Consider the following 43,611-nt stretch of genomic DNA (forward strand, 5'->3'; position numbering starts at 1 on the left):
CCTCTACAATATTTTCTTAGTCGATTACATTGTACTAAAGTGAGCTATATTTGGCTCTTTTTTTATTACACAATTATATGGACATATTCTGAATACAGGTCTAACGTGCATGTTATCAAACTCTTGCCCGTTAGAAAATGTAACGAGCTTGTTTAAAATGTCTTGCCCGATAGAGACACTACTCATTAGTCATTTATCCATCATAAATAAAACAAAGGTAAGATACTTAAAAATATAATTTAAATTTCGTTATTTATTTAGAAAAATAAACAAAACTCTTACTAGTTTGCTAAAATTTATAGTAGCAAATTTAAGGAGTGGTGAGGAATGAATATAACTGAATTTCAAAATTGGGTAAATGATTATTATGAAGATAGAGGATGGTCAGATTTAGATATTTTTATACGTATAGGTTTTTTAGCTGAAGAAACTGGGGAAGTAGCGAGATCTATAAGAGCTCTTGAAATAGGGAGAGATAGACCAGATGAAATAACGGATACATTTATGAACAACAAAAATGATTTGATAGAAGAATTGGGAGACGTATTAGGTAACGTTATAGTGATTGCTAACAAATATGATATTTCTTTAGAAGAAGTGTTTAACGCTCATAAAGAAAAACTTTCGAAGCGGTACACTGATGAATAATAAATATAATTGAAACAAAATCACAAAAGTCATTCGTTTATAACGATTGGCTTTTTTGATTTTTAGAGCGTGGTTAAATCTATATTAGTAAAAGTATGTATTCAGTTAGGCAGAATCTTAAAAAATAATATCATAAAATAGGAGGAACAAGAGTGAATATACTAAAAAATGAATTACCTAAAGACAAAACACCTTATGTGATTGAAAATGGGGAAGGTGATCATTATATTTGGAATAAACAGGTTTATTCAATCATTGCTACAAACCAAAGTACAGGAAACTTGTTCGAAGTTATTACAATAACTGGTGCTATGAATGAAAGCTTTCCTATGCATCTTCATAAAAATATGTATGAATCACTATTGGTGACTGAAGGCGTTGTTGATATACAATTAGAAAAAGATATAATCACTTTAACTCGAGGAGATTATATTCTTATTCCACCTGGTATAGTACATAAATATGTTATGAAAGCTCATAGAACAAAAATTTTATCATACGTCGTTAATGGAAGTGCAGTAGACATATATAAAGCTTTAGGAGTACCATATAATCATTCTAAACACCCATCATATATAGAAGAAACTTATTCACTTAATAAACAAGAATTAGAATATAATTATGATATAGAATTTACTTTTAACAATATCAGTAATGAAGAAATCACTTATTGGCGGTCGGGTGAAGGAGAAAATCTTTTAACAGGAGATCAATTGCATTCAATAATAACTACACAAAAAGACACTAACGATAGATACATAGTCGTTTCTTCAGAAGGACCAATTGGCGATCCTATTGTTCCACATTACCATGAAAAACATACTGAAACATTTTATTGTTTTGAGGGTAAAGTAACAATGTGGGTAGGCAATCAAAATGAAAAAGTCACATTATATCCTGGAGATTTTTTACATGCACCAGCCGAAACTATTCATTCATATCGACTAGATGCACACTATACAAAAATGATAGGTTTATTAGTACCAGGTTTATTTGAACCGTTTTTCAGAACCCTAGGAGAGCCATATGAACATAATACTTTCCCAAACCTACCTAATTCATTAGACTTTAAAAAAGTTATAGAAAACATAGATTCTTTAGATCTTAAATTTATTGAGTAATAAGTCAGCAATTTCATAAATAAGCTACAAGAATTTATAAAATATAGCAACTTCAGAAATAGACGAAATATGTAAAATCATGGTATAATATAAATGTATATAAAGGACAACATGCATGAACATGCTGTCCGAAGAGCCCGTTAAAAAGACGGTGACTTAGTTAAAATTGATTAAAAATAACCATTAACCGGTCAAAGTTGGATGGTTATTTTTTATGGTCTAATTTAATAATTGCGATGACTACACTTATGAAAGCCAGTATAAACATACCAAAACTAAACATGAGATGTAAGACATCAACAAACGTTACCACAAAAGGCTTCTCCTTTCTAAAGATTTTGTAGATACGTACATACGCATCACCTCACTTTATACTGAGATAGCCAACATCTATCCAATTTGCTAAATGATATTATACCAAAAATTAGGAGGTGACTCTTGATTAATTTCCTATAATATATACTGAAATTATCTTTCAGAAATAGACAAATTGTGTAAAATCATGATATTATTTAAGTGTAAAAATAAAGAAGGACAACATGCGCGAACATGTTGCCCAAAGAGCCCGTTAAAAAGACGGTGACTTATAACTCTAATTTATTATAAAAATAACCTCTAGTTACTTCGTCAAAGTTTACGCTAGATGGTTATTTTTTATGGTTATAATTACTAATTAATACTAAACCAATAACTGTAAGTACTATCATCAGCATTTCATAACCAGATATGCTATTTATTACTCACCACTCTTAATTATCCTGAATGATGCTTTCGAATTCTTCTCTTACTTGTGGTACTGATAATCCGACAATCACCTGTATGCTTTTACCACTTTTAACTAAACCATGTGCCATTCTATCTTGTAAGAAATAATCGTTATCTGATACTTTATTTTCATCGTTAACTGTTAAACGTAGTCGGGTAGCGCAATTTGTAACGTCTTTTATATTTTCTTTACCACCTAGTCCGTCTAAGTAATAGTATGCTTTATCTTTAAATTCATTCCCTGTTGGTATATTTTTCTCTTTTTTACTGTTTGAGGATTGTTTACTCTCTTTATAGTCTTTTTTGCTATATAGTTTAATATTTTCTGCTTTCTTTTCACGCCCTGGAAGGGGGATATCAAATTTTAATATTAAATATCTAAATAAAACAAAATAAATACCTGTAAAGCTAAGGCCTATGATTACTTGGAGAACATAAAGTGACCAATAATTAGCGCCTAATGGAATCCAATTTGTAGCGACAAAATCAATTAGGCCCCCGCCAAAGTGTCCGACGATACCTACACTGTACATTATTAATGCCATAGTTGCTGTTAGAACAGCATGTAATACAAACAAGTATGGTGCGATAAATAGGAAAGTGAACTCTAATGGTTCTGTAATTCCTGCAACTACTGCTGTTAATGTTGCGGGGATTAATAATGCTGCTACTTTTTTTCTATTTTCTTGTGGTGTTGTAAAGTACATTGCTAATGCAATACCAATAGAGCTAAATATTTTCGCATTTCCTTGTAACATGAAACCATATGGAAATTGTTCTTTTAATGACTTTGAGCTGTTCGCAAATTCACTTACATGCTCAAACCAATACGCTTTTAAACCTTGGTTTATTACTACAGGACCCATATCTATTGGTGTCCAAATGAAGTGATGCAATCCTGTAGGTATTAGAACACGTTCTAAGAAATGGTATAGCCAAACACCAATGTATCCAGAACCTATAATATAACCTTGTACTGAAGAGATTCCATCTTGTATGGTAGGCCAAATAATACAAGTTATAATTGCTGCTACTAAAGTAACGAAAAAAGAAATTGAAACAACAAATGTTAATCCTTGGAATACTTCTAACATTTCAGGTAGTTTTTTGCCATAATATCTATTATGTATCCACGTAATAATACTAGAAATAATAATAGCACCTAATATATTCGTATCTAGTGTTTCAATGCCTCCAATGGCTTTCATACCAGTAACATTCTCAACACCTTTTTCTAAGTTTGCACCAAATGTGTGAGGCCATTCTGTTAAGATAATGTTTATAAATGTGTTAAACATAAAATAGCCTATTAAAGCTGCTAAAGTTGCATGAGCAGGGGCTTTTTTGGCTAAGGAAATAGGTAATCCAACAGCAAAAATTAATTCCATATGATCAAACACAGTCCATCCACCTGCTTCAATAACAGACCATGCTTTAAACCAAGCTGTTCCTTCTTCAGCAAGACTTCCCATAATTGTTGGGTTTAAAAATACAGTAGAAACACCTAATACTATACCGAAAAAAGCAAATGTGAGTACAGGGACAATCATGGCGCTTCCAAAACGTTTGATAACATTCATAACGGTTCCTCCTTAGATAGCTTCACATACTTATGTATGAAATTTGTGAAATAATATATATTCTAATTTTTCTACTTTAAATTGGTTACATTCAAACATTTCTTAAATTACACTTATGAAAAAATTTCTTTAATTTAATTTGAAGTTGTACTTCTAAACTTGAAGTTACCTTTAATCTTGATACGTCTGTTTGTGTTTAAGTCTCCTTTTAATAAAATTTTTATAGTTTCATTAACCATCGTTTCTAATGGTTGGGACCAAGTTGTTAATTGATAATTTGGCCAAGAAGCCATTTTAATATCATCAAAACCAATTATTTCAACCTCATCTGGAATATTAAGGCCTATCTCTTTTACTGCTTCTAGTACACCAAGAGCCGTGATATCATTAGCTCCAAATATTGCGTCTGGAATATTGCCAGCTTTCAAATAATCTAACGTTAGTTGATAAGCAGTTTCGAAAGTATAATCTCCTTTAATAACTTCAATTTCTTCATTTTTTTGTTTAAAAAAGCTATTAAAACCATAAAATCTATCTCTGTTAGTAGAAGTGTTATGGTTACCCGAAACATATAAAATTTTTTTATGCTTTTTATTATAAAAATACTTTGCTATTGATTGAGAAGCATAGATATTATCACTAGAAACGGTATTACATTGTAAATCTTCATTCTCTCTATTAAACAGAATGACTGGGATGTTTGCATTTTTTAATTTCTTAACCAAATCTGATGAGAGAAAAGCATCTGTGACAATAATTGCTTCTACGTTATACTCCCAAAATTTAGCGATTTCTTCTTGCTGTATTTCTTCATTTTCAGTGTGGACAAATAACACAGAGAATCCATGATCTTTTAATTTTTGTGTGAATAAAGATAATACTTCATAGTAAAAAGGGTTTTGTTTTTCTTTCATAGCTATTCCAATCAATTTTGATTTATTAGTGATTAATCCACGAGCTAATGCATTAGGCTTATAATTAAATTCATTAGCAATATCTAAAACTTTTTTTCTTGTTTTAGCAGAAACATTGGAATCAGGGTCGAACGCTCTAGACACTGTTGATTGAGAAACTTGCGCTAATTCAGCAATTTGGTCAGAAGATATTTTTTTACGCATTACCAATCCTTCTTTCTATAACGAGATGAAGTATAGTAACAATCATTATTTTTAACAATAATTATCGTATCCTTAGAATTAATGCATACGTATTCATAAGGTTATCAAAATAATAAAGGAAGCGCTTACAATTGTCAAATTAAATTTATAATGAAAAATTACAAATGTTATATTTTGATTTTGTGTATTAAAAATAAATTTCGTCATGTCTTACGATTTGTTATTATAAAAATAAATATAATTTGAAAGATGAGTATTAGAAAAAGTTCATTCAGAGGTGTTAAGTGTGGATAATAGAAAGTTGTTTAGTTGGCCTATATTTTTTGTAGTAATTCTTAGTTATGTATTGATGTTATCTTTATTTTTATGGGTTTCTAACATTAGTAGTTTAAATACTTTTATCATTACAATTCCATTTCTTTTAATGACAATACTTTACGTATGTAATTTTATAAAATATTGCAGAAGGCAACAGAAGAATACTTAGAAAGACTACTGGAATAGGCTAAATGTAAATATTAATACAACAAATAACTTTATTTGCGAAGAATATAAGTAAGACACGAGAAAGTAATCATTCTCGTGTCTTTTTGTACCTTGTTATTATAAGTGCATTTATTTTTAAATGCATGAATTGATGGACAAAGCTTTTATACTATCAATAGATGAAACTGCTAATTATTATCTTTATATTTTGGAAAGTAACCAAGTATAAAAGCAATGCCTGCAAATATTGATGCTAAAATAATTGAAGGTGTTAACAAGATATCATTTACTTTAATAATAAATTCACCATTACCAATAATTAAGCCTACCATTTGTAAAAAGACCATAATTAGAGCTGTTAAAATTGAAAGGAATAAGAATATTACAAATATTTTTTCTAGAAATTTTTCCATTTATTTTACCCTCCCCAAATTGGTAAAATGCCCATACCAATAAGCCATCCAATTAAAATTACAGGAATACCATAAAGTATGATTAGCATACCAAATGTCTTCTCAGGTTTTGCACCAACAATACCAGAAGCTATATAAATCGAACCAGAGGCTGGAGGCATTTGAGCTGATGTAGAAGCAAAGGTCATAACTGCTACTGCAGAAATTAATGGTGAGAAACCACTTGAAATTAAAATTTGATATGAAACAAGTCCCACTGCTGTAAGTGTTCCAGTTGAAGTTAATGGCCCTGCGATAATGGTTATACCAATACCTATTAGTAATAATGTTAACCAGGCTGGAGCATTTGCGCTTTCTATAAGAGAGGCAATATTATCCGACAAACCTAATTTTGTTAATACTTCACTAGCTGCTACTGCGAAGAAAATCAATGCACCGATAGTAGTGAATCTTGGAATAGCTGATTGTGTGAATTTCATTAACTCAGGTATAGATTTAGGTAAATTTTTTCTACCTAATATAAAAGCTATAGTGATCATTAATGTTGGTATCCAAACTACTATATCAATACTGTCTAAAGATTTTTCTCCTATTGAAGGTATACTGGCAAGTTTCTTTCCTAATGGACCTATAGTTATAATTAAAGGAATGATGGCTCCAATATACAATAACAATGAACTCCAACCTCTTTTAAATGAACTACTTAATGGTTCTAGTTCTTCAATAGAAAAAGCTTTTATATTTTGTTTTTTTACAAAGAACCATATCATTATTAATCTATGAGCAAGTTGATAAAGTGATGCTACAAATAAGGCGATATAAAATTCACCGACACCAACTGCAGCTGCAACCGGAGCAAATCCAAGTATAATAAACATAGATGTTGTGGGCGGAAATACAGATGCCATTCCCCCGTTACCAACCATTACAGATGCAGCAATTTCTTTGTTCCATTTATTTTTTAACATCCATGGGCCTGTAATAGAACCAGTCGCTGCTGTGTTACCAGAATCACCACCTGATAATGTACCTAATGCCACTGAACCCATAGCATCCATGTAAGCTGGAGCACCAGGAATTTTACCAACCATTGAATTCAAAATCGCTAATAGTTTTTCAACGATACCTAACTTATCAATAATGTATGCCATAAATACAAATGCAAGTGCTGCATATAAAACTGAAAATGTTGAGGCAAAAGAAAATCCATTAACTAATAAATCAAGAGCTTTTGATCCTCCTAAAAGGCTGGTGACTACAAATCCTATTAACGATGCTTCTCCTAAATTTCTTTTTAAAATAACGCTCCAAATTATTAAAATTGCAACAAAAATTAATAAAGCTAAAATCCCCATAAACAACTCCCCTTAAAAAAGATTTATTACCGATTAAAAGTTTTTATGACATCAACCCAGTTATAGTTTGTATCGCTTAATTTTTCTTCCAACCCAGCTTGTGTAATATCCTTGAGCTTACTAATAGTTGCGTCTGTCATATAAGTTTCAATATGATGTTGTTTCATAAAGTCACTTACGTTCTCCATTTCTTTTTCTCTACGTTTTGAATGTTTTACATTACTTTTGATATATCTATTTATTATTTCTCCAAAATCATCTTTGTCCATAGTGTTTGTAATAGAACTATAAATTTCTTGATCTAAATCCAATTTTTCAGCAGTTTCCATGACTTCATATAGTAAAGTTGATAAACCTTTCGTAAATATACTTCTTATATATTTAAAGTTTGTTGCATCACCAACATTTTCATTTAATTTAGTAACATTCATTCCTAAGGTTTCTGCTATATCTACTAAATGATTAGCATTTTGACCGCTTACCAAAATGGGAACTGTGTGTTGATAAACCTTAAGTGCTCCCAATATTGCTGCATCTAGTATATTTAAGTTTCTATCTTTCATTATTTTATTAATCATGTTTTTTTCATTTGCGCTAGCAGTTGTTAAATCAACCAAAATAGTATCTTTATTAATATATTCTTTTATTTCGGACCATGCATCTATAGCTTTTGTTGCAGGAACGGCTACAAATAATATAGTCATAGATTGTATTGATAATTCTTTGGCATTTTGAAAATAAGTTATTTTTGTGTTTGTCGATAGTTTTTCTGGACTTTTATCTATTAATAAAGGGTCATAAGCAAAAATATTATCAACTTTATATTTACTTAATCCTTTAGACATCTCATTACCAACTTCGCCAAACCCTATAAATCCAATATTCATCGTATATCCTCCTATTGATTTTGCATACTTTCTCGTAACCATGAAGGTTCGATAGAGTGTTTATCAGAGTTGTTATTGATTTCGGTTCTGGTAATCTTCTTGAGCCGTTCTTCTTCATACAGCAATTTTTTCTCAGCTTTTTCTACATATTTTTCTGCATTTTGATAAGGAATAACAGTGACACCATCTTCGTCAGCTATGACAAAATCATAAGGATTAACAATCACTCCACCGCATTGTATAGGTACATCAAACGATCCAGGACCATTTTTTTTAGGGCCCTTAGGAGTAAAACCAGTTGCATAAATTTGTATATCCATATTTTCTAAATCACTTTTATCGCGAACTAGACCGTCTATAATAATTCCTTTTATTCCTAGTTTTTCAGCTGCTGATGCCATCAAATTTCCTATATAAGCAGAAACAGTAGAACCTTTTCCTTCAACCACTAAAATTTCTCCTGGATTGGCTTCGTAAATACCATGATGCAAATAAAGATTATCACCGGGATAAACAGACACTGTTCTAGCCTGACCAACTAATATATTTTTGTAGTTAACCGGTTTTATTTCGTAGTTCATAACTTTTTCATAATCCATACTATCTGCTAGAAGAGTAGAGCTTAATAGTTTCAGTCTTTCTAAAATTTGATCATCATTAACTTTCATACTTTCTCCACCTTTTCGTAATATTTTTTACTTTTTAAAACATTGATGTAATATTATTTACAAATCTATCACTAAATCTTCATTATGTAAACCCTTACATTGTTTCTCTAGAAAAAAATCTCCACATTCTTTAATAATTAGAATGTGGAGATTTTTATTTATTAGTATGATAATTGAGTCTTTTTAACGTATGATCTATAGCGTCTAAACGATTTGAATTTTTTCTAGATTCTTTGAGTGCTAAAGAATTAATAATATAATCAATTGCAATAAGAGATAGTATAGGAGAATTATGAAAGGCTAGACTATTAGAATCACAAGGAATGATTACATCAGCATAATCAACTAAAGGAGATGAATATGTGTCTGTTATTATAATGATTTTTACGTTTCTCTCTTTAGCTATTTTCACAAATTCGTTAATACGTTTGGCATATCTTGGATAACTAATAGCTACTAGTACATCGTTTTCATCCATTGAAACTACTTCATCTATCCAATCAGAAACATCTGCAATAATAAGGTTGCAATTTCCTTTGATTCTATTTACATTTTGTGAAAGGTATTGACCAGCAGGAAGACCACTCCTTACACATGTGCAACATATACTTCTAGCATTATCAATTAAATCAACTGCTTTGTCTAATGTACTTTCATCGACTTGATTAGTAATATGAGCTAATTGACTGGTGTAATGATTTATAGTTTCTATCCATAAATTTTCTTTTTCTATATTTTTTAAGTTAGATGTTAATCTTGATTGAGGAGCCTTGCCATCTTTTATGACCTCCTGGAGGTCTCTTTGTAATTTAGTATATCCAGAATAACCCATTTTACTAGCAAGCCTCATAATGGTAGTTGTACTTGTGCCAACTTTTTTTGATAACTCGTTAATCGTGTCAAAAATAACTTCAGTTGGTTCTTTTATAATATAATTAGCTACTTTTCTTTCTGAATTAGTTAATGTTTTTATTTGTTCTTTTAGTTTTATCAGAATATTTTCATTTTCCATAATAAGCAATCCTCCTATCTTGAACGTGTCTATTTCATTTTACTATACTATTTAACTCAGTAACCGTTTTTCGAACAAGCTTATTAAGGAAATATCTCATTGAAAAATTATTCTTTTTTCTAACGATTTATGTAATCTTTTATTTATTTCCTAAAGTAATATTGAAATCTTTAACATAAACAGCATTTCCTATAATTTTTATGTCATAGTTATTTGTATTAGTAGTCACTTCTACTAATACTTTACCATTCTTACCAATTTCTTGACCTTGTTCAATGACTAGGTTTAGAGGGTTTTCTAAATTGTTATTTATATATTTAGCGTAGTAATTCCCCATCACTCCAGAAGCTGTTCCAGTAACTGGGTCTTCTATTGTTCCTGAGAAAGGCGAGGAGAAATGTCGAGCATGCATATGAGCATTAGCGTCATAAGTTTCAAAACAAAATGGGTGAATAGACGCTTTAGGTTTTTCTTTTAATATAGAAGGAAAGCTTTGGTTATTTGGACTCATTTTCTTACAAATATAAAGGCTCTTTACTGGAAGTAGAAGCGTCCAAACACCAGTACTCCCGTATAAAACAGGAAAATTATCGTCTATATCTTCTTTTTCTATACCAATTGAATGCGCTAGAGCTTCTTTAGAACCTGTGAATGTCTCAAACTGTGGTGTTGCTTGTTGCATAGTAATATACACTTTGTCATCAGATACGCTAATACCAATAGTTAAAATGCCTGCGTTTGTTTCTATTGTAAGTTTTGATTTATTTTTTAATAGTCCTTTGGTTTTTAAGGCATACATTGTCGCAATCGTAGCATGACCACAAAGATCCATTTCGTGACCTGGCGTAAAAAAGCGTATTCTAAGGTCTGCCTTATCAGATTTAACTGGAAATGCAGTTTCATTAAACCCTACATGTGAAGCAATTTCTTGCATTTCTTTAGTTGTTAAGTGCTCTGTATCCAGTACAACACCAGCTGGGTTACCTTTATTAGCTTCTGTACTAAATGCTTCATAGTGATAAATATGAACTGATTTCACCGTTAAATCTCCTCCTGATATTTAACACTCTATAAACTATAAAGTGACTCGCTTTTATTTGTTTCATAATATTTATGCTTAAAAATTTTGTTTATTATATAAAATCTTAACACTTTTATTCCTTATCTGGAATAATATATTTTGTTGAAATAAATGATAAGAACATAAATAAAGTACATACAAGAAATGCAATAAAGCTACCCATAGTACGAGATACTTGCTCATCAACAGCGAGATAAACAGTAGTAAATATTGTAATACCGAAAGCAGTTCCTATCGTTGCGACCATTTTATAAATACCTGATGCAATGCCTAGTTTTTCTTTAGGTGTGTGAACTACAGCAGTATTTAGTGCAGGCGTGGCGAAGAATCCGAGTCCCATACCGAAACATAAGAAACCTATTAAACTAACTATGATATATAGTGTTTGTGGTAAAAATGATAACGATAGTAATAAAATACCTACTGTTACGATTAGTGAACCCATTTTCATTGGTTTCTTAGCTTCATATTGTTCCATCATTTTCTCACCAATTCTAATTGTTGCGAGTACGCCAAACATATATGGAAGGGTGATTAATCCTGAAATAGAACCGGATATTTGAAAATGTTGTTGTGTAAAAAGATTGTATAAAGATAGTGCGCCAATCGAAGTATTTAATAAAAAGTTAGATGTCACTGTTCCGATGAAATACCTGCTTGAAAATAGTGAAAAATCAATTAAAGGATCTTTTTTATGTTTTTCATAAAAATAAAAGAGTACCACTGAAATGATGAATATAAATAGTAAAACAATAATGATAGGGCTTGTCCAACCAATTTCACTACTTTGTGTAATTACTATATTAATACTTAACATACTGATAACAAATAATAATAAACCTAAGAAATCAAATTTCGACGTATTCTTTCTGTCGGCTTTAATTTCAGGTACATCCTTAATAAGTATAAGTACAATACCAGTCACAATAATGGATACTATGAAAATCCACTGCCATCCAATATATGCTGCAAGAAAGCCTGCAAATACAGATGAAAGTCCTGTACCACCATATGAACCTATAGACCACATACTTAATGCTTTATGACGTTCTTTACCATGATAATATGTATTAATTAATGAAATTGTTGCTGGCATTAAACAAGCTGCTGAAAATCCTTGAATACCTCTACCTATTAGCAATAATGGCGTCAAATCAGATGAAATTACGAAAATAGAACCGATGATATTTAAAATCAGTCCTACGCGCATAATTTTTACGCGACCATATTTATCTGCTGTACCACCAGCTGCAACCATAAACACCCCAGTAAACAGTGATGTCAAACTAACCGCAATACTGATTATGGCATCATTAGTCATGTACGTTTGTTGTACAAGTGAGCCGATATTCAGAAATGATTGCGCAAAAAGCCAATACGTTAAAATCGACAATACAATGGCTAGAAGTAATTTATTTCCGCCAACATAAGTTTCATTTTTCAAAATGCCACCCCTTTTATATAGTTGATTTGAGAAATAATAGTGCATACTATGCCTACGATATCTGCAAATAAAAACGCTTTCAAAAGTGGATTTAAACACTTTTAGTAAAACATTCAGAAAAGTGCAAAAAGATATTTGTTTCTTTAATAAATGAAATAATAAACAAAATTTAAGTAATAACCTTTAATAAGTGGAAATATTAAATGGTGTTCCGCTCTTTTTACCATTTAAACAAAAAGTGTTAAAGTAAACTTTTAAGGTCGTTGACTTAAAGAGTAAGTTGGTTTTACAAAAGAAGAGGGAAGAGAAATGAAGCGAAAAAGTATTATTTTTTTAATCGCACTCGTTTTAATACTTAGCGGGTGCCAAAGCGTGAAGCAGCATGTAAAGAAAAGAAAAAAAGAGCATAAACACCAGAATAAAATAGAAAATAAATATGATAAAAGACATCATAAAGATGAAAAAAACTTAGTAGAATATGATGGTAAAGTAAGTCATGTCTTTTTTCATCCTATCATCTCGGATCCACAGAAAGCTTATACAGATAATCAACAACAAGAAAAAGGGAATTATGATTGGATGGTTACAGTAAATGAATTTAATAAAGCCATTGAAAAACTTCATGAAAATAACTACATATTAATAAATCCACATGATGCTTATGATTTAGAGTCAACGCCTGTTAAACGAAAAAAACTTAAATTACCTAAAGGGAAAAAAACATTAATAATGTCCATGGATGATATGAATTATTATGAATATATGCAAGGAAATGGTTACACAGAACGTTTAACTTTAAATAAAGACAATGAAACGGTTGCTGAAAAGAAAAATGACCAAGGGAAAATGGAACAATCTAAAACAAACGATGCAGTACCACTATTAAATGATTATGTAAAAAAACATCCTGATTTTTCATATAAAGGACAAAAAGCCGTTGTTGGTCTGACAGGTTATGAGGGAGTACTTGGTTATCGTACAAATGATTTGGAAAAAACGAATTATGAACAACGAAAAAAACAAGCTAAAAAAGTAGCTGACTCAATGAAAAGAGATGGATGGACATTCGCAAGTCATTCCTATGGTCATATTAATTTTGAAGACAGTTCAGATGAGCAAATTATTGAAGATACAAAAAGATGGAAAAAAGAAGTGGAACCTATTGTAGGTAAAACTGACTTATTCATCTTCCCACATGGAGCTCAAGATCGAAATTCTACTTCCTATAATTATATGATAGACGAGGCAGGATTCAAATACATGGCGGGTGTTGGCCCAGATAACTTTACAAGTCTTTCAAACAAAGATATATATCAAGACCGTGTTGCTATAGATGGCCTAAACTTACATCAATTCAAATATAAACTTAAACCGTTTTTCAAACCTGAAGAAGTTTATAATAAAGAAGATAGACAATACTATAAAGGTAATAAGGGTTATGAAATAGAATAATACAGTTATAATTTACTTATAACAATTTTAACCATAAACCTGTTTGAGAGTTTAGTAATAGAAAATTACTTTATACTAAACTCCCAAACAGGCTTATTTTTCTTTTACAAAAGTATATATAGGGTACTATATAAGTAAGAGGTACTTTAGTACTAAAAACATGGAGGTTGGTAAATATGTTTAATAATGTTTTATTACCTTATGATTTCGGGAATGATTTTAGTTCTATTCCAGCGCAATTAGAAAAAGTAGTAGATAAAGACTCCACAGTCATCATTTATCATGTTGTAACTGAAAATGATCTTGCAACTAGCGTTAAATATTATAATAAGCACTCAAATGATATTGCTAAAGAAAAAGAAGAACAACTCGCGCCATTTTTACAAGAGTTAGATGAAAGAGGTATCCGTTACAAAGTAGAAATAGAATTTGGACCTATTAAAGATACAATTTTAGAAAAAATTAATAAGGGAGATATAGAAAGTGGGGATTTCGATTTAGTAATAATGAGTAACCACAGAGTTAGCTTGAATATTAAACATGTCTTAGGCGACGTTACACATAAAATTGCTAAAAGAAGCCCAGTTCCAGTATTAATTGTTAAATAAGGGTTGTTTCAGGTAGTCTTTTAAAATTATTTCAAGAAATATAATGATTATTATAAGAGTTTGAGACATAAATAATTGTCTCAGACTCTTTCATTCATTGTAATACGATATTAGTGTGAATTATCTTTAGTATTTGTGTTGAAGGCGAATATTACAATTAAAAAAATTAAAGGAGCTATTAAACTTTTTGCCACTTCTAATTCTCTACCTAAAATAATCTCTATTGAGTTAAATGTCATGAATAAAAATAAATAATATAATAAAAATTTTAGTAATATCTCATAAAAACTCCTAATTTAATTTTATAGAAAGGATGTATAGTTTGGAAAATCTAAATAATTATGAAGGACATAAAGACTATTGGAACCCAGATTTATATGATAAAAAACATTCTTTCGTTTCTGAATATGGTAACAATTTAATTGAATTATTAAAACCTCAAAATGATGAAAATATACTAGATCTTGGTTGTGGGACAGGGGATTTAGCTCATCAAATCTATCAACAATGTCCTAACGTTGTCGGCATTGATAAATCAAATCAGATGGTTAATCAAGCTAATGAAAAGTACCCTTATATTTCTTTTTCAACACAAGATATAATTGATTTTAGCTATTCAGAATCGTTCGATGCGATATTCTCTAATGCTACAATGCACTGGATTAAACAACCTGAAAAAGCTTTGGAAAATATTTATAAATCTTTAAAACCAGGCGGACGATTTGTTGCAGAGTTTGGGGGTAAACATAACGTTCAAACCATCACTGATGAAGTGATCCATCAAATTCAAGAAGAAAACATAAATTATGATAGTAAACACTTTCCTTGGTATTTTCCTAGTATTGGAGAATACACGACTTTAATGGAGAGAATGGGATTCACGGTTACTTTTGCCGAATATTTTGATAGACCAACAACTTTAATAGGAGAAGAAGGGTTAAACAATTGGATTCAAATGTTCAGTAATGAAATATTTGAAAGTTTGAACGAAAATACGAAACAAAATATTATTAAAAATACTGAAAACAATTTAAAGTCTGTTTTACATGATGGAGAAACATGGATAGCTGACTATAAAAGAATACGTGTTGTTGGAGTAAAATAAATCTACTTGCTATATTAAAATAATATATTGGTTGTTAAAATAAGCCTTTCAATAAAGTTTGAACTAGATATAATTAATTTAAATCTTAAAAGAGTCTGGGACATAAATAATTGTCCTAGACTCTCTTTTTGTATTGGCAGTAGCTGACTGGTATGAAAATGCGCTTATAACAAGCTTTTTTCATACCTAGTCATCCTTGCCGGGGTGGGACTACGAAATCTTTTTAATAAAATGAGATTTCTGTCCCACTCCTTTTGTTTTAGAATGAAGATAGTTTTTCATAATATTCGTCTATATTGATTGACTGACCTTGATTTAATCTTGATTCTTCTGTAGCAAAAGCCATTAAATGGCTAATTAAAGACTTACTAGCTACTGATCTAGAAGCTTTTTCATCAGACTCATTAATTGCGTCAATAAAGTCTCTTATAATTCCTTCGTCGCCACCACCATGACCACTGCTCACTTCAGGGAATTTAACAACTTTTTCTTCTCTTGTTAAAAAGTCGAAAATGCTTATTTCATTTGTTTGCATATTCCCTCTAATTTCTCCTTTAGTACCCATTATTTGAACAATTCTTGTTTGCTCTCTTGTAAATGCGCTCATGCTAAACGTTGCTGTTGCACCATTTTCGAATTCCATATTAACGACTTGGTGGTCAACCACGTCATTATCTGATTGAAACACACATTTACCGTAGTCAGTATGATTTAATCTTTCTACAATTGCTTCATTAGAATTTTCTTCTGTAAATTTCATCGCCCAACCTCGTCCGATACCTAAATAATAACGTCCTGCATGGAATGGGCATTCATTCTCTACTGGGCAACCATCTAAACAGCGTAACGGTGCACCTTCAGGTTTGTTATTTTCATTAAAGTACATGAGTGATCCGAAAGAATTAATCCTTTTACAGTCTTTATCCATAATATAGCTGATAATATCCATATCATGACATGATTTTGCCAATATCATTGGGCTCGATGTTTCTTTATTCTTCCAATTACCTCGTACAAAACTATGAGACATGTGCATATATTCAACATTTTCATTTAATTGAATGGAAGCAATCTCACCGATATCACCATTTTGTACAATTTTTTTAATTCTGTCCCAAAACGGAGTATATCTTAAAACGTGACATATCGTTAATGTTCTATTCATTTCATCAGCTTTTTCCACCATTTTAATACATTCTTCTGGACTAGGAGACATCGGCTTCTCAAGTAATACATGATAGCCTAACTCCAACGCCCTCATAGTTGGTTCAAAGTGTGCTTTATCTTGTGTGCAAATAATTGCAATTTCTGCATCTGGTTTCAAATCGAGTAAGCTTTTCCATGATTACTGTACTAAGTTATCATCAAGTTCATGATTTCCCTTTATTCTTTCTCTTCGTTCAAGTACAGGTTCTGCTACACCTACTAGTTGTATTTTGTGAGGCAGTGACTTTATTAAATTCGCATAAACTCGACCCCCTCTATCACCTGCACCTAACAAAATTGCTTTTTTAATTGTCATTGAAAAGTCCCCTTTATGCTTTAAAAGTTTTATATTAATATAATAGATTACTTGTTAAATATGATTTTTAATATTGTCCATAGTTGATTGTCCTATCGATCTAATTTTACATGTTTATATTCTTTTGTCCCTACGTAATGAATAATACGCCCATTTACTTCTTTCTTTGTTAATCTCGCTTTACCTTTTTGATAAAGTGGTATGACCATCGCATCTTCTAGCAACATTTCTTCTGCATTTGCTAATTCATCCCATCTTTTATCTGGGTCTTTAAGCAATGTTGTTTTACCGTCGTTTATTATTTTATCGTACTTAGGGTTATTGTATCCCGTTTCTCCTTTAGTAGTTTCGCTCAGGAATAAATCTAAAAATGTCATAGGGTCTGGATAGTCTGGGCCCCATCCTGTTAGAGCTACATCATAGTCACCTTTTTTAGTTAAAGCGATTTTTTGTTTGTTAGGTTGTTGCTTAATTGACATCGTAACACCAGGTAGATGTTTTTCAACTTGTTCTTTAAAATATTCTGCATCTCTTTTAGCATTGTCTTGATCAAATGTTAAAAATTCAATATTGATTTTATCTTTTCCTAAATCTTTTTTAGCTTTTTCTAACGATGCTTGTGCTTTTTTAACATCATAAGAATAAGGTGGGTTAACTAATTTGTTATAATCTTGTTTCTCGTCATTTGTAAAAACTTCTTTAGGTGTAAAAGTATCAATTGGTGCTGAACCATCGTTTAAATTATTGTTAACATATGCTTTTTTATCAATCGCTTGTGCAATTGCAGCTCTTAAATCTTTATTTTGAAGGTCTTTATTTGTCTGTGTGTTTATTTGTATATAGTAAGTTGCAGATTCTAGATTTGTGTCGAAGCCTTCTTTATCTTTATTTGAATTTACATTTTGTGAACTTAATTCTGTCGTATCAACTTTGTCATTATTATATAAATTGAGTGCTGTTTGTTCATCTTTAATAACGCTGTAATCAATACCTTTAAGTGCAACATTATCTTTATCCCAATACTCTTTGTTTTTCTTAAGTTTATAGTTATCTTCAACTTTCCAACTCTTCATAACAAACGGTAAACAACTTGTTGTTAGTGAAAACTAAGCTCCGTTAAGCCAAATAATCATAGAACTCAGCCTCTCATTCTTTGATGTAAAATTTTTAAATGATATAATTAATAGTAAGAAAATATATTTTTATTTAAAAATATAAGGAGAATATCTATGTATATAGAAAGAAAACCATCAATTAATTTAACTGAGTTGAAAAAAGAGTTCACAAATCATTTGAATGAAATTGAGAGGCCTCAAACGACGGAACAAGCGATGGAAGAGTTATTTAATTTTGTTGAATTGCAACATACTTACGCTTCGGCTTTAGAAGAAATTGGTACAAAGCTCAAAATTTTAGATGATGAATTTCAGGTAGCTTACAAACATAATCCTATCCATCATATGGAAAAAAGGGTTAAAGAATTCCCAAGTGTAGTCAAAAAGTTAAAGAGAAAAGGTTTTCCATTGAACGCAAAGTCAGCTCGCGATAATTTACAAGATATAGCGGGTATTCGTGTAGTGTGCAATTATTTAGAGGATGTTTATACGATTGAACAGTTGCTACTAAGACAAGAAGATATTAAATTATTAAAAAGAAAAGATTACATTAATAATCCTAAGCCAAACGGTTATAAAAGTTTGCATTTAGTAGTTTCTATACCAGTATTTTTAGCTGAAAGGGTAGAAGTGACGCCAGTGGAAATTCAAATTAGAACTATCGGTATGGATATGTGGGCAAGTTTAGAACATAAGCTTAGATACAAAAACACACATATTTCAACAGAACAATACCAAGACAAACTAAAAGAATGTTCAGCTGAAATTACTAATGTCGAAAGAAAAATGCAAGAAATGAACAATGAAATTTATAAGAGTACATTTATTGAAACAGAATAATTATATGGATTAATACACCTCAAAGTTAGATGAGAAATTTAACATTGGGGTGTATTTTATTATTCAGAAAATAATTTGTTAAAAAAACTGAAAAATCAATCAAATCAATCCTTCTCATAACACTTTTGTTAAAGAGAATGATAAAATAGAAATGTTGAAAAAATATTAAGGGGGAAGTAAAATGGCTGATTCAGTAAAATTATTAAAAACATTAACAGACATTAATGGCATTTCTGGATATGAATACAATGTTAAATCTAAAATGCGCGAGTATTTAGAACCGGTTAGTGATGAAATTGTAGAAGATAATTTAGGTGGTATTTTCGGGAAGAAGAAAGCTAAAGATGGATCTAAAACAATTTTAATCGCAGGTCATTTAGACGAAATTGGATTTATGGTAACACGTATCGATGACGATGGTTATATTAAGTTTACGCCAATCGGTGGTTGGTGGAACCAAGTTATGTTATCTCAAAAAGTGACTGTCACTACAGATGATGGTAAAGAATTAAGAGGTATTATTGGATCTAAACCACCTCACGTATTAAGTCCCGAAGAACGCAAAAAGCCAGTAGAAATTAAAGATATGTTCATCGACTTAGGCGTAGGTGATAAAGAAGCGGTTGAAAAATTAGGCGTTGAAATAGGTAATATGGTAACACCTTATTCAGAATTTGAAGAGCTAGGTGATGGAAACTATTTAACAGCAAAAGCATTTGATAACCGTTTTGGATGTGCTTTAAGTGTTGATGTATTAAATGAACTAAAAAATGATGAATTAGGTATTAACCTTGTTTCAGGTGCAACTGTACAAGAAGAAGTAGGTTTACGTGGAGCAAAAGTAGCAGCTAACAAAATTAAACCAGACTTATCAATTGCAGTAGACGTAGGTATTGCTTACGATACACCTGGAATGAAGGGTCAAGATCATGATACGAAGTTAGGTAATGGACCACTTGTATTATTAATGGATGGTACAAATATCGGTCATGTTGGCTTTAGAAAATTCATTAAAAATGTAGCGAAAGAGAAAAATATAGACGTACAATGGGATAACATTATTGGCGGAGGAACAGACGCAGGTAGTATCCATGTTGCAAACGAAGGCACACCAACTATCTCAATTGGTGTACCATTACGTTATATGCACTCTAACGTTTCTGTACTTCATAAAGAAGATTACTTAAATGCTGTGAAGCTTGTTGCAGAAATTGTTAAAGCATTAAATGACGATACTGTAAAAGATATCATGTGGTAACAGAACAAAAAATAAATAATGACTTTTAACATAAAAGGATTTCATCATTAGTAGTAAAACTAGTGAGAAATCCTTTTTGTTTATAACCGAAATCCTTTAACAACAGCTTCTACATCTACTATTATGACTAAGTGCTAAATTATTATTAAAATAAAACAATTTTTTGTATTAATATTTTTTTATTTTTAAATGGCTATTGTTTGTAAACCTTGATATTATGATTTATTATAAGAACTAGAGATGGAAGTGCTTAGCTCTTTAAAGTAGTTCCTATTCTTATATTTATTGAATAAAGGGACGTGGAAAAATATCGAAAAAGAAAAGAAGAAGTTGCTTCGCAAAATGGTCAAACCGTTTGAAAACAACAATCTAAAGAAAAGTACTATTCAAATTATAAATACAATAATACCACTTGTATTATTGGTAACTGGCGGATTTTTAAGTTATCAATTACATTGGTCGTTATCGATATTATGTGGTGTGTTAGCTTCAGGATTTTTAATTAGAACATTTATAATTTTCCATGATTGCTGTCATGGATCATTCTTAAGTAAGAAAAAGAACAACGATTTATTAGGGAATATAACTGGTCTTATGACATTTTTCCCTTATGAAAAATGGCGTAGAGAACATATCATTCACCATACAAGCAGTGGTAATTTAGAAAAACGTGGTATTGGTGATATTTGGGTAATGACAATTGAAGAATATCGTGATGCATCTAAATTTACTCAATTCAAATATCGTATGTATAGACATCCGTTTGTAATGTTTATATTAGGACCAATATTCTTGATGCTTATTTCAAATAGAATGAATGCTAAAGATGCTAAACCTAAGGAAAAGCGCAATACTTGGATGCATAATATTGTATTGCTTTTATTCTACGTTGGAATGTTCTTCTTAGTAGGAGCAGTTCCATTTATGCTCGTTTTATTACCAATGTTATTTATTGCAGGTATGATGGGTATTTGGTTATTTTACATTCAACATACATTTGAAGATGCATATTTTGAAGAATCATCTGAATGGGATTATGTTAAAGCAGCGATTGAAGGTAGTTCATTCTATAAATTACCTAAAGTCTTTCAATGGATGACAGGTAATATTGGTTACCATCATGTCCATCATTTAAGCCCAAGAATACCAAACTATCAATTAGAACAAGCACACGAGAAGACACCACCATTACAACACGCGACGACAATCACGATTAAAGATAGTCTAGAATCTTTGAAATATAAATTATACGACGAAAAAAATAAATGTTTTATTACATTTAGAGAGTATACACGTCGTTTTAAAACTAAACATGTATAATAATTGAAATCGAATTGATGCTAGTCATCAATTCTATTTTTTTGTTATAAAAAATTAAATGAAAAAATAAATATTATTTCAGAAATAAAAAATGTTGTTATAATGAGAGAGGGAATTAAAGTAATTTGAATCTTCAGTGCATTTATTAAGAAGGGTGAATGTCATGAAAATAACAAAAATATTAAACAATAACGTAGTTATTTCGGTAATTAATGGTGAAGAACGTATTGTGATGGGTGCTGGTATTGCTTTCGGGAAAAAGAATGGCCACGTACTTGAAAAGGATAAAATTGATAAAGTATTTCGCATGACAAGTGAGGAACAAGAGCGCATGTTGACGCTCATAAAAGAGTTGGATGACGACGTGTTACTTGTTTCCCAGGAAATAATTGTTGAAGCGAATAAATTATATAAGGAACCTTTATCTGAATCTATTTATATTGCGTTAACAGATCATATTAATTATGCGATTAGACGTTTTAAAGAGGGAACAATTATTAATAATCCATTGTTATATGAGATTAAGAGGTTATATCCTCAAGAATTCAAAATGGGTTTATTAGGTTTGGAAAAAATTAAAGAGCATTTTAATTTGGAGTTACCTAAAGATGAAGCGGGATTTATTGCGATGCATATTGTAAACGCAAATATGAATGAGTCGATAGCTAATGTTTATGAAATTACGAAAATTACACAAAGTATTGTGAATCTTGTGCGTTATCATTTTAATTTGGATGTATCAGAAGAAGAATTAAACTATGCGCGTTTTATAACACATTTAAAATTTTTTAGCCAAAGGTTAATTAATTTTGAAAGTTTAGAAGAGATAATGGATACGTCACTATTAGAAACGTTACAGAAAAAATATTGTGAATCAAACAGATGCGTCGATAAAATTGGAGCTTTCTTAAAAAGAAATTATGACCATGAATTATCAAATGACGAAAGGGTTTATCTCATATTGCACATTGCAAGATTATTAAAATCTGCATGAAAGCGTTGACAAATAAAATGTAAGCGTTATAATTAATTTAAATTAATAAAACAATTACTTTAAACGACAAAATTTGTTGTTTGGGATTGTAACTTTAAGTAGGCAAAACCCAGAGTAATGCATTACGAACATAGGGATTCGTATGTATTATTCTGGGTTTTTTCTATGCCAAAATGGAGGGGAAAAGGATGAAATACGAAGCTTTAGCAAATGATATTGTAAAGAAAGTTGGTGGAAAAGAGAATATTATCTCTTTGACACACTGTATTACAAGATTGAGATTTCAGTTGAAAGATACGGGAAAAGCAGACACTGAATATCTTAAGAATAAAGACGGGATAGTAACAGTTATGGAATCAGGTGGACAATATCAAATAGTAATCGGAAACCATGTTCCAGATGTTTACGAAGCAGTAAGAAAAGAAGCTAATTTAGGTGATGGACCATCGAGTAGTGAAGGAAATAAAGATACTTCTTTATTTAATAGATTTATTGATTTAATCTCTGGCATCTTCCAACCGATTTTAGGTGTGTTAGCTGCAGCAGGTATGATTAAAGGTTTTGCTACATTGTTTATGACCCTTGAATGGGTGAAAGAAGAGTCGGGAACTTATCAAATAATGTTTGCAATCGGGGATGCATTATTCTACTTCTTCCCAATATTTTTAGGTTTTACAGCAGCTAAGAAGTTTGGTGGAAACCAATTTATTGGTATGGCTTTAGGTGCTGCACTCGTTTACCCTACATTGGTAGATGCAATGGCAGCAGGTAACGAAAGTGCAACAATGTTATTTAGTGGTACATTCTTTGAATCTGAAACAGCGATGACGTTTCTAGGTATCCCAGTTATATCTATGACTTATACGACTAGCGTAATTCCAATTGTATTTGCAGCATTCTTCGCATCAAAACTAGAAAAATATTTGAAGAAAATTATTCCTGATGTTGTAAAAACATTTTTAGTTCCGTTCTTCACGTTACTTATAATTGTACCGTTAACATTTATTGTTATTGGGCCAATATCAACATGGGGGGCAAACTTAATCGGTGCAGGTGTATTAGGTGTTTATGGATTTAGTCCATTAGTAGCAGGACTGTTATTAGGTGCCTTTTGGCAAGTATTTGTAATCTTTGGCTTGCATTGGGGCTTAGTTGCAATTGCAATTAATAATATTTCAACTTCTGGTTACGATGTTATTATTCCTATTATATTTGCAGCATCATTTGCTCAAACAGGTATTGTATTAGGCATGTTCTTTAGAACAAAAAACCAACAATTGAAATCTTTAAGTATCCCAGCATTTATTTCAGGATTGTTTGGTGTTACTGAACCAGCTATTTATGGTATTACATTACCAAGAAAGAAACCATTTATTTATAGCTGTATCGTTGCAGGTATTACAGGTGGTATGTTAGGTTTTGCGGGCACTAAGATGTACTTTATGGGTGGTCTAGGTGTATTCGGATATACAACATTCATAGGTGAAAATGGATTGGATTCACCATTTTGGATGTCACTGATTGCTACAGGTGCTGCACTTGTTCTTGGCTTAATTATTGGTTATTTAACGCATAGTGATAAGAATGAAGCAGAAATTGAAAAAGGAACTGAAGCTGGTGAAACCTCTACTGAAGGAATTGCAAATGATGTATTAGTAGAAGCGCCGGTAACAGGTAATGTTCTAGATTTAACAACAATTAATGATCCAGTATTCTCTTCGTTAGCGATGGGCAAAGGTATTGCAATCCAACCAGACAGTGATGTTGTGGTAGCGCCGTTTAACGGTGTGGTGGAAAGCTTATTCCCAACAGGACATGCGATTGGTCTTAAATCGGATAATGGTGCAGAAGTGTTAATTCATATTGGTATTGACACGGTTAAATTAGAAGGCAAACATTTTAAACCATTAGTATCTCAAGGTGAAACAGTTGAAGTAGGACAACCATTAATTGAATTCGATAGAAAAGCGATTGCTGATGAAGGTTTTGATACAGTTATTCCAGTAGTCGTAACAAATACGAATTTAGCGAAAGATGTCTTATTAGAAGATAATAAAGAAATAGAACAAGGTAGTCACGTATTAACAGTGATATTTTAAGGAGGAAATGGAAAATGAGTTTAAATAAAGATTTTTTATGGGGCGGCGCTATTGCACAAAACCAATGTGAAGGTGCTTACGATGTAGATGGTAAAGGATTGAGTTTAGTAGATGTGTTACCTGCAGGTGATGATAGAAAAATACCTTTATTCGATCCAGCACGTGGACTAAAAGAAACATTTGATTATTATCCAAGTCATGAATCTATAGACTTTTATCATCGTTATGAAGAAGATATTAAACTATTTGCAGAAATGGGCTTTAAAGTATTAAGAATGTCTATTTCATGGCCAAGAATTTTTCCAAAAGGTGATGAAAAAGAACCGAATGAGAAAGGTTTAGCTTTCTACGATAAAGTATTTGATAAGTTAAAAGAATACGATATTGAACCTTTAGTTACATTAAATCACTTTGACACACCCTTATACTTAGCAGAAGAATATGGTGGCTGGTATAACAGAAAAACAATAGACTTCTTTGTTAATTATAGTCGCGTTGTATTCAACCGCTATAAAGATAAAGTAAAGTATTGGTTAACGCATAATGAAATTAACATGATTTTACACATCCCTTATATAGGCGGGGGTCTAATCATTGAAGACCAAGAAAAAGCAGAACAAATAAAATATCAGGCAGCACATCATTTATTAATAGGTTCAAGTTTAGCTACAAAAGTAGGTAAAGAGATTAACCCTGATTTCCAAATTGGTTGTATGTTAGCAGCTGGGGAAGTATATCCAAATACTTGTCATCCAAATGATATGTTAGCAGCACTTAAGAAGAATAGAGAACAGTATATATTTATAGATGTACAATCTAGAGGAGAGTATCCATCATATTCTAAACGCATGTTCGAAGAATTAGGTGTGGAAATAGAACAAGAACCAGGAGATGCTGAAATTCTCAAAGAAAATACAGTAGATTTCATTTCGTTTTCTTATTATTCAAGCCGTTTAGAAAGTGGAGACGCGGAAGTGAATAAAGAAAAGGGTGCGGGCAATGCGTTCGCTTCATTAAAAAATCCTTACTTAAAAGCTTCAGATTGGGGATGGCAAATTGACCCTGTTGGATTACGTGTCACAATGAATGAAATTTATGACCGTTACCAAAAACCATTGTTTATCGTTGAAAATGGGTTAGGTGCAAAAGATGAAGTGACTGAAGATGGTAAAATACATGATGAATATCGTATTGAATATTTAAGCGAACATTTAGAACAAATGATTGAAGCGGTAGATGATGGTGTTGAACTATTAGGTTATACTTCTTGGGGCTGTATTGACCTCGTTTCAGCAGGAACTGGAGAAATGAAAAAACGTTATGGTTTCATTTATGTCGATAGAGATAACAGAGGTAATGGTACATTAAATCGTACACCGAAAGACTCATTCTACTGGTATAAGAAAGTAATCGAAACAAATGGAGAAGACTTAAGTTATTAATATTATTCGGAGGGAAATCAACATGCAGACAAATACAGGATTTAAAGACGGTTTCTTATGGGGCGGTGCGACAGCAGCAAACCAAATCGAGGGTGCTTTTGACGTAGACGATAAAGGTTTATCATCAGCTGACTTTGTGGAATATATTCCAAAAGAACAAAGAACGAAAGATAACAGTATGGAAGTTACGACTGAACATATTCAAAAAGTATTAAGTGGTGAGTATGAAGGTAGATTCCCGAAAAGAGAAGGAATTGATTTTTACTATCATTATGAAGAAGATATTAAATTATTAGCTGAGATGGGCTTTAAAGCATTTAGAATGTCTATACATTGGTCACGCATATTCCCTAAAGGTTATGAATCAGAACCAAACGAAGCGGGTTTGAAATTTTACGAAAATGTATTTAAAACTTTAAAATCATACGACATTGAACCAGTAGTAACGTTAAGTCATTATGAAACACCATATGGCTTAACAGAAAAATATAACGGCTGGATTGGTAGAGAAGTTATAGAACATTTTGAACATTATGCTAAAACAGTGTTTAAGCGTTATAAAGGGTTAGTAAAGTATTGGATGACATTTAATGAAATTAATATTATTAATATTTCACCATTTACTGGCGGTGGTATTCTTTCAGATCAATTAGAGAACCCTAAAGCAGCGTCATACCAAGCATTACATCATCAACTTGTAGCATCAAGTCTAGCAACTAAAGCATTACGTGAAATTGACGCAGATGCACAGATGGGTTGTATGTTAGCTCGTATGAAACATTATCCATATACATGTAACCCAGAAGATGTACTGAAAGCAATGCAAGATGATCAAATGAATCTATTATATACAGATGTACATGCATTAGGAGAATATCCGAATTATTATAAACAATTCTTGAAAGAAAATGACATTGAATTAGATATTCAAGAAGCTGATTTAGAAACCTTGAAAAATTATACAGTAGACTACATTTCATTTAGTTACTACATGTCATTACTTTCAGCAAATACTGAAGAAGGAATAAGAACAGAAGGTAACTTGATGAACAGTTTGAAAAATCCATATTTAGAAGAATCAGAATGGGGTTGGCAAATTGATCCAATAGGAATAAGAGTCGTATTAAACGAATTCTGGGATAGATATCACAAACCACTATTTATTGTAGAAAACGGCTTAGGAGCTAAAGATAAAGTAGAAGAAGATGGAAGTATTCATGACACTTATCGCATTGACTATTTAGAGAAACACATTTCTGAAATGAAAAAAGCAGTTATAGACGGAGTAGACTTAATGGGATATCTAGCTTGGGGACCAATTGACTTAGTATCAATGTCTACAAGCGAAATGAGTAAACGCTATGGTTTCATATATGTCGATAAAGATGATGAGGGGAACGGAAGCGGCGAAAGAACAAGAAAAGACTCATTTAATTGGTATAAAAATGTTATTGAAACAAATGGTGGAAATTTATAAAGGTCGATAAATAGAAGCTGAAGCTGGGACATTTATTAGTGTCTCAGCTTTATTTTTTAATTTTAAGAAGAATAGAAGGCGTTTTTAAGTTAATATTACATTTAATCTAATAAGAGAGTGGGGGTTCTATTGCGTAAGAAATCTTACTCAACAACGTTAAATATAAATTTCATGTAGAACGATTTTGTAAAGTGCTGACGCCTGAGGGAATAGTATGAGTGAGAGACTACAGGCTCGAACCATACCCTAGGCAAGCATGCACAAACAAAATCTTAAATTATATAAAAAAACAACTCATTTCTAGTTGATTAAATCAGTGAAATGAGTTGTTTTTTATGTTGTTTTAATACAAATATCTAAATTACGTTTAATATTTTTACTTGCTTTGATGTGAAATGTTTCGGATTATTAAACGAAGAAGTTTACACATCTAAAAGTATCGGTAAACGCTTACAATATAACTAGGGAGGTCATTTGATTGTTGAGTGAACGTCAAAGAAATATCGTATCTCATTTATCACCCGTTAAAGATTTTATAACGATTACTGAATTAGCATCTTTATTCCAAGTTTCAGAACGCACAATTCAATATGATTTGGAATATATTGAATCTTTTGCAGACCAATTAAAAATTAAAATCGAACGCAGTAAGAGTTTAGGTGTAAAAATTACATCTCAAGACGAAACTAGTTTTTTATCTGAGTCTAACGTAGAAATGGATGTACATTTTTCTAAAATTGAACGAAAAGAACAAATTATATTGAGGTTGTTTGAATCTTCTAAACCTATTAATTCTCAAAAATTCGCGGATATTTTAAACGTATCTAGAAGAACAGTAGTAGAAGATTTGAAATCTGTACAGAAATGGCTAGGTAAATATTCATTACTTCTAGAATATAAGAAAAATAAAGGTTTTATAATCGAAGGTAATGAAAAAAACTTGAGAGAAGCATACGCAAATATCGTAAGCGAGTATTTTAGAAAAGCTACGCCTCACATCGGTATGAAAAACTTTTCTAAAGAAGATTTAGAAAAAATAAGACGGACTGTAATCAATATTTTAAATGAAGAAGATTTTCATCTTGTACAAGTAGGAATCGATGGATTGATATATCACATAATAATAGCTATTCATCGGGCTAAGGAACAGTATATGTTTGAAATACCAGATGAAGAATACGAACGTTTGAGACAAACTGATGTATTTGAAATTGCGATCAAAATTACTCAGCGATTAGAAGAAATATTCCCAATTAAGTTTCCTAAAAGTGAAGCAGCTTTTATTACATTACATTTATTAGGCGCTCGTGTTACTTCTTACCATGAGTATCAAGAACACAAAAATATAACTCAAATCTCAAAATTATTCATCCAAAAAGTAAGTGCACAAATAGGTATACCCCTAATTCATAATCATAAGCTAATGACTGGTTTAATCACACATTTACAACCCGCAATTCATAGAATGACATTTAACATGGCACATTCTAATCCTTTAAAAGAGGAAATCATTGATGAATATCAAGAATTATTTCACGCGGTAAAACAACAAATATACGTATTAGAGAATCCTTTTCATATAGAATTTAGCGATGATGAAGTAGCTTATCTTGTATTACATTTTGCTTCTTCTATTGAACGGTTATCTAGTGAACAAACAACACAAATTAAGGTCATATTATTATGTGGTTCAGGTGTTGGCACTTCACAATTATTAAAAAGTCGTATAAAAAATATTTATCCTGAATTTGAAATTTTAGACGCTTTTTCTATCTATGAGATTACTGAAAAAATTCTACAGTCCCATGGTGTGGATTATATTCTGTCTACTGTACCTGTCGAAGATTTTTCTGTTCCGACGATAGAAGTATCTCCTTTTCTTAACAGAGAAGATAGAGAGCGATTAAATCAACTGATTAATGACTTTAGGGAAAGGTACGTTTCAAGCTATAAAACTATAGGTCCAACTTTAGAAGATGTACTTCCTTTCAATCATATTCAAACTAATATCATAGGTAAAAGTAGAGATGACGCTATAAAAGAGAGTGTAAAAGTATTAATAGATGAAGGGCATGTAAATGCAGCTTATGCAGGTGACATTATAAAGCATTTAGATAAATTTGGTCCTTACATGGTCATTGGACCTAATATTGCGTTACTACATTCGAACTTTGAAAATGTAAATGTCCCTGTAAGTATGTCTATAATGCATTTTAAAAATGGTGTTACTTTTGGTCACGATAGATATGATCCAGTTAAAATTATTATTATTTTAGCAACTAGTCAAGCGCAAATACATTTAAATGCATTAGGGCAACTTAGTCATTTAATAATGGATGAAGAAAAAAGAAAAGAACTACTAAATGGAAATAAAGAAAAAATTATAGAGCTCATTCATTCTGTTAGTCATAGTAAGGAGGAAATATAAACGTGACAGATTTTATTAAGGAAGAACATATCCTTTTAAGACAGAAGGTTAACAGTTGGGAAGAAAGTATACAACTAGCTTCTAAACCTTTGTTAGCTGAAGGGTATTTCACTCAAAAATATGTAGAGTCTATGATAGATAGCGTGCATGAAATGGGGCCTTATATTGTTATAGCTCCTGAAGTAGCTATTGCGCATTCAAGACCGGGCAACAATGTTGAAAAAGTAGGTCTAAGTCTATTGAAATTAGACGAACACATTAATTTTTCTGAAGACGGACATTATGCATCACTAATATTTGTCTTGAGCGCTGTTGATAATGAAGCTCATCTTGATATTTTAAGACAATTAGCAACTAAACTAAGTGATAAAAAAAGAATAAATAGATTAATAGAAGCAAAAAATTCTGAAGAAATAATAAATATATTTAAGGAGAATGATTAATATGAAAATTTTAGTAGTATGTGGACACGGTTTAGGAAGTAGTTTTATGGTTGAAATGAATGCACAAGAAGCTCTGAGAAATTTACAAGCACCATCAGATGTAGAGGTAGAGCACAGTGATATTATGACAGCTAGTCCTGATATGGCAGATTTATTTATATGCGGAAGGGATTTAGAAGAAAACGCGCAAAGATTAGGTGAAGTTGTTGTATTAGATAACATATTAGATAAAGAAGAGTTACAAAATAAATTAAGCGAAAAATTAACTGAAATGAATATTATTTAACTATAAAGGGGTGAGGGCATTATGAATTCAATATTAGGATTTATTGTAGATGTTTTGAGTCAGCCCGCTATTCTAGTAGCGCTTATAGCGTTCATAGGTTTGATTGTTCAGAAAAAATCAGGAGCAGATATTACATCTGGAACAATTAAAACGATATTAGGCTTTTTAGTATTAAGTGCAGGGGCAGACGTTGTAACTCAATCATTAGAACCATTCGGTAAGATGTTCCAAGAAGCATTTGGCGTTCAAGGGGTGGTGCCAAATAATGAAGCGATTATATCTATAGCATTAAAAGATTACGGGACTACAGCCGCTTTAATCATGATGTTCGGTATGGTCGTAAATATACTTATAGCAAGGTTCACAAACTTAAAATATATTTTCTTAACAGGTCACCATACATTTTATATGGCTGCATTTTTAGCAATATTATTAACAGTAGGTAATATTACAGGTACTTTAACAGTTGTTATGGGTTCTATTATATTAGGATTAATCATGGCAATACTTCCAGCACTTGGCCAATCTACAATGAAAAAAATTACTAAATCTGATCAAGTCGCTATCGGTCACTTTGGAACGGTGAGTTACTGGGCAGCTGGAGAAATAGGTAAATTATTTTCTGGGAAATCTAAATCAACTGAAGATATTAAATTTCCAAAAGGTTTAAGTTTTCTTAGAGAAAGTACAATTAGTATTTCATTAACGATGATTGTCTTATATATTATTGCAGCGCTATTTGCAGGTCCACAATATGTACACGCTGAACTAAGTGATGGTCAAAACTTTATTGTCTTCTCGGTTATTCAAGGTGTAACTTTTGCTGCAGGTGTATTTATTATCTTAACAGGTGTACGTTTGATTTTGGCTGAAATTGTACCTGCTTTCAAAGGTATATCAGAGAAATTAGTGCCAAATACTAAACCAGCATTAGATTGTCCTATCGTATTTCCATATGCTCAAAACGCAGTGTTGATAGGATTTTTCGTTAGTTTTATAACTGGTGTAATCGGAATGCTTATTATGTTCTTAATCGGTGGAGTAGTTATACTGCCAGGAGTTGTACCACATTTCTTCTTAGGAGCTACAGCAGGTGTATTTGGTAACGCAAGAGGAGGTGTAAAAGGAGCAGTTGCAGGATCAGCATTGAATGGTATTTTAATTACATTTTTACCATTGCTATTCATACCATTTATGGGAGATCTAGGAGCAGCTTCCACAACATTCTCAGATACTGATTTCTTAGCAGTAGGAATTGTAGTCGGATATATTACTAAGTTCTTAGGCATTGCTGGCGTTATTGCATTAGTAATTATCATTGGTTTATTAGGTGTACTATTGCAAAAACGAGCTAATAATAAACTGTCTGAAGAAAAATCATAAATATATCGCTTTATTTGATATATATTATCCTGTCAACAGAGTATAGACTTTGTTTGGCTAAACAGTTTTAGTAAAATGATAAGTTGACATACTAAACTAAAAATCCCTTCACTATAGGAAATAGTGAGGGGATTGGTGTGTCTATACAAATCTTTTATTAATTGAAATATAATATCATAAAGAGTGGAAATACAAAATTAATTTACACTTTTATATATAATTAAATATAAAAAGAGAATTTAAAGAACGATTTAAAAATAAATGACAGAGCTAAATATATTTAAAATCACATATTTATGATAATTTATCTATTTTCAAAATTGAAATTACTCTGATTGATAGAAATTAAAGTAGCCATTTAATATTATTTTTTTGTAATAAGTTAATAGAGTCTTGAGTTAGTTTATAATCTGTAATTATGGTATCTACATCTTGTAAAGATAAGCTTTTATGAATATATTTATTGTTGAATTTTTCATCAGTTACTAGTAACACTAAGTGTTTAGAATTCCTTCTAAAGGCCTGTTTAATCAATGCTTCTCCTTCTGTAGTTTCTGTTGCTCCTTCTTTTAAATCAAATCCTCTGCATGATACAAAAGAGATATCTGCATAATAAGTTAAGGCATCATTAAAAGCTTTAGAACCATTTATGGTATTTCTTTTTTTTATAACTGTCCCACCTAGAATATTAATATGAGCGTCAGTAAACTCTGATAATAATGAAGCAGTAAGAACACCATTCGTAATAATTTGTAAACCTTCAAACTTAGCTAACATTTTAATTAAATGTAAAGTAGTGGTGCTTGAATCTATAAATATTACCATATCGTCATTAATAAGGTCTTTTGCTTTCTCTGCTAATTTATGTTTATTATCTTGTTCATTAAAGTTAATTATTTTCATTAAATAAGGCAAATCTATTTTTTGATTATCGATGATCATAGCTCCACCACGTGTCCTTCTAACGAGACCCTTTTTTTCCAATTCTATCAAATCTCTTTTAACAGTAGCTTCACTGTATTTTACGAGTTCTATCAAGTCTTGTATTCTTGAAAATTGAACAATCTTTAAATGATTGATTATAATTTGTTGACGTTCTTCTATTATTTTAAGCATGGATTTAACCACCTTTGTAGAAATTACTTATATAATTTTGCTTTACCTATAGTGTTCAGTAAATTCATTTTATATTCAACTACTTTTTTTAATTTTTTATTTGCTTCTGGGTAAACTTCATTAGGTTCATACATATTCTTATTATCAATTAAAGTTTGTCTAACTTGTTCAAAAAAGACACTTTTTAAATCAGAACTTAAATTTACTTTACCCACACCATAAAGAACAGATTCACGTACTTCTTCATCAGGATTTCCAGAGCCACCATGTAATACAATAGGAATAGATAATCTTGAATTTATTTCTTTAAGTAACTCTATATTTAATTCTGGTTTCTTTCCTTTTGGATATAACCCGTGTGATGTACCAATGGCTACTGCTAATGTGTCAATGTTGGTTTCTTTAACAAAATAATCTGCCTGATCAGGATCTGTGTATATAATTTCATCAGTTCCACCTTCAGTAGAAGCATTATTTCCTATTGTACCTAGTTCTGCTTCTACTGAAACATCTACATTGTGTGCTAACTCAACTATTTGTTTAGTAATAGAAATATTATCTTCGAAAGATTGAGTAGAAGCATCAATCATTACTGAAGTATAACCGTTTCTAATTGCCCTTGTAACATCGAACAGTGTACTACCATGATCCAAATGAATAACGACTGGAACTTTACTATTAAGGGCATAAGCTCTTACAATTGACACAAAATTATTTCCTAAATATTCAATTTCATCTGGATGTATTTCTAGAATGACAGGACACTCTAGCCTTTCAACTTCTTCCATAATTGATTTAAGCATATCAAAACTAGATATATTAAACGCAGGAACAGCAAATTTATGCTCATTTGCAACTTTTAGTAAATCTTTCATATTATATAACATTATAACTCCACCTTATTTTTAATAATTTCATTTGATTTCTCTTTTTGTTCAAAAGTGATTTTTTTCTTTAGTAACCCAACTGACAAAGCTGTAACCACTGTTCCACTAATGATGGCGATGATATATATAAATATATGATTAATTACATTTGGAATAAATAAAATCCATATACCTCCGTGAGGAGCTAAAGAAGTTACACCACCACTCATAGATATTGCCGCTGCAGTTGCAGAGCCTAATATAAGACTAGGGATGACTCTAAGCGGATCTGCAACGGCAAAAGGTATCGCTCCTTCTGTAATATATGACGCACCTAATACCCAACAAGATTTTCCAGATGTTATTTCTTCTTTAGTGAATTTATTTTTGAAAATAAGTGTCGCTAAAGCTAGACCTAGTGGAGGAGTCATACCAGCTACCATACAAGCAGCAATAGGCGCATTAACACCGGCTGACATTAATCCTATAGAAAATGTAGAAATCGATTTATTAATAGGCCCTCCCATATCTGCTGCCATCATAGCTCCAATTAATAAACCGAATAACATACCAGATGACTGTCCTAAACCATTTAACCAGTGAGTCAGTGTATCTAGTAGCCATGATATTGGAGTATTGATTAGGAAAATCATTGCAATGCCCACTATAAATATAGAAAAAAGTGGTACAATTATTAATTGATAAAGTGCAGATACTGATTTTGGTATTTTAACTTTATTTGCTAAAATATTTGTTACATAACCAGCCATTAACCCGCTAATCATCCCCCCTAAAAATCCTGATCCATCAACTGTTGCAAGAGTTCCTGCAACCAAACCAGGCGCAAAACCTGCTCTGCCAGCTATTGAAGAAGCAATACCAGCAGATAAAGCTGGAACCATTAATTGGAATGCTGTATCTCCACCTATCTTAGAAAGTGCAGCTGCAAATCTATTATATGATTCTGAATCAGGATCAGCAGAATTTATACCAAAAGCAAAACTGATGGCTATTAATATACCACCTGCAATTACAAATGGGAGCATATAATTTACGCCATTCATGAAGTGATTATATATACCTGATTTATTATTTGTATTACTTTCATTATTTTCAATATTTGTCATATCGATATCATTTATAGCATCTTCTATGATGTTTTTAGGCATTTTAATTGCTTGTGCTGTTGAAATCTTTTTGACTTTTTTTCCAGAGAATCTGCTTAAATCTATTTCTTTATCTATTGCTAAAATAATTAAATCTGAGTTATTTATATCATCTTCAGTTAAAATATTTTCAGTCTTTGAACCTTGTGTTTCAATTTTTATATTATGACCTAGGTTTTCAGCAGTATTAGTCAATTTTTCAGCAGCCATATAAGTGTGGGCTATACCTGTAGGACATGCTGTAATTCCAATGATATTCATAATATTCCTCCTATACAGATAAAATATCTAAAATTTCATCTGCTTGTTCAGCATTTTTAATGTCATGTCGAAAATCTGGATTCATCAAAAGACGAGCCAATTCACTTAATAAATCTAAGTGTGAAGCTTGTGCAATTTTTGGTAATGCAATAAGAAAAACTATGTTAATTTCAGAATCATCTAATGCTTTGTAATCACTAATTTTAGAAGTTTTTGCAAAAGTAATAATAGGTTTATTTATATATTTAGATTGGGCGTGAGGTATACCGAAACCATCTTCAATCCCCGTAGAAACTATACTTTCTCGTTTAAGTAGATCTTTTAGAAACTTTTTCCTGTTCTTTAAATATCCGTGTTCATCTAATATTTCTGTGAGTGAATTAAAGAGTTTACTTTTAGAAGAAATTGTTTCGTCAAAAATAAAAGTATTTTTATCAATAAGTTCAAAAATCTTCACTATAACACCTCCTTGTATCTTTAGTAAGCGCTTACTAATTGGGTATAAGCATATCAATAGGATTCATAGTGTTCAATAGTTTGAACGGTTTATGTCATTAGTGATAAATGTAAGTCAAAAAGTTAATAATTATGAATGAAATCGTTCAATTAAATAAAAATGTATTTCTTTAAAGAAGTAATTAAAAACAAATACAGAATACAAAAATTAATAATAATTATTGTTAATTTTATACAAGGAATTTCAATATATAAAATTCCTACCATAGCTATAAGCATTAAATTAGTAACTTCTAAAATAATGATGTTATAGTGTTATTTCATAAGGAGGACTTAAAAAATGAATGCGAAATATGAACCTTTATTTAAAGAACTAAAATTACCGAATGGTGTAGTATTAAGAAATAGATTTGTGTTAGCGCCTTTAACACATGTGTCTTCTAATGATGATGGCAGTATTTCTGATATTGAATTACCATATATAGAAAAACGATCTCAAGATGTTGGGATTGCTTTGACTGCAGCAAGTTATGTTGAACCGCTTGGTCAAGCATTTCCTGGACAAGCTTCTGTTTCTAAAGAAGCGGATATAAGTGGATTATCTAAGCAAGCTGAAGTTATGAAGAAAAATGGTGCTAAAGCATTAATTCAAATTCATCACGGCGGTGCAATGTCACTACCTGGTTTAACACCTGATGGCGACGTTGCTGCACCGAGTGAAGTAGAAGTTAGAGGGTTCGGTCAAAAAGAGACACATAAAGCTAGACCTTTAACTGTAGAAGAAATTGAACATTCTATTGAATCATTTGCAAGAGCAACACGTATCGCAATTGAAGCGGGATTTGATGGCGTTGAAATTCATGGTGCCAATCACTATCTAATCCATCAATTCTTCTCTCCTTACTACAATAGAAGAGATGATGAGTGGGGCGAACATTTACGTTACCCTCTAGCAGTTGTAGATGCAGTAACAAAAGTCGTAAATGAACATGCTACACCAGATTTTATAGTAGGTTATCGCTTTTCTCCAGAAGAAGTGGAATCTCCAGGTATTTCTATGGAATTAACTGAACAACTTGTCAAAACATTGTCTGAAAAACCGATAGATTATTTACACGTATCTCTAATGGATATTCACTCTGAAACAAGAGAAGGTGAATATAAAGGAGAACAACGTGTTAAATTATTGTTAGACTGGATAAATGGACGTTTACCATTAATAGGTATTGGCTCTATATTTACAGCTGATGATGCTATCGCTGCTCTTGAAACTGGTGCACCTCTTATCGCTTTAGGTAGAGAATTGCTATTAGATTACGAATTCATTAGCAAAATTAAACAAGGCAAAGAAGATGAAATTGTATCTATGTTCGATCCTGAAAGAACAGACAAACATGAATTAACAGAACCATTATGGAAACAATTTAATGCCGGTTTTTACCCGTTACCAAGAACAGATGAAGAACCTTCAAATACAAAATGATAATTTGTATGTTTTCACATAGATACCCTACAAAATAAATATAAAATGATAGTCACCCATAAAATTTAGATTCAATTCTAATTTTTATGGGTGATTTTTTATGAAATATCAAAGTATTCTCAATCAATACGTTAGGATGTTTGCACTATGTATATTTATAATGATGTTAAGTTGAATTTTAAACATATAAATATAGATTGAGGTGTCCATAATGAATCAAGATGAGTTAAAGGAAAGTGTAGCGATAGAGGCTATTCAATATATAGAAGATGATATGAAAGTAGGTCTAGGTACTGGGTCTACGATGTATTATGCTATTAAACATTTAGGTGAGCGGGTTACAGAAGGATTAAATATTGTTTGTGTACCTACATCTGAAAAAACAGCAGAATGGGCTAAAAAATTTAAAATTCCTCTTAGTGATTTTTCAGAAATAAGAAGTTTAGATATCGCAATTGATGGTGCAGATGAAGTGGATGAGAATTTACAATTGATTAAAGGTGGCGGCGGTGCGCTATTAAGGGAGAAAATAGTTGCTGATGCAGCTAAGAAATTTATCGTTATTGTAGATGAATCAAAAGTAGTCAAAATACTTGGTAAGTTTAAGTTGCCGATAGAGGTCATACCATTTGGATGGAAAATTACAGCGCAATCTATAGAGTCGTTAGGATGTAAAGCAATTTTAAGAAAAAAAGAAGAAGAGATTTTTGTTACTGATAATCAAAATTATATTCTTGATTGTGATTTTTCAGAAATTCATCACCCTGAACAGTTAAATCATGCACTTAAATCTATAGTTGGAGTTGTAGAAACAGGATTGTTTATTAACATGACTAAAAAAGTACTCGTAAGTCGAAGTGCAACAAATGAAATTAATGAAATAAATATTTAAGAATTACTTTATGGTAGTTAATAAACAGTTAATGGTTTAATAGAGTTGTACTTTATACAATTAACATATCAAATTAAAAGGAGATGTGTTAAATGAAATTTTCAACTACGATTTTATTAGGTGCATGTGGTAATAACGATATGAAAAAAGACGAAAAAATGGAAACAAAAAGTGAAATGAAAGATAAAGAAATGGACAAAGACATGGATATGAAGGACAAAGAGATGAAAGATAAAGACATGGACATGAAAGATAAAGATATGAAAAAAGACGATATGATGATGTCTGGTATGTTTAAGTCTATGAATGGTGAAATGGTTGAAGGTAAAGCAACTATTAAAGATCATAAATTAATGCTTACTGATTATAAATCTTCTAAAGGTCCAGACTTACATGTTTATTTAACAAAAGATGGCGATGTTGAGAACGGTATACAAATTGATAAAGTAGATTATGACAAAATGGAACAAACTTTTGATTTAAAAGATATGGATGTTTCAAAATATAACGAAGTAACAATATATTGTAATAAAGCGCATGTAACATTCGGTAGTGCCAAATTAAAATAAAAAATTACTTCTATTAGGGGAATTCGGGTAAACCGTTTTTCCCTATCATGTTATATAAAGGAGAAAACATCATGAAAAAATTATATCAAATTATATTTTTAATCATACGCATTGTAAGTGGCATATACATTTTAAGACAAGGTTATGAAAAGTTAACAGGTGGTTTCAGTTTAGGTGGTCTTACTAAAGTCATTGCACAGAATCAAGACTCTCCAAAATGGTATAAACATTTCTTTAAAATTATTATTGAACCTTACACTTCTTATTGGGAATGGATTATTCCTATTGGTGAAATAATGATTGGTTTGGCTCTCATCATAGGTTTCCTAGAGTATTCTGCAGCTCTATTTGGTATATTTATTATGATTAATAACATTCTAGCAGATATGATTTTTACATACCCTGTACAATTATCTGGATTTATATTTATTGCGCTTAATAAAGAATGTATTAATTCAACATCTGTAAAAACATTTATCAATAAGTTTAATAAGAAGGAAGCAGGATGACAACAGGGCAAAAATACTAATCGTAGACGATGAACAAGATATTCTGGATATCTGTAAAACGTATTTTGAATATGAAGGGCACCAAGTAATTACAGGAACCAATGGACAAGAAGCAATTGAGCAAATAGATGATTCTATTGACTTGATGATATTGGATATTATGATGCCTGAGGTAAATGGCTATGAAGTGGTTAAGAAGATGAGAGAACAAAGTCTTGATATTCCATTTATTTATTTAACAGCAAAGACACAAGAAAATGACACAATTTATGCTTTAACTTTAGGGGCAGATGACTATATAAAGAAACCTTTCAGTCCTAGAGAATTAATTTTAAGATCACATAATTTATTAAATCGTAGTAGAAAATTTAATAAACAAGATTATTTAACATTCGATTCCATGACATTATGTAAGCAAGAGAAAGTATTGAAAATAAACGATGAAGAGATTCCACTACGTGTAAGAGAATTTGATTTATTATGGTATTTAGCTGAACGTGAAAAAACAGTTATTTCTAAATCTGAATTATTAGAGAAAGTTTGGGGATATGACTATTACGAAGATGCGAATACAGTGAATGTACACATACGTAGAATTAGAGAAAAGTTAGAACGACAAGATTTCCACGATTATGTTATTACGACAGTTTGGGGATTGGGATATAAATTCGAGAGGGCGAAATAAATGTTAACAATCAGAACTCAAATATTAATTGCATTTATAAGTAGCATTGTGTTAACGACAGCCATCTTAACGGTTGCATATAAATGGATGTGGTTCGATGCTCATACAACGTTGTTACTAACTATAAGCGCTATTATCGCAAGTTGTTTAACAACGGCTATTTGTATTTTATTTATTAATCCACTCGTCAGACGGATTCGTTTAATGAATTTGCAGACAAAACGTGTAGCCCAAGGTCATTATAATGAAACAGAACTTAATATTGATAGTCCGAAAGAGATGAGAGAACTTAGTCATTCATTTAATACGATGGCACGAAATATTGAAATACAAATTGAACAAGTGAAGCATGAACAACAGGAAAAATCAGAAATGGTACAAAATTTATCACATGATTTAAAAACACCTTTAGCAAGCATTACCTCATATTGCGGAAGGTCTCAAAGATGGTGTTATTTCAACAGAAGAGGAGCAAAATAAAGCTTACGATGTATTAATTAAGCAATCGCAAAGAATAGCTACTATGTTTGATGAATTAACGAGTGTTATGAGTTTGAATACTGTTTCAAGGAACAATTATGAACTTGAAACGATTTATATAGATAAGTTGTTCGTTTCTATATTACAAACTTATGAACAACAAGCCGCGTGCGAATCGAGAACGATTGATGTTAATTTATGTGATGAGGTGCAATCCTTTAAACAATATCGGGTTCCATTAGAATGTATTTTATTGAATATTATTGATAATGCGATAAAATTTACAGGCCTTGGTTCAAGAATAGAGTTAAAAGTGAATCAAGAAGCGGGGAATATTCTTGTTATAACTGTGTCTGACGATGGGACGGGTATAGCGAGCGAACATTTAAACCGTATTTTTGATAGAACGTATAGAGTTGAAGAATCTAGAAACAAGACTACCGGCGGGTCAGGGTTAGGTTTGTATATTGCGCGAAATTTAGCACATCAAATGGATGGTGTTTTAGAAGTTGAAAGTAAAATTAATATTGGATCTTCATTTATTTTAAAAATTCCTATGAAATAAAAGTGTTTAACTAAGATTATTGGTATAATAATATAAAAGAATTGATATAAATTAGGGATGGCTTTATTAAAAATGGGGAAGAATAAAATGAACTTAAACAGAGTATTAAATGATACGAATCCAATATCTACAAAAAGATATAAATATGTATTTTGGCAATCTATATTACTCATTATCATGCTAACTGGAGCGTACACTTCTATTGGTCTGGCTCAAAATTTATGGATATTGCTTTTAGGCGTTGTGTTATTTGGGTTGTCACTATATCTTATAGAAAAGTTTAAATTAAATATTTTTGAAGTAAAGCCAATTAAACGTACATATTTGTTATATATGTTATGTGCTACTTTAATTGGTCTTGTTATTTACTGGTCAATTTCATTAATAATTGGTCAGCCACATAATCAATTAGAGGTTTATCAAGATTTAAAATATTTACCTATCATGATATCCATTATAATTTTCGTAATTTTAGGACCGATTTTTGAAGAGCTCATCTTTAGGATGCTTATTATGAAAGGTATTTTTAGAGGTCATTTATTAGTTGGATATATAGTGTCTAGTGTTCTATTTGGCTTGATACATGGACCTTTAAACGTCGGGGAATTTTTAATTTATTGTGGGTTAGGTTTAGTATTTGGCGCAATTTATATTTTGACTAAGCGTTTTGAACTTGCCATACTATGCCACGCATTCAATAATCTTCTACATATTTTAATCTTTATATTATTTTATAATTAAATTATTATTTACCTCACTTTACATTAATTGGAAATAACGCTAGTATTATAACTATAAATATATTTAAAAAGGAGATGGGGACTTCTTGAAAAAAATACTAAACAGTATTATATATTTAATAGTTATCGTAACAGTACTTTCCGGTTGTCAACAAGATGAACAGAAAACGAATAAAGCACCAAAGAAGGCTACTGAAAATAAAGTTTCGCAAAAATATGATGCTAAACAAGATAAAGAAGATGAAAAAAGTTTGGAACCATATAATGGCGTTATCCATCACTTGTTTGTCCATCCTAATGTACCTTATCCTAAACGTGCGTTTACAGGAGAACAAGCAAAAGGATATTTTGATTGGATGTTAACAACACATGAATTTGAAGCTGCCATTAAAGAACTGCATAAGAATAATTATATTTTAATAGATCCTCATGATGCATATGATTTTTCAGGAGATAAAGTTAAGAAGAAAGAGTTAAAATTACCAAAAGGAAAAAAACCTTTAATTTTGTCAATTGATGATATGAATTATTACGACTATATGCGTAAAAATGGTAATGTTAATCGACTCGTATTAAATGAAAATAAAGAAGTGATTTCAGAATCAACAGATGATCACGGGAAGACCGTTAAATCTTCACAAGAAGCAATTGTACCAATTTTAAATGAGTATGTTAAAGAACATAAAGATTTCTCTTATAAAGGCGCTAAAGGTGTTGTTGCATTAACAGGCTACGAGGGCGTACTGGGTTATCGTACAAATGAATTAGACAGTAAAGACTATGAAGAAAGAAAGCAAGACGCTAAAGAAATAGTGAAAGTCATGAAGCGTGACGGGTGGCAATTTGGCAGTCATTCTTATGGCCATATAAACTTTACAAATAGTAGTTATAATCAAATTGTTCAAGATACGAAGAGATGGAAGAAAGAAGTAGAACCGATTATAGGTAAGACTGATTTATTCATTTATCCTTTCGGAGCAAGAGTAGAAATTGGTTCTCCAGCATTTAAGTATTTATCAGAAAAAGAAGGTTTTAAACTGATAACATCAGTTGGACCACAAGAATATGAACAGTTAACACCCCATGCCGTTACACAAGATAGAATTGCAATAGATGGTTTGAATTTATCAAAAGGAAAATATAAATTAAAGCCATATATGGACCCAGAACAAGTATTTAATAAAGAAGAAAGAAAATACTTTAAAGGTGGTAGTGATAGTAGTGGAGGTCAATTTTAAGTTTGGAAAATACAGAGCTAACGTGCTTGTTTGAAAAGTCTAGCCTATTAGAAAATGTAACGAGCTAGATAAAAATAACTAGCCTGTTAGAGGTAATTATCTCATGTACTTAGGATGAAATCATATTAAAATTATGGAAAATACAGTCAAGTCCATATTTATGTGTAATATCTTTAGAAGTAATCAACCATTGGTTTTTTAGAATGTATTAACAAAATAAATCTGTTTGATTTTT

The 43,611-nt window shown here is 31.2% G+C and carries 38 protein-coding genes and 2 pseudogenes; 24 read left to right on the plus strand and 16 right to left on the minus strand.

Translation table 11 applies throughout. The annotated features are described in order from the left end of the window. The first annotated feature begins 327 nt into the window (after positions 1–327). Positions 328–648 carry a MazG nucleotide pyrophosphohydrolase domain-containing protein gene (locus tag LQ682_RS12665; protein ID WP_239705562.1) on the plus strand — a complete coding sequence of 107 codons (321 nt, stop codon included), beginning with the start codon at positions 328–330 and terminating at the stop codon, positions 646–648. Positions 649–800: 152 nt separating this feature from the next. Continuing rightward, complete coding sequence (locus LQ682_RS12670) at positions 801–1,769, plus strand: quercetin 2,3-dioxygenase (RefSeq protein WP_239705560.1); 969 nt, start codon at positions 801–803, stop codon at positions 1,767–1,769. Positions 1,770–1,974: 205 nt separating this feature from the next. On the opposite strand, the gene LQ682_RS12675 is transcribed toward LQ682_RS12670, so the two are convergent. From LQ682_RS12675 to LQ682_RS12720, 10 genes are all read right to left on the minus strand, one after another. Further along, positions 1,975–2,082: a putative holin-like toxin gene (locus LQ682_RS12675; protein ID WP_239705558.1), complete on the minus strand. Its 108-nt coding sequence runs from the start codon at positions 2,080–2,082 to the stop codon at positions 1,975–1,977. A gap of 436 nt (positions 2,083–2,518) precedes the next feature. Then, positions 2,519–4,114 carry an alpha-glucoside-specific PTS transporter subunit IIBC gene (locus LQ682_RS12680; protein ID WP_147641166.1) on the minus strand — a complete coding sequence of 532 codons (1,596 nt, stop codon included), beginning with the start codon at positions 4,112–4,114 and terminating at the stop codon, positions 2,519–2,521. A gap of 134 nt (positions 4,115–4,248) precedes the next feature. Then, positions 4,249–5,232 carry a LacI family DNA-binding transcriptional regulator gene (locus LQ682_RS12685; RefSeq protein WP_016999362.1) on the minus strand — a complete coding sequence of 328 codons (984 nt, stop codon included), beginning with the start codon at positions 5,230–5,232 and terminating at the stop codon, positions 4,249–4,251. A 674-nt stretch (positions 5,233–5,906) separates the two neighbouring features. Beyond that, entirely contained in the window at positions 5,907–6,131 is a 225-nt protein-coding gene (locus LQ682_RS12690) for a hypothetical protein (RefSeq protein WP_147641164.1), read from the minus strand. Positions 6,132–6,136: 5 nt separating this feature from the next. Then, positions 6,137–7,486: a TRAP transporter large permease subunit gene (locus tag LQ682_RS12695; RefSeq protein WP_239705553.1), complete on the minus strand. Its 1,350-nt coding sequence runs from the start codon at positions 7,484–7,486 to the stop codon at positions 6,137–6,139. 26 nt (positions 7,487–7,512) lie between these two features. Beyond that, on the minus strand, positions 7,513–8,373 hold the full coding sequence (locus LQ682_RS12700) for an NAD(P)-binding domain-containing protein (protein WP_239705552.1): 861 nt from the start codon (positions 8,371–8,373) through the stop codon (positions 7,513–7,515). A gap of 11 nt (positions 8,374–8,384) precedes the next feature. Then, positions 8,385–9,041, minus strand: coding sequence for an RraA family protein (locus tag LQ682_RS12705; protein WP_239705550.1), 657 nt, complete (start codon positions 9,039–9,041; stop codon positions 8,385–8,387). A gap of 154 nt (positions 9,042–9,195) precedes the next feature. Beyond that, the gene (locus tag LQ682_RS12710) at positions 9,196–10,053 is read right to left on the minus strand and encodes a MurR/RpiR family transcriptional regulator (RefSeq protein WP_239705549.1); all 858 of its coding nucleotides are present in this window, start codon (positions 10,051–10,053) and stop codon (positions 9,196–9,198) included. A 139-nt stretch (positions 10,054–10,192) separates the two neighbouring features. Beyond that, positions 10,193–11,092, minus strand: coding sequence for a PhzF family phenazine biosynthesis isomerase (locus tag LQ682_RS12715; protein ID WP_239705547.1), 900 nt, complete (start codon positions 11,090–11,092; stop codon positions 10,193–10,195). Positions 11,093–11,207: 115 nt separating this feature from the next. After that, the gene (locus LQ682_RS12720) at positions 11,208–12,623 is read right to left on the minus strand and encodes an MFS transporter (protein ID WP_239705545.1); all 1,416 of its coding nucleotides are present in this window, start codon (positions 12,621–12,623) and stop codon (positions 11,208–11,210) included. Between the two features lie 264 nt (positions 12,624–12,887). On the opposite strand from LQ682_RS12720, the gene LQ682_RS12725 reads away from it, so the two are divergent. From LQ682_RS12725 to LQ682_RS12735, 3 genes are all read left to right on the plus strand, one after another. Next, positions 12,888–14,030, plus strand: coding sequence for a polysaccharide deacetylase family protein (locus LQ682_RS12725; RefSeq protein ID WP_239705542.1), 1,143 nt, complete (start codon positions 12,888–12,890; stop codon positions 14,028–14,030). A gap of 176 nt (positions 14,031–14,206) precedes the next feature. Next, complete coding sequence (locus LQ682_RS12730; protein ID WP_016999364.1) at positions 14,207–14,638, plus strand: universal stress protein; 432 nt, start codon at positions 14,207–14,209, stop codon at positions 14,636–14,638. A 313-nt stretch (positions 14,639–14,951) separates the two neighbouring features. After that, the gene (locus LQ682_RS12735) at positions 14,952–15,743 is read left to right on the plus strand and encodes a class I SAM-dependent methyltransferase (protein WP_239724511.1); all 792 of its coding nucleotides are present in this window, start codon (positions 14,952–14,954) and stop codon (positions 15,741–15,743) included. A 259-nt stretch (positions 15,744–16,002) separates the two neighbouring features. Here LQ682_RS12735 and LQ682_RS12740 read toward each other — a convergent pair. After that, positions 16,003–17,265, minus strand: a pseudogene (locus LQ682_RS12740) (Gfo/Idh/MocA family oxidoreductase). A 92-nt stretch (positions 17,266–17,357) separates the two neighbouring features. Beyond that, positions 17,358–18,338 (minus strand): peptide ABC transporter substrate-binding protein, encoded by a 981-nt coding sequence (locus tag LQ682_RS12745; protein ID WP_147641156.1) that lies wholly within the window; start codon positions 18,336–18,338, stop codon positions 17,358–17,360. A gap of 156 nt (positions 18,339–18,494) precedes the next feature. On the opposite strand from LQ682_RS12745, the gene LQ682_RS12750 reads away from it, so the two are divergent. The 11 genes from LQ682_RS12750 to LQ682_RS12800 all read left to right on the plus strand — a co-directional run bounded on the left by LQ682_RS12750 (position 18,495) and on the right by LQ682_RS12800 (position 32,350). Then, positions 18,495–19,220, plus strand: coding sequence for a GTP pyrophosphokinase (locus LQ682_RS12750; protein ID WP_017001096.1), 726 nt, complete (start codon positions 18,495–18,497; stop codon positions 19,218–19,220). A gap of 181 nt (positions 19,221–19,401) precedes the next feature. Beyond that, positions 19,402–20,478, plus strand: coding sequence for a M42 family metallopeptidase (locus tag LQ682_RS12755; protein ID WP_239705539.1), 1,077 nt, complete (start codon positions 19,402–19,404; stop codon positions 20,476–20,478). 342 nt (positions 20,479–20,820) lie between these two features. Further along, on the plus strand, positions 20,821–21,798 hold the full coding sequence (desA, locus tag LQ682_RS12760; RefSeq protein ID WP_017001094.1) for a Delta(5) desaturase DesA: 978 nt from the start codon (positions 20,821–20,823) through the stop codon (positions 21,796–21,798). Positions 21,799–21,961: 163 nt separating this feature from the next. Next, entirely contained in the window at positions 21,962–22,792 is an 831-nt protein-coding gene (gene licT / locus LQ682_RS12765) for a BglG family transcription antiterminator LicT (RefSeq protein WP_070045769.1), read from the plus strand. 188 nt (positions 22,793–22,980) lie between these two features. Beyond that, positions 22,981–24,891, plus strand: coding sequence for a beta-glucoside-specific PTS transporter subunit IIABC (locus LQ682_RS12770; RefSeq protein WP_218729434.1), 1,911 nt, complete (start codon positions 22,981–22,983; stop codon positions 24,889–24,891). Between the two features lie 14 nt (positions 24,892–24,905). Continuing rightward, a complete protein-coding gene (locus tag LQ682_RS12775) occupies positions 24,906–26,333 on the plus strand; it encodes a 6-phospho-beta-glucosidase (RefSeq protein ID WP_218729435.1) in 1,428 nt (475 codons plus the stop codon). 22 nt (positions 26,334–26,355) lie between these two features. After that, positions 26,356–27,810 (plus strand): glycoside hydrolase family 1 protein, encoded by a 1,455-nt coding sequence (locus tag LQ682_RS12780; protein WP_239724512.1) that lies wholly within the window; start codon positions 26,356–26,358, stop codon positions 27,808–27,810. A 481-nt stretch (positions 27,811–28,291) separates the two neighbouring features. Next, on the plus strand, positions 28,292–30,238 hold the full coding sequence (locus tag LQ682_RS12785) for a BglG family transcription antiterminator (RefSeq protein WP_345772933.1): 1,947 nt from the start codon (positions 28,292–28,294) through the stop codon (positions 30,236–30,238). Between the two features lie 2 nt (positions 30,239–30,240). Beyond that, positions 30,241–30,681 (plus strand): PTS sugar transporter subunit IIA, encoded by a 441-nt coding sequence (locus tag LQ682_RS12790; protein ID WP_017001092.1) that lies wholly within the window; start codon positions 30,241–30,243, stop codon positions 30,679–30,681. Between the two features lies 1 nt (position 30,682). Next, positions 30,683–30,967: a PTS sugar transporter subunit IIB gene (locus LQ682_RS12795; protein WP_017001091.1), complete on the plus strand. Its 285-nt coding sequence runs from the start codon at positions 30,683–30,685 to the stop codon at positions 30,965–30,967. 21 nt (positions 30,968–30,988) lie between these two features. Then, a complete protein-coding gene (locus LQ682_RS12800; RefSeq protein ID WP_218729438.1) occupies positions 30,989–32,350 on the plus strand; it encodes a PTS ascorbate transporter subunit IIC in 1,362 nt (453 codons plus the stop codon). Between the two features lie 345 nt (positions 32,351–32,695). On the opposite strand, the gene LQ682_RS12805 is transcribed toward LQ682_RS12800, so the two are convergent. The 4 genes from LQ682_RS12805 to LQ682_RS12820 are packed head-to-tail and all read right to left on the minus strand — an operon-like array spanning position 32,696 to position 36,216. Continuing rightward, complete coding sequence (locus tag LQ682_RS12805; protein ID WP_239705537.1) at positions 32,696–33,466, minus strand: DeoR/GlpR family DNA-binding transcription regulator; 771 nt, start codon at positions 33,464–33,466, stop codon at positions 32,696–32,698. A gap of 23 nt (positions 33,467–33,489) precedes the next feature. Continuing rightward, positions 33,490–34,353, minus strand: a complete 864-nt coding sequence (locus tag LQ682_RS12810; protein ID WP_239705536.1) for a ketose-bisphosphate aldolase — start codon at positions 34,351–34,353, stop codon at positions 33,490–33,492. Further along, entirely contained in the window at positions 34,353–35,759 is a 1,407-nt protein-coding gene (locus LQ682_RS12815) for a PTS fructose transporter subunit IIC (RefSeq protein ID WP_218729440.1), read from the minus strand. Before LQ682_RS12815 ends, LQ682_RS12810 begins: the two co-directional genes overlap by 1 nt. 10 nt (positions 35,760–35,769) lie before the next feature. Continuing rightward, complete coding sequence (locus LQ682_RS12820) at positions 35,770–36,216, minus strand: PTS sugar transporter subunit IIA (protein ID WP_064204965.1); 447 nt, start codon at positions 36,214–36,216, stop codon at positions 35,770–35,772. Between the two features lie 339 nt (positions 36,217–36,555). On the opposite strand from LQ682_RS12820, the gene LQ682_RS12825 reads away from it, so the two are divergent. From LQ682_RS12825 to LQ682_RS12860, 8 genes and pseudogenes are all read left to right on the plus strand, one after another. Further along, positions 36,556–37,698, plus strand: coding sequence for an NADH-dependent flavin oxidoreductase (locus LQ682_RS12825; RefSeq protein WP_064204966.1), 1,143 nt, complete (start codon positions 36,556–36,558; stop codon positions 37,696–37,698). Positions 37,699–37,909: 211 nt separating this feature from the next. Further along, on the plus strand, positions 37,910–38,590 hold the full coding sequence (rpiA, locus tag LQ682_RS12830; RefSeq protein WP_239724513.1) for a ribose-5-phosphate isomerase RpiA: 681 nt from the start codon (positions 37,910–37,912) through the stop codon (positions 38,588–38,590). Positions 38,591–38,682: 92 nt separating this feature from the next. Beyond that, positions 38,683–39,159, plus strand: a complete 477-nt coding sequence (locus LQ682_RS12835) for a DM13 domain-containing protein (protein WP_239704008.1) — start codon at positions 38,683–38,685, stop codon at positions 39,157–39,159. A gap of 71 nt (positions 39,160–39,230) precedes the next feature. Next, positions 39,231–39,668, plus strand: a complete 438-nt coding sequence (locus tag LQ682_RS12840; protein ID WP_017000656.1) for a DoxX family protein — start codon at positions 39,231–39,233, stop codon at positions 39,666–39,668. 13 nt (positions 39,669–39,681) lie between these two features. Next, positions 39,682–40,353, plus strand: coding sequence for a response regulator transcription factor (locus LQ682_RS12845; protein WP_239704026.1), 672 nt, complete (start codon positions 39,682–39,684; stop codon positions 40,351–40,353). Next, positions 40,354–41,398, plus strand: a pseudogene (locus tag LQ682_RS12850) (sensor histidine kinase). It begins immediately after the preceding gene. 87 nt (positions 41,399–41,485) lie between these two features. Then, the gene (locus tag LQ682_RS12855) at positions 41,486–42,139 is read left to right on the plus strand and encodes a CPBP family intramembrane glutamic endopeptidase (RefSeq protein ID WP_064204972.1); all 654 of its coding nucleotides are present in this window, start codon (positions 41,486–41,488) and stop codon (positions 42,137–42,139) included. An 85-nt stretch (positions 42,140–42,224) separates the two neighbouring features. Beyond that, a complete protein-coding gene (locus LQ682_RS12860; RefSeq protein WP_147641145.1) occupies positions 42,225–43,376 on the plus strand; it encodes a polysaccharide deacetylase family protein in 1,152 nt (383 codons plus the stop codon). The last annotated feature ends 235 nt before the right edge of the window (positions 43,377–43,611 follow it).

The organism is Mammaliicoccus sp. A-M4 (genome assembly GCF_022386955.1).
Lineage (GTDB): Bacteria > Bacillota > Bacilli > Staphylococcales > Staphylococcaceae > Mammaliicoccus > Mammaliicoccus lentus.

Coding starts and splice junctions, on each gene's coding strand:
- LQ682_RS12665 (WP_239705562.1), top strand. CDS start 328: ATGAATATAACTGAATTTCAAAATTGGGTAAATGATTATTATGAAGAT.
- LQ682_RS12680 (WP_147641166.1), bottom strand. CDS start 4,114: ATGAATGTTATCAAACGTTTTGGAAGCGCCATGATTGTCCCTGTACTC.
- LQ682_RS12685 (WP_016999362.1), bottom strand. CDS start 5,232: ATGCGTAAAAAAATATCTTCTGACCAAATTGCTGAATTAGCGCAAGTT.
- LQ682_RS12690 (WP_147641164.1), bottom strand. CDS start 6,131: ATGGAAAAATTTCTAGAAAAAATATTTGTAATATTCTTATTCCTTTCA.
- LQ682_RS12695 (WP_239705553.1), bottom strand. CDS start 7,486: ATGGGGATTTTAGCTTTATTAATTTTTGTTGCAATTTTAATAATTTGG.
- LQ682_RS12700 (WP_239705552.1), bottom strand. CDS start 8,373: ATGAATATTGGATTTATAGGGTTTGGCGAAGTTGGTAATGAGATGTCT.
- LQ682_RS12705 (WP_239705550.1), bottom strand. CDS start 9,041: ATGAAAGTTAATGATGATCAAATTTTAGAAAGACTGAAACTATTAAGC.
- LQ682_RS12710 (WP_239705549.1), bottom strand. CDS start 10,053: ATGGAAAATGAAAATATTCTGATAAAACTAAAAGAACAAATAAAAACA.
- LQ682_RS12720 (WP_239705545.1), bottom strand. CDS start 12,623: ATGCACTATTATTTCTCAAATCAACTATATAAAAGGGGTGGCATTTTG.
- LQ682_RS12725 (WP_239705542.1), top strand. CDS start 12,888: ATGAAGCGAAAAAGTATTATTTTTTTAATCGCACTCGTTTTAATACTT.
- LQ682_RS12730 (WP_016999364.1), top strand. CDS start 14,207: ATGTTTAATAATGTTTTATTACCTTATGATTTCGGGAATGATTTTAGT.
- LQ682_RS12735 (WP_239724511.1), top strand. CDS start 14,952: ATGTATAGTTTGGAAAATCTAAATAATTATGAAGGACATAAAGACTAT.
- LQ682_RS12745 (WP_147641156.1), bottom strand. CDS start 18,338: ATGAAGAGTTGGAAAGTTGAAGATAACTATAAACTTAAGAAAAACAAA.
- LQ682_RS12750 (WP_017001096.1), top strand. CDS start 18,495: ATGTATATAGAAAGAAAACCATCAATTAATTTAACTGAGTTGAAAAAA.
- LQ682_RS12755 (WP_239705539.1), top strand. CDS start 19,402: ATGGCTGATTCAGTAAAATTATTAAAAACATTAACAGACATTAATGGC.
- desA (WP_017001094.1), top strand. CDS start 20,821: ATGGTCAAACCGTTTGAAAACAACAATCTAAAGAAAAGTACTATTCAA.
- licT (WP_070045769.1), top strand. CDS start 21,962: ATGAAAATAACAAAAATATTAAACAATAACGTAGTTATTTCGGTAATT.
- LQ682_RS12770 (WP_218729434.1), top strand. CDS start 22,981: ATGAAATACGAAGCTTTAGCAAATGATATTGTAAAGAAAGTTGGTGGA.
- LQ682_RS12775 (WP_218729435.1), top strand. CDS start 24,906: ATGAGTTTAAATAAAGATTTTTTATGGGGCGGCGCTATTGCACAAAAC.
- LQ682_RS12780 (WP_239724512.1), top strand. CDS start 26,356: ATGCAGACAAATACAGGATTTAAAGACGGTTTCTTATGGGGCGGTGCG.
- LQ682_RS12795 (WP_017001091.1), top strand. CDS start 30,683: ATGAAAATTTTAGTAGTATGTGGACACGGTTTAGGAAGTAGTTTTATG.
- LQ682_RS12800 (WP_218729438.1), top strand. CDS start 30,989: ATGAATTCAATATTAGGATTTATTGTAGATGTTTTGAGTCAGCCCGCT.
- LQ682_RS12805 (WP_239705537.1), bottom strand. CDS start 33,466: ATGCTTAAAATAATAGAAGAACGTCAACAAATTATAATCAATCATTTA.
- LQ682_RS12810 (WP_239705536.1), bottom strand. CDS start 34,353: ATGTTATATAATATGAAAGATTTACTAAAAGTTGCAAATGAGCATAAA.
- LQ682_RS12815 (WP_218729440.1), bottom strand. CDS start 35,759: ATGAATATCATTGGAATTACAGCATGTCCTACAGGTATAGCCCACACT.
- LQ682_RS12825 (WP_064204966.1), top strand. CDS start 36,556: ATGAATGCGAAATATGAACCTTTATTTAAAGAACTAAAATTACCGAAT.
- rpiA (WP_239724513.1), top strand. CDS start 37,910: ATGAATCAAGATGAGTTAAAGGAAAGTGTAGCGATAGAGGCTATTCAA.
- LQ682_RS12835 (WP_239704008.1), top strand. CDS start 38,683: ATGAAATTTTCAACTACGATTTTATTAGGTGCATGTGGTAATAACGAT.
- LQ682_RS12840 (WP_017000656.1), top strand. CDS start 39,231: ATGAAAAAATTATATCAAATTATATTTTTAATCATACGCATTGTAAGT.
- LQ682_RS12855 (WP_064204972.1), top strand. CDS start 41,486: ATGAACTTAAACAGAGTATTAAATGATACGAATCCAATATCTACAAAA.